This window comes from Gemella taiwanensis (genome assembly GCF_054054385.1).
Genome location: NZ_JBSMTL010000014.1, coordinates 1 through 40921, shown reverse-complemented (window position 1 = coordinate 40921; position 40921 = coordinate 1). Strand labels below are relative to the sequence as shown.

Below are 40921 nucleotides of genomic sequence, written 5' to 3'. Positions count from 1 at the left end.
TTTTCGTCTGGTGGCGATAGCGAAGAGGACACACCTGTACCCATACCGAACACAGAAGTTAAGCTCTTTAGCGTCGAATGTAGTTGGGCTTACGCCCTGTGAGACTAGAACGTTGCCAGGCTTTTGAGGTCTTTAGCTTATGCTTTAGACTTATTATTCCACAGTAGCTCAGTTGGTAGTAGCATCTGACTGTTAATCAGAGGGTCGCAGGTTCGAGTCCTGCCTGTGGAGCCATTTTTTTGGCCCGTTGGTCAAGTGGTTAAGACACCGCCCTTTCACGGCGGTAACACGGGTTCGAATCCCGTACGGGTCACCATTTGAACGGAGGTTTAGCTCAGCTGGGAGAGCACTTGCCTTACAAGCAAGGGGTCAGCGGTTCGATCCCGTTAACCTCCACCATTTTAAATAAGTCGGGAAGATAGCGAAGAGGCTAAACGCGGCGGACTGTAAATCCGCTCCTTAGGGTTCAGTGGTTCGAATCCACTTCTTCCCACCATTCTAATATTGGGATATAGCCAAGCGGTAAGGCAACGGACTTTGACTCCGTCATTCCCCTGGTTCGAATCCAGGTATCCCAGCCATGAGCCATTAGCTCAGTTGGTAGAGCATTTGACTTTTAATCAAAGGGTCGAAGGTTCGAGTCCTTCATGGCTCATTAATTGAATAAAAGGCTAAGTTAATTAGCCTTTTATATTTTTGGCCCGTTGGTCAAGTGGTTAAGACACCGCCCTTTCACGGCGGTAACACGGGTTCGAATCCCGTACGGGTCATCTTAACCAAGTCGTAACATATGTTACGACTTTTTTTATTAACATTATATATAATAATTAAGAGCAATTCTGTATATTAGAACTGCTCTTAATTTTATTATTTTTTCAATTCTTTTGCTGTGAAGCTAAGTGGCAATACTTCTTCAAAAAAGTTGTATACTGCATATGTGTTTTTTGATGTTCCTAGAATTAACTCAAATTCTTCATCTGCAAATTCAGATATAACTTGTCGACATACTCCACAAGGTGGACAGTAGTTTTCTAGGTTACCGTTTGGACCACCTACAACTGCAATTTTTTTGAATTTTGTTACTCCTTCACTAATAGCTTTGAATATTGCAGTCCTTTCTGCACAGTTAGTAGGAGAATAGCTTGCATTTTCTATATTACATCCAGTGTATATTTTTCCATTATCTGCGAGTATTGCTGCACCAACTTTAAAGTTTGAATATGGAACGTACGCAAACTTTGTTGCTTCTATAGCGGCTTCTACTAGAGTTTGATTAATATCTTCATAGAATTCATTTTTTTCTTTTAGTAGTTTCATAACTGAATCGGCTACACCACCTTCAGAGTTTGTTTTTTCAGTGATGAATTTAGCATTATTTTGTAGTTCTTTATTTCCATTTTTCATTGCAATACTATATTCAACTATATCTAGCATTGCTTGATCATTAAGGTTATCACCTATAGCAATAGCATTTTTTAAGTTGATATCATGTATATCAGCGACTATTTTTAATGCCTCACCTTTTGTAGCTTTTTTATCCATAATTTCTACGTTATTAGCTCCTGATGAAGTAACGCTTATATTCTCATTTCCTGAAAGTAGTTCAGTTGCATGTTTTAATTTTTCTAAGTCATTTGATATTCCAATTACTTTAATAGCAGGATTGTCTTCTTGATTTAAGTATAATTCTATATTATCAACTTCGGTAATATGACCTAATGCAAGTCTATTTTTAGCTTCTTGTCTTAAGTGTTGTTCATTTGGTTCTTCACCATTTGCTCGTATTAGATCGATATAACCAGTTATATCCGTCTCTATACTATTTGTATAAATGGTATTTTTTGTATAAAGTTGATAGCTTATTTCTAAACTTTTTAATATTTCAATTGTATAGTATAAATCTTTTAATTTCATTGGAGTAATATTAATTATATTCCCATTCTTATCGTATATTATTCCCCCATTGAAGCTTATAACATCACACTTTATATTTTCATCATTTAATGCAGGTAATGCTTCATAATAGGCTCTTCCGGTAGCTACTACAAATTGAATTCCATTTTTTTGTGCAAATTTTATAAGTTCTACATTTTCATTTGGGATTTTGTGGTCACTATTTAATAAAGTTCCATCCATATCGCTAGCAATTAATTTAATCATGTAATTATAAGAAATACGATTATTTATCGAATTTCATACCCCTTTCTTCAGTGTAATTTGATTATAACATAAGAGGAAGTATATTGTAAGTGTTTGTAATAATATACTTTATTTTGAGTTTAATTTCTATTATAAATTGTATATTTATGATAAGATAGAATGTAACTAGATTGTATGTAGAGAGTGATAAAATATGATAATTAGAGATTTAATTAAAAATAATAATTTAGAAGAGATATTTACTAATGTAAAAATCGGTTTAGAAAAAGAGGGACAACGTATCTTAAACGATGGTACGATTTCAAAAACAGATCATCCAAAAGTATTTGGAGTACGTCATGAAAATCCATATATACAGACAGATTTTGCTGAATCACAAGTTGAACTTATTACAACCCCAGAAAACAGTGAAAAATCTGTACTTAGAGTATTAAATGCAGTTCATGAGGTTACACTTAAAAATATGCCTGCTGATGAATTCATATGGCCATTAAGTATTCCAGCAATTCTACCGGATGAAAAGGATATAAGAGTTGCTCAATTTGAGAATAAATTCGATGTAGAGTATAGGGAGTATTTAGTAAAAAAATATGGAAAATACAAACAAATGGTTTCAGGAATTCACTATAATTTCCAGCTTGATGATAAGTTTATGGAGAAAATTTCAGAAATCACTAAGAAAGATTTAGTTAGTGTAAAAAATGAAATTTATTTGAAATTAGCAAGACAATTTATTAGATATCAATGGATATTAATATACTTATATGGAGCTTCTCCATTAGCTGAAGATAAGTATTTTACTAATGGAATAAAACCGGATCATTATGTGAGAAGTTTACGTACTAGTCGCTATGGTTATGTTAATGATGATGATATTAAAGTATCGTATTGTTCATTAGAAAAATATATTGAAGATATTACAGGTTATGTGAAAAATGGTAATCTAATAGCTGAAAAGGAATTTTACTCTAGCGTTCGCTTTAGAGGAGCTGATACTATCGTTAAGTTTCCTAAAGAAGGTATTAAATATATGGAATTCCGTCTTTTCGATTTAAATCCATTTGCTCCTTTTGGTATTTTAGAAAAAGATATAAGATTTGTTCATTTATTTCTAAAAACATTAGTTTGGTTAGATGAAGTGAATAAAGAAACTTCAGAATCATTAGGTTATGAGTATAGTGAAAATGTCGCATTAACTCATCCATATGAAAATGTTCCTTATGAGGAAGAAGGAATATGGTTATTAAATCAAATGAAAGAACTAGTTAAGGAATTAGGTTTATTTGACAATGATATTAAATTAATCGATGAAAAAATAGAAGAACTACAAACTCCAAAAATTACTCTGGGAGCTAAGTTATTAGCTGAGTATGAAAAAGATAACAATATGTCTAGAGTTGGTATCGAACTTGCTAAAAAATATAAAGAAGAGGCATTAAGAGAATATTATTCATTAAGTGCTTTTGCTAACATGGAACTCTCTACACAGGCGGTAATAGAAGATGCTATAAAAAATGGAATTAAAGTAGATGTAATTGATGAAAATGATCAATTTATTCGTTTAGAAAATAAAGGTCATATTGAATATGTAAAAAATGGAAATATGACGAGTAAAGATAGTTATATCTCTCCATTAATTATGGAAAATAAAGTAGTAACAAAGAAAGTTCTTGCTGAAAAAGGGTTTAGAGTACCTAAAGGATATGAGGTATCTAGTTTAGATGAAGCAATTCAGAAGTTTAATTATATAAAAAATAAACCGATAGTTATAAAACCAAAAAGCACAAATTTTGGCTTAGGTATAACGATATTTAAAAATGGAACAAGTTCGATAGAAAACTATTCAAAAGCTGTTGAATTTGCATTAAAAGAAGATAAAGATATATTAATTGAAGAATTTATAGAAGGAACTGAGTATAGATTTTTCGTAATTGAAGGAAAAACAGAAGCTGTATTATTAAGAGTTCCTGCCAATGTAGTTGGTGATGGAAAACATACAATTAGAGAATTAGTTGAGATAAAAAATTCTAATCCATTAAGAGGAGATGCGAAAAAAACTCCACTGAAAAAAATTGAATTAGGAGAAATTGAAAAACTACAACTAGCTGAACAAGGATTAAATTTTGATTCCATATTATCAGAAAACAAGGTTGCATATCTTAGAGAAAACTCTAATATAAGCACAGGTGGAGATTCTGTAGATATGACAGATGCTGTTCATGAAAGTTACAAAAAATTAGCTATAGAAATTACTGATGCTATGATGGCTAAAGTATGTGGAGTTGACTTGATTATTCCAGATATAACAGAAGAAATAAATGGAGAAAATTATGGTGTTATTGAGGCTAATTTTAATCCTATGATGATGATGCATATTTATCCACATTCAGGTAAGTCAAGAAGATTATCATTAAATGTACTGAAAATGTTATTCCCGGAAAGAAATATTAAATAATACAAGTATAATTGATAAATAGTTAATGAATAAGATAGTATAAATAAATACTATCTTATTTTTATATTATAGAAAAATAGAAAGAATATTATGAAAGATTGAAAATAATATTTTCATATCATTATTTTTTAAATAAAAATTTACATATGGAGTGATTAAAATATAACTTAATTTAACTTACGAAAGCTATATTAATAGTTTTTATACTTGAATAATAAAAAAAAATATGTTTGATATCTTGCTTTATAAAATAGAAATCGATTTCAATATTTGTAAAGTGAGAAACTAAAACATTTACAAAAAAATTAATAAATGATATAATCTATTTGTATGCAAAGGTATACACGTCATAATAAAATAAGTATTATATAAAAGGAGGTACTAAGATGGTAGGAATTATCATCGCGAGTCACGGTGAATTCGCTGCAGGAATTAAACAATCAGGTTCTATGATTTTTGGTGAACAAGAAAAAGTAGAATCAGTTGTATTTATGCCTAGTGAAGGACCAGAAGACTTGCAAAGAAAACTTCAAGAAGCTATTGCTAAAGTAGATTCTGAAGAAATTCTTTTCCTTGTCGATCTTTGGGGTGGAAGTCCATTTAACCAAGCTAACAAGTTATTTGAAGAAGCGCCAGAGAAAAGAGCAATCGTAGCAGGATTAAACTTACCTATGCTTATTGAAGCATATGCTAGTAGATTCACTATGACAACAGCTCACGAGATTGCAAAAGCAATCACACCAACAGCTATTGATGGGGTTAAAGTTCGCCCTGAAGAACTACAACCTAAAGCAGAAGTAGCTGAAACAGCTGCAAATGCGGCTCCTCAAGGTGAAATCCCTGAAGGTACTGTAATTGGAGATGGAAAAATTAAATTTGTTTTAGCACGTTTAGACTCACGACTATTACATGGTCAAGTTGCGACTAACTGGACAAAAGCAACTCAACCAAACAGAATTATCGTAGTTTCAGATAATGTAGCAAAAGATGAACTACGTAAAAAACTTATTGAGCAAGCTGCTCCTCCAGGAGTTCGTGCTCATGTAATTCCACTTGATAAACTTGTTCAAGTGTATAATGATCCACGTTTTGGTGATACAAAAGCATTATTATTATTTGAAACACCTCAAGAGGTACTTTCAGTTATTGAAAAAGGTGTAGAAATTCCGGAACTTAACGTAGGTTCTATGGCACACTCTGCAGGTAAAGTTCAAATTAACAATGTATTATCAGTAGATCAAAACGATGTTGATACTTTCAAAAAGCTTAATGAATTAGGTGTTAAATTTGATGTTCGTAAAGTATCTAATGATTCACGTTCAGACTTATTTAAACTTATTGAAGCAAAAGCTAGTGAAGGTTTAAAATTATAATTAAATAGTATTTATATTAGGAGGACACTATGGAATTTAGTATTCTAGCAATTATTTTAGTCCTTGTTGTTGCATTTTTAGCAGGTATGGAAAGTATTTTGGACCAATTCCAATTCCACCAACCAATTATTGCTTGTTCATTAATCGGTTTAGCAACAGGACATTTATCAGAAGGTATTATTTTAGGTGGTGCCCTACAATTATTAGCACTTGGATGGGCTAATATTGGGGCTGCAGTTGCTCCTGACGCAGCATTAGCATCAGTAGCATCAGCTATTATTTTCATTAAAGCAGGTGACTTCTCTGACAACGGTCGTAACATTGCGATTGCAACAGCTGTTACACTAGGTACAGTAGGATTAGTTTTAACTATGTTTGTTCGTACATTATCAGTTGTTATCGTGCACAGAGCAGACCACGCAGCAGAAAATGGAAACTTCCGTGGAGTAGAGTTTTGGCACTATGTAGCACTTGCATGTCAAGGATTACGTGTAGCTATCCCAGCAGGATTACTTATGTTCATCCCATCTTCATCTGTTCAAAAAGCACTTGAGTCATTACCAAAATGGTTTACAGAAGGTATGACAATTGGTGGAGGAATGGTAGTAGCAGTTGGGTTTGCAATGGTTATTAACCTAATGGCAACTAAAGAAGTATGGCCATTCTTCTTCTTAGGATTTGCATTAGCACCTATCAGTCAATTAACACTTATCGCAATTGGTATCATTGGATTATGTATCGCTATAGTTTACCTAAACCTTTCTAAAAACAAAGGTGGAGGTGGAGGAGGAAACTCTTCATCAGGTGATCCACTAGGTGATATCTTAAACGACTATTAATAAGGAGGAACTAAAAATGACAGAGAAAAGAATTACGTTAAGTAAAAAAGATCGTCGTAGTGTAATGCTACGTTCTCAGTTCCTTCAAGGTTCATGGAACTATGAGCGTATGCAAAATGGTGGTTGGGCATTCTCATTAATCCCAGCACTAAGAAAATTATATCCAAATAAAGAAGATGCTTCTGCAGCATTAAAACGTCACTTAGAGTTCTTTAACACTCACCCATATATTGCGGCACCTATCTTAGGGGTAACACTTGCTCTTGAAGAAGATAAAGCAAATGGAGCTGATATCGATGATGCAGCAATCCAAGGGGTTAAAGTTGGTATGATGGGACCATTAGCAGGTATTGGGGATCCAGTATTCTGGTTCACTGTACGTCCTATCCTTGGAGCTATTGCAGCATCACTTGCAACAGGTGGATCAATTATCGCTCCATTATTCTTCTTTATCGCATGGAACGCAATCCGTATAGGATTCTTATGGTATACTCAAGAACTTGGGTACAAAAAAGGTTCAGAGATTACAAGCGACCTTTCAGGTGGTATTTTACAAACTATTACTAAAGGAGCTTCAATTCTAGGTATGTTCGTAATGGGGGTATTAGTACAACGTTGGACTAATATTAAATTCCCATTAGTAGTTTCTAAAGTTCAATTAGCCGATAAAGCTTATATTCACTTCCCAGGGGAAAAAGAACACGTAACAGGTGGAGTATTACAAGATATTGTAACTAAAGCAACAAGTGGTGAGTACTCACTGACTCCAGAAAAAGTTACAACATTACAAGATAACTTGAATCAGCTTATCCCTGGTTTTGCAGCGTTATTATTAACATTCGCATGTATGTGGTTATTAAAACGTAAAGTAAGCCCAGTAGTAATTATCTTTGGATTATTCGCATTAGGTATTTTAGCTCACTTAGCAAAATTAATGTAATGTATTTAAAAGGGGTGAAACAATTAAGTTTCAGCCCTTTTTTTCTTTATTATAATATAGTATAATTATCTTGATATAAATAAAATAGTGTATTTATTTTAAAGAAAATTTACATGAATTGGAGGTGTTGAAATGGTAGTTTCAATGAATAAAAAGGTTATTTATACGACTAAGGCAAATAGCTTAACTGGTTCAATAGGTAATAAACACGGTGATGTATTAGTAGGGGATAAAGCTTTTGAATTTTATAATCAAAGAAATCCAGAAGATTATATTCAAATACCGTGGGGAGAAATAGAGCGAGTTCGTGCTCAAATGTTCTTCCGTGATAAATATATTAGAGGATTTTTTATAGATACAAAAAGTGCAGGTAGTTTTAACTTTGTAGTAAAAAATGCAGGTAAGTGTCTAAAAGAAATGAGAGAATTTATTGGTAATGATAAGATAGTAAGGAACAAGCCGGTATTATCATTAAAAAAATTATTTAGAAAAAAAGATTAATACATTGATATTAGTCTTTTTTAATTTTAAAAATATTTTCATGAAAACGAAATGCAAATAGTATATTTTTCTTGCATTTTCTAAATGTTTATATTAAACTAATATAGTATTCGGAAAAACAGTATTATAACACTGTGTAGGTGTACTAATTTTAGAAGAGAAAGAAAGAGGTATATTAATGGAACTATCATCAAATTCGCCTACTCGAAGGCAAGGAATAATTATGTTTGCACTGCTAATTACTGCGTATGTAGTATTTGCTACAAACTGGGTAGCAGGATCAAATTTATCTAAACAAATTACAGATCATTATTTTAATGGTGAGAAAGTATCACCTATAATATCTGAGGTTGTCAACTATACAATTACGATTGCTAGAATTATAGCTAATTTATTAGCAGCATTTATTTTGATTAGATTACATCCAAAGAAAGCTGCACTGTTAGCATTATTCTGTTTATGTTTTTCATTTTTTGCTATATTTACTCATAACTATTGGTTATATACAATATCTAGAATGATAATGGCATTCGGTGGATCAATGATTATAGTTTTCATAAATTCATTTGTGGCGAAATTTATACCAAATGATAAGAAAATAATGACAAGTGCAATCATTACCGCAGCATACAATGTGGGAGCTGCTTTGGTTGCTATATTATTCCTGCTTTTCAAGGAACATTTTGTAGACGATTGGCGTTATACAATGATAGGATTTAGTATTTTTAGTATAATCTTATTTGTCTGTTGGTTAATATTCTCTCGTGATTTTGAACCAACAATTACATGGAAACATCCAAACTATTTTGTATATAAACTATTAATTGAATCAAAAGAAGTTGCGCATGAAGAAGTGAAAAAATATACTTATGCTGATGGATTTAAAGATAAGTTCATTTATGTATTTTCACTTGGGTTTGGTGGATTTTTATTCTTATATGTAATGCCATTAGTATCATTACCTAGGGTAGTAGCTGAACATGCAAAAAATGCTCAATTTAAACCAGAGTTTATGATCCTAACTGTAACAGTAGGTGGAATTATAGGTACTATTTTTAGTTTATTTGTTACTAGAAAATTAAATTTCAGAAGAAAACCATTTTTAATTGCTCATGGTGTATTAATGATTGGATTTATGGGATTAGGGCTATTTTTAGTATCAACTAATGTCGTTTTAGCTTATACTATGTTTAGTTTATCTGGATTTTTCATGTATTCACAATATCCTGTATATCTAAACTTACCTTATGAGTTGCCGAATATGAACTCACAAAGGTTAACAATAATGTTTGGAATTTTCTGGGCATTTGGATATGCAATTTATACATTATTTAACTTCACATGGAGTTTAGTACTAAATCACATGGGATACTCTACTTCAATCCTGTTCTATTTATTAGGAAGTGTAATCTATATTATTTTTGTTTTTACTTTCCCAGAAACAAGACCGAAGAAATAAAAAAGAAATCTTTAGAGGTAAAAAATATCTCTAAAGATTTTTTATTTTTAAATTATGTTAACTAAAATGAAATAATTTTGATATGTTTCTGTAATTTTCACATTAGCTATAATTTAGTTAGAAATAATATAATATTTATGAATGCAATCTAGTAGGTCATATATTAATAATATGGTATATTATCCTTAAAAGTATAAATTAAAGGAGAGAAAATATGAGTAAAGTAAAGAAAGCGACTTTAATAGGAGTTGTAGGAGCATCTGCACTGACAGCAGGTTATTATACTTTTGTAAAACCGAGTATACAAACTACTACTTCAAATCAAAAAACACAGAAGACTAACCAAGCGGAAAATAAAGAATCAAAAAATACAACCAATAATACAACTTCTTCAACAAAAGAGGGGGTAATGTATAAAGATGGTACCTACACAGGTGCAGTAACAAAAACTAACAAAGGTGATTTTCAAGTAAGTGTTGTTGTTCAGGGTGGAAAGATTTCTAACGTAAACGTACTACTTCAACTTGACGAGGAATTTTCACAAAGTATTAACAAAACAGCTTTACCTAAGTATGTAGAAGAAGCTATAGAAGCACAAAGTAGTGATATTGCATTGGTATCTGGTGCTTCTGAGACTTTTGAAGGTTTCAAAGGTTCACTACAAGATGCTTTAAATAAGGCAAAATAAGATGATTAAGTATAAAACTTATGTTTTGAAAAGAATGAATATGCCTTTTACTATTTCTTTAGTAAATAATAAATTTGATGAAACTTTAGTTGTAGCGTTGGATCAAATTATTGATGAGATTGATAAATATTTAAAAAATGTAGAAGAAAAATTTTCACCGTTTCTTTCGAATAGCCTAGTTAGTAAACATACAGATATAGGTGAAGTTTTACAAGAAAATTTTTTTGATTTAGAATATCAAGAAGTTTATAGCCGTTCAATTTTTGCAAAGAAAGAAACTAGAGGATTATTTGATCCGTTTTTTGAAGGAAAATATAATCCGACAGGATTTGTTAAAGGTTGGGCTATAGAAAATACTTTTACAAAATATATAAAGCCACTAATTGATAATAATATTATAGAAGCTGGTGCAATTAATGGAGTTGGGGATATGCAAGTAGGTACTAGTTCTGATAGTGATTTTTCTTGGCAGATAGGAATAGAAAATCCTGAGGATAGAGAAAAAATAATAGCCAGATACAGCATAAAAAATGGAGCTGTGGCAACCTCGGGGATTAGTAAAAAAGGTCAGCATATTAAAATTGAAAATAAGCTTGAACATATTCAAGTTACAGTAGTTGGAAAATATTTATCGGATGTCGATGTATTGGCAACAGTAGGTGTTGCTACTGATGAAAATACTTGGCGTGAAATTGTAGAAAAAAATAAGTTATCTGGAATTTTATTAACAAAAGAAGGAATTAAAAGAGTTTTAGAGGAAGGAAAAATAATAGATGTTGAGAGAACATAAATTCATATTTAATATGATTTGGTTAATAGTATTATTAACGATACCATTACCATTGATAATAACAGTAGGAAATGGTTTACCTGAAGTGTATGGAAGCAGAGTATTAGCGATTAATTTAGGAGTATTTGCATATTCATGGATGCTTTCAGCAATATTTCTGTCAACTCAACCTAAATGGTTAGATAGAATAATAGGTTTACCTGACATGTATATAATTCATGGAGTAACAGCTATTTTTGCTGTAATCTTTATGTATTTACACGATCAACTTTTAAAATCGTCAGGACTTATAAAATTCACTGGTGAATGGTCAATGAACATATTTATCGCAATAGTTGCGTATTCTCTTGTTTTTATGGCAGGTTGGTTAACTTCAAGGATTAGTATTTTGATGAAAATAAAGAAAGTATTAGAAAAAATATTTAAACATGAATTATCTATGTGGATACATAGGTTTAATTTAGTAGCTGCGGTACTTGCATTTTTACATGTACTTCTGATTCCTTATATTAGAAGTATAGTTCCATTTACAGTATTAGTTATTTTATACACTGTTATAGTGTTTGGAGCATATGGGTACTATGCGTACAACAAATACTTAAATATTCAAGTTGGTATTTTAAAAAATGTGAGAAAAGTTGATAATAATATTACTGAATTAACAATAACTACTAGTAAATCAGTATTAAGAAAAATAGAAGCAGGAGATTTTGCATTTATATCTTTTCCTAATGTAAAAGGAATGAAAGAGCCTCATCCATTTTCTATATTGAATATCCCAGAGCGAGACGGTTATGTTCAAATGTCTATAGAAGGAGTAGGAGATTTTACTAAAAATCTATCTAATTTAGAAGTTGGAGAAAAAGTTAATCTAACTAGAGGATATGGAGTTCTAAGTGCAATGATAGAAAAATCTAGTAAGAATGAAAAGTTTGTTCTTATTGGAGGAGGAATTGGAGTTGTTCCTTTACTTGGATTAGCAGATAAGTTTAATAATAAAAATATTACATTTTTATACACAGTAAAAAAAGATAAGAAATTATTATATCAAGAAAAATTCGAATTATGGAATGAGAGAAGTAATTTTAAATCATATTGTCAGAATGGAAGATTTACATCTGATCAATTAAGTAAATGTCTGCCAATTGGAGATGAGTATAATTATATTATTGCAGGTCCAATGACGATGAATATTTCATATGAAAAACTATTAAAAGAAAAAGGGATAGGAAAAAATAGAATATTCTACGAAGGATTCAATTTCTAATATAGAGATTAATAAGGTTGTGCGGTTATAGTTAGCCATATGACCTTTTTATTTGTCATATAATCGTATAGTCTAAAATGCATTATGATGTTATAATAATTAATGATAATACATCGTAAGAAAGTAGGATAAACTTGAAAAAAATTGGAATTATATTAATAAGAAAAAGTTCAAAAGGTCTAGTAGACAAAAATATAAAGCTATTTTGTGGAAGGCCATTATGTTTTCATACTATAGATGTGGCATTGGAAAGTGGCAAATTTGATGAAGTTTGGATATCTTCTGATTCAGAAGAATATTTAGATATTTGTAGAGAAGAATATGGTGAGAAATGTATTTATAAGATTCGTGATGAAAATGTTTCACTAGATTCTTCAACGACATTCGATACATTAAATTATTTATTTAAGGATATACAAGAAAATTTTATATTTATAAATTTGCAAGTCACATCACCTATAAGAAAGAAAGAGCATATACTAGATGCTTTTGATTTGTTTGAAAACTGTGACCATTTAGTGTCATTTAGTAATTATAGATTAAATAAAAGTTTATTTATGGATGAAAATGATGGATATTTGATACCTTCAAGGCATGGTGGTGATTATAGAAGACAGGATGAACCAATCAAAATTTATCCAAATGGTTCAATATGGATGTCTACAAAAGACAATTATTTGAGGGATAAAACATTTTATTCAAAAAGAACAAAAGTATTTAAGATGGAAAAAATATATAGTTATGATATTGATGACGAGTTAGATTTTTTCATCTGTGAGAGTGTATATAAGAAAATTATGAATTAATAATAAAAGAATCGCAAGAAATTTTTATTTCTTACGATTCTTTTATTTTATCGTCTACGATTATTTTGGGCAGCTCTAGTTGTGTTAGCAGACGCTCTTGAATTTGCTTGTGATGTAGCGCTAGAATTTGATGTACCTTGATTTGTAGTCGCTCTAGTAACTGAGTTTGTTAGTGAATTAAATACTGATGTTAATGCAGAACGATTTTCACGTTGTTTTTGTGCAAGTGCTGCTTGATAAACAGCATCACGATCACTACCAGCATACATATAGTCTGTTTCTTTATTTCTTTCTTTAGCGTATTCAACGCCGTTTTTCGACTCAATCCCTGCTGGTTTTTCAAATGCTGCAGGAACTTTATTATCTGAAACTTTCTTCAGAACATCTGCCATTATAACTTGTGTTGTTTTTGCTTGATCATAAGATAAAGCTTTAGCAGCTGAATCGACTACATCAGCTCCTTGCCAAACTGCAACTGTATAGTCGGTCGTATAACCAATCATCCAACTATCTTTTGTAGAATTAACTACATCAATTCCATAGTTGTAATATGCGGTGTCATCAAAGGTACTAGATCCAGATTTACCAGCCATGTCAAAGTTTGGAATTTTACCATTAGGAGATAGTCCATCTTCAGTTAAAACTCCTTTTAAGACGGTTGTCATTAGATAAGCTGTTTCTTCAGACATTGCTTTTACAGGCTCAGACTTAATATTTACTAATTCTTTACCATTAGCATTAAATACTTTTACAATAGTAGAAGGTTTATTATAGTAACCTTTATTACCGAATGAAGCAAAGGCTCCAGCCATCTGTAAAGTTGAAACTCCATCAACATTACCACCGATTGCTGTAGTAGGTTCATCTTTAGTTACAGGTATTCCTAATCTTTCAGCAAAAAGTTTAGCTCTTTCATATCCTACAGATTCAAAAGCGCGTACTGCTGGAATATTGTAAGACCAAGCTACTGCACGAGTCATAGGTACTGTTCCATGATAAATTCTATCCCAGTTTTGAATATAAAAATTAGTTCCAGCAATTTTATAAGGTGTATCAGAAAATGTTGTTTGTGGATCCCAACCATAATACTCTATACCAGGAGCATAGTCGATTAGAGGTTTAATTGAAGAACCGGGTTGTACACGTGCGTCTACTGCGAAGTTGTAACCACCAGCTTTATAATTTTTTCCTCCACCTATAGCTTCAATAAGTCCTGACTTAGTATCAAGAACAGATATAGCTGCTTGAGAAGCGTGTGGTGTCATTGGGTAAGATTGATTATCTAACATATCTTGAACATACATTTGTAATTCAGGATTTAAGTTAGTATAAATTTTTAATCCCATAGATAATGGATCTTTAACATTTTCAAAGTTTTTATTTTCTTTTAATTCTTTTGTAATTTGATCTATGTAAGCAGCAAACTTAGGATTATAAGTGTGTTGATTAGCTCTTTCTTCTTTTGTTTTGCTTACAATACCTTCAGTAATTGGTGTATTAACTGCACTATTGTATTCATCTTCTGAGATTTTTCCATTACTTAAAAGTGCATATAATACAGTATCACGTCGTTCTTTAGCTTGCTCAGGATAATCGTAAGGATTATATAATATTGGTTGTTGAGGCATACCAGTTAAAAGAGCAACTTGAGGTAAAGTTAGCTGATCTAATTCTTTATTATAGAAATACTTGGCAGCTGTTTTTACACCGTATTGTCCATCAGAGTAATATATTTTATTCATATACATTTCCAATATATCTTTTTTAGAGTATTTATTTTCTAATTTTAAAGATAAGTATGCTTCTTGAATTTTACGTTGTAACGATTTATCTGATGTAAGTAATGAATTTTTTACTACTTGTTGAGTTATTGTACTGGCACCTTGTTGAGCAGAATTAGAACGTATGTTAACAAGAACTGCTTTGATAAGACGAATAGGATCAATCCCAAGGTGAGAATAGAATCTTGTATCCTCTGTTGAAAGAACCGCATCAGTTATATTTTTAGGGATATCTTCTAATGATACATATTCTCTTTTTTCAGCTCCAACAGTAGCGATTAAATTAAGATTTTTATCATAAATTTCCGATGATAAAGGATCTTGTAAGTTTGCCTGAGTAATATCAGGAACATCTCTTAATTCACGTGCAAATAGTATCATAACAACAAAGAATAATACTAGGCAGATAGAAAAAAAGATTGAACTTATATATTTAAACAAAGTTTTCATCTGTTATTAAAACTCACTTTCATTATTTTTTATAATATTTAAATAATCTAATCTTATTTTATAGTTGAATGATAATTCAAATGCCGATTTTTCAAATTCGCTAAGTTTAATAGATTTTCTTCCTCCGTTATTAGCTCGCTCATGAAAGAAAATAAAATTTTTAAATGGTAAAATAAAAGTTCTGTCTATTTTTTTAAAACGAACTATAATAAAAGTTATTCCACCGTGATTTAAAATTTTTTGCATATGTTCGATTTGATGATCATGGATATTATTTAGAGAAAACGAAGTGGCTGAATTAGTTTCTTTTGCCTCGAAATCAATATATTTTCCATTCCAAAGACCGTTGTAATCCGTAGTAGAAGGTGTTTTATAGAATGCTTTGGTAATCATAGCGCTAGATCTACTAGGATAATTAACTTCAACAATTTGAATAGGAATTGGCTTTTTATGAATTACGGCTATGTCATTATTTAAGTAATATTTATTCGCAAAATTTATATCCTCTTCAAGTTCCATACCTCGATTAGAATATTTAGTTTTTTGAATAAAATTACCTTTTTTATTAGGATAATTAAACATATATCCCTCCATAAATAATTATCTTATTAATTATACTATATTATCGAAAAAAATTAAATTAGTAACAACTAAAAATATGATATTTTTGAAAAATATTAAAAAATAAATAACACAAGATAAAGATTAAGAAGTGTTGATAAATTAGTAATAATGAAAATCGCTATTAGTATGATAAAAAAAGATATATAACAGTATTAAATTTAGGAGAATGTGTTTAATAAAAAATTACAATAGAAAGTGAGGGTAACATTGATTATAGTTTTAAATGTAATATTTAAAATTTAATAACAATAAATTGCAGGTGAGTAATACAGTAATATATTTATAAAAAAGTGAAATTATTTGAAAAAAATTATAAGTTTTGTGGTATAATATAAGTAATTTTAAAAATGAGAGGTGGTATTGTTATGAGACAATCAAGAACATTTATTCCAACAACTAGAGAAGTACCATCCTCTGCAGAAGCAACCAGTCACAAGTTGCTTATTAAAGCGGGGATGGTGAAGCAGGTATCTGCAGGAGTTTACACTCATCTTCCCTTAGCTACTAAAGTAATTCAAAAAATTGAAAAAGTTATAAGAGAAGAACATGAAAAAATTGGTGCTGTAGAATTATTAATGCCAATTTTACAATCAGATGAATATTGGAAAAAATCTGGTCGTTGGAACAAAATGGGAGACGAGTTAATTCGTGTTACAGATAGAAAAAATGCTGGGTATGCATTAAGTCCAACGGCTGAAGAAATTATATGTCAAACAGTTAGTAATATGGTAACTTCATATAAACAACTTCCAGTAAACTTATACCAAATTCAAACTAAATTCCGTGATGAAATTCGTCCACGTTTAGGTTTATTACGTTGTAAAGAGTTTATCATGAAAGATGGTTATTCTTTCCACGATACTCCAGAATCTTTAAGAGAAACTTATAAAGATTATTATCAAGCATATAGTAATATTTTTGATAGATTTGAACTTAAATATCGTGCGGTAAAAGCTGACTCTGGAAATATCGGAGGAAGCTATACTCATGAGTTTCAAGCTTTAGCAGAAGTTGGAGAAGATACTATTGTGTATACTGAAGAGAGTGATTATGCAGCAAATATTGAAACTGCAGCCGTAGTTGAACAAAACTACACTGTGCCTACAGGTTTTGAGAAAAAAGAGCGTAGTTTATTAGAAACTCCAAATCAACAAACTATCGATGATATTGCTGCATACTGTGGTGTTGAAGTAAACCGTGCTATGAAAGCATTAGCTTTAAAAGCTGATGGAGAATTCTATTTAGTTCTTATGCGTGGTAACGATCAACTTAATGATATTAAATTCATGAAAGCTACAGGGACTTCTGAAGTAGAAATGGCAACTGAGCAAGAAATTGAAGAAGTTATGGGAAGTGTAGTAGGTTACATGGGACCATTTGGTATTAAAAACTGTAAAGTAATCGGTGATAATGCTATTAAATACATGTACAACCACAGCTGTGGAGCTAACAAAAAAGGATTCCACTATATTAACGTAAATCCAGGAGATTATGAGATTGATGCTCACTATGATCTTCGTATGATTGAAGAAGGAGACTTAGCTGAAGACTTATCAGGACCAATTAAATTTGCTAAAGGTATCGAGGTAGGACAAGTGTTCGAACTTGGTAAAGGATATTCAGAATCTATGGATATTACTTACTTAGATGCTAATGGTCGTGCAAATCACTTCTATATGGGTTGTTATGGAATTGGGGTAACTCGTGTTATTTCAGCAATCATTGAACAACACAGTGATGACAAAGGAATTATCTGGCCTAAAGAAGTAGCTCCATATCAAGTTCACTTAGTGTGTGTAGATGTTAAGAAAGAAGAACAAGTAAAACTTAGTGAAGAATTATATGCTCAATTAACTGCAGCTGGTTATGAAGTTCTTTATGACGACAGAGCAGAACGTGCTGGAGTTAAATTTAACGATGCGGACTTAATCGGTGTTCCATTACAAGTAGTTGTAGGTAAAAAAGCTGGTGAAGGAATCGTAGAAGTTAAAGAAAGAAAAACTTTAGAAAAAGTTGATACAGAAGTTGCTGATGTATTAGCTAAAGTAGAAGCATTCTACAAATAATAAGAAAAAGTTAAAATAATAAATACCAATTAAAAATAAATAGTTAATAGAAAATAACCATTTGTTTTTAGTTGGTATTTTTAGTATAATTTAAATAAGTGTAAAATTATATTGTGTTGATAATTTATAATAATGTATTATTGGAAAGTTAGTTCATTTTGTTAAATTAGTAATAAAATGAATGGATTTTTTTCGTTTAGTCGATAATTATTATAAAAACTTGTCGATTTAGTAAAACTATAGGAGGAAGCATGAGTAATAAACATTTTTCTTTATTGGTTAAAACATTAGAATTAGAAGAAAGATTAGCCGGCTCAAAACTTATTAATTTTTCTTTAGATAATATAGAAAAAGATAATAAAAATAAGACATGGACATTTAATTTCAGTGGTGAAACTTTGCCATTAGTGGATGAATTAACATTACTTATACAAAAATTACGAGAAAGTTTTATGGGTGATTACATAGTTAATTATCGATTAAAAACAAGTAATATTGCAACTGATGAGCAAATAAAAGAATTTTGGAAATATATAATACTAGAGAATTTTTCAGAAATATCTCAAGTTCTATTAGAGAGTATTTTATTTAGTGAAATAGATGTAAACAACAATGTTTTAACTATGAAGATAATGGCTCCATCTATTTGGAATAATTTTATTAATGAGAGAAAACAACAGATAATAAGTAGTTATTCTAACATTGGTATTTCAATTAAAGATATCATTCCTAATTTTTCTAAAACTGATGTAGAAGCGGTGTTAGAAAGTCAGGAAGAGAAAATTTCCCAGGAAATCGTAAAACTAGAAGAAATTGATAAGAAAAATGCGGAGAGAAAACCAAAAGAACCTGAGAAAAAATATGCTGCCTTCGGTGGAGGTGGAGGAACTCGTTATGGTCAAGAAATCCGAGATGAAGATATTGTGGAGATTAAGGATGTTATTGGTTATGCTGGCGATGTAACAATAATGGCTCAAGTTTTTGGAACTGAAGAAATTATTCATAGAAATGGTTCAAGTCAGTACCGCTTAAAACTTACTGACTATAGTGATTCTATTATATTAAGACTATTTGGTAATAATCCTAATTCTAAGTTTCAAAATAAAAGAAGAAATGAACTTATCGATTTAGTAAAAGGAATAAAAAAAGGGCAATGGCTTAAGATTCATGGAAGTGTTAGTAATGATCCATATTTAAGAGATACAATTATAGAACCAAAGTCCATTGAAGTTGCTCACAAAGATGAAAAGAAAGATAATTATAGCGGTAAAAAGAGAATAGAGTTAAATACTCATACAAAAATGAGTCAGCTAGAAGGTATTTCTTCTGCGAAAGAATATATAGCTAGGGCTATGGATTGGGGACATGAAGCTATTGCTTTCACTGATACTTATGGAGTTCAAGCATATCCAGAAATTTGTCTAAGTTCAAAAGGAAAAGATATTAAACCTATTTATGGTCTTAATGCCTTTATTATGGATGATAGTATTACTGCTACAACTAACCCAAAGAATCTTAAATTAAAAGATGCAACTTATGTTGTGTTTGACGTTGAGACTACAGGTCTTTCTGCCGAGCGTGATAGACTAATCGAGATTGCTGCGGTTAAGGTGAAAAATGGAACTGAAATAGATAGCTTTGAAAGTTACATTAATCCTCAAAGACCTATTTCAGAATTAATCACAAGGTTAACTAGTATTACTAATGATGATGTTAGAGATGCCCCATTAGAAAAAGAAGTTATGACTAACTTTTATAATTGGTTAGACAAAGATGATATATTAGTAGCGCATAACGCTAAATTTGACCTTGGGTTCTTAGATACATGTTTTGAGCGCCTAGGTTTAGAGAATAAAAATAATGCTAGTATAGATACGTTATTTGTCTCTCGTGCTGAAAATAAAGAGGCCAAAAGGCATGGTCTTAGTAATTTAGCTAAACTATACAAAGTACGTTTAGTGCAACACCACAGAGCGATTTATGATACTAAAGCTACTGCAGAGATTTTTGTGAAAATGTTAGATCAATTGTATGAACTTGGCATTGAGTATCATAATGAAATTGATGAAAAAATCGATTTAGAACTTGCACATAAACGCTCTAGAACTTTTCCATGTTCAATTTTAGTTAAGAACGCAAAAGGATTGAAAGATTTATTTAGATTGGTGTCTTATAGTTGTACTAAATATTTAAATTCAGCTAAGCCTACAATTCCACGTAGTTTATTAGAACAATATCGTGAAGATTTATTAATCGGTAGTGGTAATGGTGATAATGAAGTATTTGAAGAATTATTAAACTCAAAAGAAGCTAAGGTGGAAAATATAATTGATTTTTATGATTATATAGAGATACAACCTAAACATCATTATGCTAATTTTATAAGAAATGAGAGAATATCAGATAATGCTGAATTAGAAGAAATTCTGAAAAAATTAATAAAATTAGCTGAGAAAAAAGAAAAAATAGTTGTAGCAACAGGAGACTGTTATTATTTGGATGAATATCAACATGTTTATCGACAAATATTAAGACTAACGGTGAAAAGTAATCCTGGAGCACATGACTTAAAACCTATGGCAACATTTCTAACGACAGATGAGATGTTAAAAGAATTCTCTTATCTTGATGAACAATTAAGAGAAGAAATAGTTATAGAAAATACTCATAAAATTAACGATATGATTGAATTAGTAATTCCGTTAAAAGACAAGCTGTATACACCAAATATTGAAGGAGCAGCAGATGAAGTTCGTAATCTAAGTTATGATATGGCTCATAAAATATATGGGGAACAGTTACCAGAAATAGTAGAGAAAAGATTAGAAAAAGAACTTTCATCTATCATCGGTAATGGATTCAGTGTGGTATATTTAATTTCACATAAGCTAGTTAAGAAATCATTAGATGATGGTTATCTTGTAGGATCAAGGGGATCTGTTGGTTCATCATTAGTAGCTACGATGATGGAGATTACAGAGGTTAATCCACTAGCTCCGCATTACGTATGTCCGAAGTGTAAACATAGTGAATTTTTCCTAAATGCAGAATATGCTTCAGGATTCGACCTTCCGAATAAGAATTGTCCTCATTGTGATGTGAAGATGATTAAAGACGGTCAGGATATTCCGTTTGAGACTTTCCTAGGATTTAATGGGGATAAAGTACCCGATATAGATTTAAACTTCTCTGGAGAATATCAAGCTACTGCACATAACTTTACGAAAGAAATTTTTGGAGAAGATTATGTATATCGTGCGGGAACGATTTCGACAGTTGCAGAAAAGACCGCTTATTCATTTACTCGAGATTATTATGAGAAAAATGAAGTAGAAAAAAGAAGTATTGATATAGAGAGAATAGCAGCAGGATGTGAAGGCTCTAAGAGAACTACTGGTCAACACCCAGGAGGTATACTAGTGGTCCCTAATGATATGGATATTTTTGATTTCACGCCATATCAATTCCCGGCGGATGATGAAACGAGTCCATGGCGAACTACTCACTTCGATTTCCACTCTATTCATGATAATATCTTAAAATTCGATATACTTGGGCACGATGATCCGACTATGATAAGAAAACTTCAAGATTTATCAGGAATAGATCCTAAAACAATAGATGTATCTGATCCTGAAGTAATGGGAATTTTTTCAACAGTTGAGGCACTAGGTGTAACTCGAGATCAAGTAGATTCAGCGAGTGGAACTTTTGGAATACCTGAATTTGGAACAAACTTTGTTATTCAAATGTTAGATGATACGAAGCCGACTACATATTCAGAGTTAGTTCAGATTTCTGGATTATCTCATGGTACCGATGTTTGGTTAGGTAATGCGCAAGAATTAATCAAAAATGGTACATGTGAACTTAAAGATGTAATCGGATGTCGTGACGATATCATGGTATATTTAATTCATGCAGGACTAGAAGAAGGTTTATCTTTCAAAATAATGGAAAGTGTTAGGAAAGGTAAAGGTCTTACAGAAGATTTTGAAAAAGCGATGATAGACAATAATGTACCAGAGTGGTATATTGATTCATGTAAAAAAATCAAATATATGTTCCCTAAAGCCCACGCCTGTGCATACGTATTAATGGCCTTAAGAATTGCATGGTTTAAAGTTCATCAACCGCTTACTTATTATTGTGCATATTACTCAGTTAGAGCGAGTGATTTTGATATTATAACGGTTGTTAAGGGAGCAGAAACACTAAAAGCAAAAATTAAAGAAATAAAAACTACAGATAAGAATGAATTATCGAATAAAGATAAAGATGCTCTAGTAAGTTATGAAATTGCAAATGAGATGATGGAGAGAGGATTTACATTCTCAAAAGTTGATTTAGAAAAATCAGCAAGCCATGATTATATCATTGAAGGAAATACTCTGATTCCACCATTTTCAATAGTTCCAGGTCTTGGAGATAACGTAGCGAATAAAATAGTTCAAGCGAGAGAAGAGAAAGCCTTTCTTTCAATTGAAGATTTTTCAAAACGAGGAAGTGTTTCATCTACAGTAGTAGAGTATCTAAGAGAGATGGGGACATTAAAAGGATTACCTGAAAAAGCCCAATTATCTTTCTTTGATGAATTGTAATTGATAGTTTTATTCATCAGAAATGTAGTAAAGTAAATAAAAAAGTGTTATTCTACAAAATTATAAAATCATAAAAAGTATTTTTTATGAAATTATCATTTTTTGTAGAATAACTTTTTAAGAGTTAGAATTAAAAGTGATAAAAAATAATAATTATTCATTTATGTAACTTAAATTAGTTTTTTATTATTCGATAAAAGAAACTATATTTTTTAATAAAATAAATATTAAAATAATTATTCAAACTTTATTTATTCTTTAATTTGTGGTAGTATTATATGTGATATAAAATGTAAATATAGAGATGGAGGAAACAACTTGGAAAAAATAGTTGTTAAAGGTGGAACACCTTTAATAGGAGAAGTACAAGTTTCTGGTGCAAAGAATGCAGCTTTACCAATATTAGCAGCTGGATTATTGGCAACAGAGGGTACAAGTAAATTTTATAACGTTCCTAAGTTATCAGATATTAAAACAATCGGATTGTTATTTGAGAGTCTAGGAGTGAAAATAGATTATAGACCAGATGAAAATACATTGGAAATGGATGCTAGAAATCCATTATTAACAGAGGCATCATTTGAATTTGTTAGTAAAATGCGTGCATCATTTTTAGTTTTAGGTCCAATGCTAGCACGTGAAGGAAGTGCTAAAGTAGCGATGCCAGGAGGATGTTCAATTGGAAGTAGACCAATTGATCAACATTTAAAAGGATTTGAAGCACTAGGTGCAACAATTATTCAAGATGCAGGGTTTGTAGAAGCTCGTGCAGAAAAAGAATTAGAAGGAACAACTATCTTCTTTGATTTCCCAAGTGTAGGAGGAACTCAAAACGTAATTATGGCTAGTTGTTTAGCAAAAGGGAAAACTACAATTGTTAATGCTGCACAAGAACCAGAAATTGAAGATATGATTAATTTCTTAATTAAAATGGGAGCTAAAATCGAAGGAAAAGGAACTTCTATTTTGGTTGTAGAAGGTGTTGAGAAATTAGTAGGTACAGAATACTCAGTTATGCCAGACCGTGTAGAAGCGGCAACATACATGATTGCAGCTGCAGCAACTAAAGGAGATGTTCTTATTAAAGGAGCTCCATACAAAGATAATGTTGCTTTAGTGAGTAAAATGCGTGAAATGGGAGTTAACATTGAAGTAGTAGATGAAAACTCTATGCGTGTAAGTAATAAGTTGGATAGTTTAAAACCTGTAGATGTTAAAACTCTACCACACCCAGGTTTCTTAACTGATATGCAATCTATTATGTGTGTGTTAACACTTTTAGCTGATGGTACAAGTACAATAACAGAAACAGTTTTTGAAAATAGATTCATGCACGTAGAAGAACTACGTAGAATGAATGCTAAGATTAGAATCGAAGGTAGAAGTTCACTAATTGAAGGATTACCTCATTTAGAAGGAACTACTGTAAGAGCAACAGACTTACGTTCTGGAGCGGCATTAGTTATTGCGGGATTAATGGCAACGGGAACTACTAAAGTTATTGATATTTATCATATTGATAGAGGATATGTTGACATCGAAGAAAAAATGAGAAAATTAGGTGCAGATATTCAAAGAATAGACGAGTAGGATTTCATTATGAAACTAAATGATAAGTTAACAAGATACTTGCGTAATATAGCCTTAATGATAATTATATTTTATATTGGATTATTGCTAGGCTACACAATTTTAGGTAAGGGAAGTTTATTTGACGCTTTAAGCTTAAAGCCGATAAGACATATTAAAGATATTATATACAATTAGGAGGAAATGAAGATGGCAAATGATTTATTTGTAGAACTTCAACAAAAATTAGAAGGGAAAAATGTACGTATCGTACTACCAGAAGCATATGATGAGCGTGTATTAGAAGCGGCTGTTAAATTAGGCGCTACTAGTTATGTTAAACCTGTGTTAGTTGGGAAAAAAGAAAAAGTAGAAGAAATCGCTAAAGGATTATCTTTAGATGCTTCTAACCTAGAAGTTATCGATCACGAAAACTACGAAAAATTAGAAGAATTAGTTGCTAAGTTTGTAGAACGTCGTGCAGGAAAAGTAACTGAAGAAAAAGCACGTGAATTATTAAAAGATGTTAACTACTTCGGAACTATGTTAGTGTACACTGGTGAAGTTGAAGGATTAGTATCTGGAGCAATTCACTCTACTGGAGACACTGTTCGTCCAGCATTACAAATTATTAAAACAAAACCAGGTACAAAACGTACAAGTGGTGCATTCATCATGAGTAAAGAAGACAAACGTTATGTATTTGCTGACTGTGCGATTAACCCAACATTAGATGCTGAAGGATTAGCAGAAATCGCAATTGAAAGTGCTAAAACAGCTAAAAGCTTCAACGTTGATCCAAAAGTAGCAATGTTAAGTTTCTCTACTTTAGGTTCAGCTGTTACTGAAGATACTACAAAAGTAGCAGAAGCTACTAAGTTAGTTAAAGAAAATGCACCTGAATTAGCGGTAGAAGGGGAATTACAATTCGACGCTGCAGTTGTACCTTCAGTTGCTAAATTAAAAGCTCCTAATTCAAAAGTACAAGGGGATGCTAATGTATTTGTATTCCCAAGCTTAGAAGCTGGTAATATTGGATACAAAATTGCTCAACGTCTAGGCGGGTTTGAAGCTGTAGGACCAATCTTACAAGGATTAAACGCACCTGTAAATGACTTATCTCGTGGATGTAATGCAGAAGATGTATACAAACTTTCATTAATTACAGCTGTTCAAGCAATTGAAAAATAAGATTTAAAATTTAGAGGTTGACCTTGGTTAACCTCTTTTTCTTCATGGAATTTTTTGACATCGCTTACTTAATTTTGTATAATTAAGTAAAGAATATATGTTGACTTTATTGTAATGAATACTGTTCGTTTCTACAAATAAAAAAGGGAAAATTAAGGAAAAATAGGTTATTAAAATTTAAAAGGAGAGACACTGATAATAATTTATCTTAGAATATTGTAAGGAATAGTATTATGATAAAGTAGTAAAAAAGGAGATGTGAATTATGAATGATTTAGATTATTTTTATAAGGCAATTACTAGTCCGATTGGTAATATTATTGGTTTTGCTGTATTTTTATACATGGTCTATGTTTCTATAGATTTCATAAGAAAAGGATTGAAGAAATAGAATAAAAGATTTTAGTAGATGTTAAAAATAGTAAATTTGATAAGAGATAGACTTTTCTATATTTAGATGGATTTAGTTCATTTTAAGCTATGTGGGAGTAACTTTGTATTAGTGATTTTTATAAAATCATGATTAATAAGGTTACTTCCTTTTTTAGTCTTTATAATTGCATTTATACCAACTTATATGGTATTATATAATGATGTATAAATATGGAGGTAAACATGGTTGCGATAGAATCAAAAGATGACTTATACGTTATAGATTTGTTAGAAGACTTTGATGAATTTTACTTAGAATTAGAGAAATTTGCTGAAGAAAATAGAGTTCCAATAATTGATAAAATCGGAATAAGATTTTTAATTCAAATGCTGAAAGTTAAGAAAGCTAAGAATTTATTAGAAATAGGAACTGCAATTGGTTATACATCAATTAAATTAGCTGAGAGAATAGGCTGTAATGTTACTACTATTGAGCGAGATGATAAGATGTATAACGAAGCAAAAAACAATATTGAAAAGCGAAATCTTACTGATAAAATAACATTACTTCATGCTGATGCATTAGAACTTCAAGGTGAAGTTATAACAAATGCACCATATGATGTAGTGTTCATCGATGGTGCTAAGAGTCAAAGTAGAAAGTTTTTTGAATTATATGAACCATATTTTGCTGAAGATGTTGTAGTTATTACGGATAATGTGCTATTCAAGGGAATGGTTGCAGATCCAAGTATTATTAAACATAGTAGAGACTTAAAACAACTTTCTAGAAAAATTAATAATTACAACGAATGGTTACTAAAACATGAAAACTATGAGAGTGTAATATTGCCATTTGGAGATGGAATAACTATAACAACGAGAAAATAGAGGAGTATATGTTAATGAAAAAATTTAATTTTTTTATAGCTGCATACTTTATCTTCTTATTTTTATTATTTATAATAAATGCTATATTAGAAGCTAGTACGGAGTATGCGTTGATAATGATATATTATCCATACTTATACTATATAGCCGTATTATTAATTATTATAAAAGGCTGGGAAATGCTCATTAGGATAATGAACACTTTTGGTAGTAATTCTTTAGCTTCATTATTTGGTAAATTTATTATTATAGGTATAGGTTTATTTGCTACTCTTTGGATTTTTGTAATGGTTTTATTTTTCGGAGGTTATGCTTCATCTAAAAAATATGAGGATTTAAACTTGCTAGCATATGATTCACCTAATAAATTGAATAAGACTGAGTATATAGTAATAGAAAGAGGAGCTTTTGCAGCAACAATAAATTATTATCATGAAAGATATAATTTATTTTTAATGAAGAAAAAAGAGAGTTATTCTCATAAAATTTAATTAACGAGAGGATTTAAAATGACTGTAGAGTTAGTAGTAACTCCGAAAAGTGTAGACCATATTTATGAACTTATCAATGTTGGAGCTGATAGCTTCGTCATCGGTGAAGAAAAATATGGTTTACGACTTGCAGGAGAATTTAAAAGAGACGAATTAAAAAAAGCTATCGAGATTATTCACCAAGCAGGGAAAAAAGCATATGTTAGTGTTAATGCAATTTTCCACAATGAAGACATTGATGATTTAGTTGATTATTTACATTACCTATCAACGTTAAATGTAGATGCTTTAATATATGGAGAACCAACAATTATTACAATTTTAAGAGAAGAGAATTTAGATTTCAAACTTCAATGGGATCCACATACATTAGCAACAAATTCATTCTCATGTAATTATTGGGGGAAACGTGGAGCATATAGAACATGTCTTTCAAAAGAATTAACAATCGATGAAATTCTTGAAATTACTGGAAAAAGTGAGTATGAGATTGAAGTTCAGGTACAAGGAATGCTTTGTATGTTCCAATCAGTAAGAAAATTAGTTGATAATTACTTCATGTACAGTGGTAAAGAAAAATATATCGAGGAATATAGCAATTCGAAAAAATTATTCTTATATAGCCAAGATAGAAATGAACGTTACCCAATTTTTGAAGATTCTAACGGAACACATATTATGAGTGCAAACGATATTTGTGCTATTGAAGAATTAGATCGTCTAATAGAAGCAGGAGTATCTGCATTTAAAATTGAGGGTGTTCTAAAAGATGAAGATTACATTACAGAAGTAGTAACGATTTATCGTGATGCTATTGATCTTTATTACGAAGATAAAGAAGCATACGAAGATGAAAAACAAGATTTCTATAATGATATAGAAATAATTAAACCGAAATATAGAGAAGTTGACTTAGGATTCTTCTACAAGAAAACTATGTACTAATCATATTTTTGGATTTTGAAAAAGGATAAGGTTTCCTATCTAAAACCTAATAAAAAAGACAAGGAGGATGGGTCATACTTGAATGTGACCTAAACTTATGGCAATACCAAATATTTCAGAAATTAGAGACGGCAAGAGAGTAATAACAAAAAAACCAGAACTACTGCTTCCAGCAGGAAACTTAGAAAAATTAAAAATAGCTATTCACTACGGAGCAGACGCTGTGTTCTTAGGTGGACAGGAGTTTGGACTTCGTAGTAACGCAGATAACTTTACGATTGAAGAAATAAAAGAAGGTTGTGAATTTGCTGCAAAATATGGAGCTGATATTTATGTAACAGCGAATATCATCGCGCACGATGAAAACTTTGAGGGATTAGATGAATTTTTAATGGCACTTCAAGATGCAGGTGTTAGAGGAATAATCGTTGCAGATCCATATATCATCGAAAGATGTAAAGCAGTTGCTCCGAAAGTAGAGGTACATATCAGTACACAACAATCTATCTCAAACTATAAAGAAGTTAGATATTGGGAAAGTGAAGGAGTACACCGTGTTGTATTAGCACGTGAAACAGGATATGAAGAAATAAAAGAAATTCGTGAAAAAACAGATGTTGAGATTGAGATGTTTGTACACGGAGCAATGTGTATAGCATATTCAGGACGTTGTACTTTAAGTAACTACATGACGGCACGTGATAGTAACCGTGGAGGTTGTTGTCAATCATGTCGTTGGAACTATGACCTTTATGAAGAAGGAACTGATGAAGATACTAAGTTATTCGATGAAGGTGCAAATCCATATGCGATGAGTCCTAAAGATTTAACTTTAATTGAAGCAGTACCAGAAATTATTGAGTTGGGTATAGATTCATTAAAAGTTGAAGGGCGAATGAAATCTATTCACTATGTTGCGACAGTTGCAAGTGTGTATAGAAAACTAATTGACGATTATTGTGCAGATCCAGATAACTTTGAGATGACGCCAGAATATAAATTAGAATTATATAAATGTGCTAACCGAGATACAGCGATGTCATTCTTCTATGAAATACCTAAGTATTCTGAACAGATGTTTGGAAATGAGGGTGGTAAGAAAACAAATTATGATTTCGTTGGACAAGTTCTTCACTATGATGAAGAAACTCAAATTGCAACAATTCAACAACGTAACTTCTTTAAAACAGGTCAAGAAGTTGAATTCTTTGGACCTGAGATTGATACTTTTAGACAGGTTATCGGGGAAATTTATGATGAAGATGGTGAATTGTTAGATGCAGCAAGACATCCACTTCAAATTATTAGAACAAAATTAGACTCTAGAGTATTTAAAAGCAATATGATGCGAAAGGAAATGGGACGATAATGACTACAAAACGACCAAAAATTATTGGTATTGTTGGGGGAAGCGGTAGTGGTAAAACAACCGTTACTAAAAGAATTATAGACGAGCTTACTCAAGATAAAGTTGCTTTAATTGAGCAAGATTATTATTATAAAGATCAAAGCCATATGACTATGGATGAAAGAGTTAAAACAAATTATGATCATCCGAGTGCATTTGACAATGAATTACTTTATAATCATTTATTAGAATTAATTGAAGGGAAAGCTGTCGAGCTTCCGGTTTATGATTATGTAAATCACACTCGTAGTAAAGAACAAAAACACCAAGAACCTAAAGATGTAATTATAATTGAAGGTATGTTTGGATTGTATTCAGAAAAACTACGTGAGTTAATGGATATTAAAATTTTCGTTGACACGCCAAGTGATCTTCGTATTCTAAGACGATTATTACGTGATATTAATGAACGTGGAAGAACTGTAGAATCAGTAATTAATCAATATTTAGTGTCTGTAAGACCGATGCATGAAAAATATATTAAACCAACTAAACAATATGCAGATATTATTGTTCCAGATGGTGGATATAACGATATAGCTATCGACATTTTAATAACAAAAATTAAATCGCTACTAGCAAAATAATTAAAAAAAAGATATAATATAGAGTAGACTAAAAAAAGGAGTACCACTATGGCTTTAGAAGAAAAATTAGAATATCAAATGACCCAAGAAGGTTATGACAAACTTGTTGAAGAATTAGAACATTATAAAAAAGTAAAACGTCCAGAAGTAATTGAAAAAATTAAAATTGCACGTAGTTTCGGGGATTTATCTGAGAACTCTGAGTACGATGCAGCAAAAGATGAACAAGGATTTATCGAACAAAGAATTCTAGAAATGGAACAAATGATTCGTTATGCTGTTATTATCGAATTAGATGAAAAATCAAGTGCAATTCGTCTTGGTAACACAGTAACTTATCAAGAATTACCTGATGGTTTAACTGAAACTTATAAAATCGTAGGTAGTGCGGAAGCTAACCCATTTGAATACAAAATTTCAAATGAATCTCCAGTAGCACAAGCTTTATTAGGAAAAGAAGTAGGAGATGTTGCGAAAGTATCATTACCAACTGGACCTGAAGATTCAATGGATATCAAAATTCTAGCGGTAGAATAGTATTATGATAGCATTAATCGGTGCAATGCCAGAAGAAGTGGCTATAATAAAAGAAAAAATAGAAAATTTACAAGAGAAAAAAATAGCACATGTAACATTTTATGAAGGTAAATATGAAGGACGAGATATTGTTCTTATGTTAAGTTTACCTGGGAAGGTGAATGCTGCTATTGCTACAACTCTATTATTAGATCACTATAAACCAGGGTATGTGATTAATATTGGTACATGTGGTGCACTGCAAGGTGATATGGAAATTGGTGATATGATTGTTGCTACAGAGGTGAGACATTTTGATGTTGATGCAACAGAATTTGGCTATGAAATTGGTCAAGTTCCACAAATGCCAGCAGCATATAAGAGTGATGAAAAATTACAAAAATTAGCTTCTGAAATCAACTTACCAAATCATAATATTCACTTTGGTTTAGTAGGAACATCAGATTCATTTATCTCTAATAAAGAGTTGAAAAAAGGAATATTAAAAAACTTTCCTAATATGCAAGTAGTTGAGATGGAAGCAGCAGCGATTGCTCAAGCTTGTTACCAATTTGGAACAAAATTTATAGTTTGCCGTAGCGTAAGTGATAAAGCGGAAGAAGGAACGCGAGTTACCTTTGATGAATTCTTACAAATAGCAGCAGTAAACTCATCTATATTAACTACAGAACTAATTAAAAAACTTTAAAATTAATTATAGATCAGCAAAGGAGAGCAAAAGCTTTTCTTTGCTGTAATATTTATATGAAGTAGGAGGGAAAGTATGATAACTATATTATCGAAATTATTTTTAGTATTAACAGCTGAAAAACTTCCGCGATATACTTTGAAATCAATAAAAAGTGGTGGCTATACAAAAGAAGAACTAGATATAATCTGTAAAATTGTAAAAGATGATTATACAAGATATAAAAAAGGTTTCAGAGCTGCAGTAGCAGCAGGTTTTTTTTCAGTTGCACTTATATTAGCTCTTGGAGTCTATCAAGGAGCCCCTGGAACATTTTTAATTGAGATGTTAATTTTGTATATTGTAATATTTACATTGATGTTTATTTTGATTTATGTACAAAAAGTTAATAAAATTCGAAAAACATTTTTAAAAGCAGTTAAAAAAGGTTATCCAGAATTATATAATGAATATGAAGATAAGTTATATGAATATGTAGATTAGAAAATGTTATAGTCATAATTTTATGTAATTAATTGTATTGAAAAAAAAGCTATAAAATGTTAAGATAAAGTAGATAAATATTATTTAAGGAAAAGAAAAATGAAAAATATTACTGAAAGAAGATCCTTTAATTATTTGAAGAATTTAGTTCAGATAAGTTTGGGATTATTGATATTTTATTTAATTTTTTCCTATTTTAAAAAAGAGATAGTTAGTTTAGATTTTAAAAAAATACATCATCTTACCTTAACTATAGGAGAGGTGAAATTTTTAGTAGTTTTATTATTCGGTTTATTCGGTATAAGTATTTTGTGTCTTTATGATTATTTTGTCCTTAAAGCCATTAATTTAACGAAAAATATGTCTTCATTCCGTATTTTTAAAATCAGCTTTATGACTAACACACTGAATATGGTTCTGGGTTTTGGTGGCTTTATTGGTGCTGGACTTAGATATTATATGTATAAACCTTATACAAAAAACGGAAAAACATTATTTACTGCGATAGGAATGATTTTAATTTCTATGCTTTCAGGTATTAGTTTGTTATCAATTTTTGTGGTTCTTAATGTATTTCCAGGTCAGGCGTTATATGCTGATAATAAAATTTTTTATTATTCTTTAATTCTAATGTCATTATTTTTACCTTTGTATCTATTCTTTAATTTAAGAAAACCAAGAATTAGAACGGATAGATACTTAAGTGTTAAATTAACGGTGATTTCTTTTTTAGAATGGGTTTTTGCGGCCCTTATCATACTAATGATTTTATATTTTTATACAGGTGATTTAGTTGCTGATAAGGAATTGCAAATAATGGGAGTTATAATAGTAGCTTCAATAGTGGGCTTATTAACTATGATTCCTGGAGGATTAGGTACTTTTGATACATTAGTCCTAATTGGTCTTAAAAACTTAGGAATTAATCCAGAAATAATAGGAGCAACTATTGTAATATACAGATTATCATATTATGTTGTTCCATTTTCTATAGGATGTCTAATGTTTTTAAGTGAAGGAATAAGAATTATAAAAAATAAATTTACGAGAGGAGAAAAGTTATGATTTCAATAGTAATTTACGCGATTTTAGCCTACCTTATTGGGAATATAATGGGTGGGAAATTATTAGAAAAAATATATAAAGAAGAATTTACTAATAAAGGATCAGGTAATGCTGGTGCTAGAAATGCAGGACGAATTTTAGGTCCTAGATCGTTTTTATTTGTATTAGCTGTAGATTTCTTCAAAGGATTTTTCGTAGTTATCCTTTTAAAGATTTTAGCTGTTGATTCTAAAATAATATATATATGCATAGTTTTAGTATTATTAGGGCATATAAAACCTATTGTCTTTAAGTTTAAAGGTGGGAAAGGTGTTGCTACATTTTTTGGCTGTCTAGCAGCTTTATCAATTAATTTATTCTTAATTATGATACTTTGTACATTAGTTATTGCAATTATCGTAAAAAGTTTAACGATTGGATTCTATTCAAGTCTTCCATTCGTAACGTATATTAACTATGTTGAAAACCCATCATTTTTAATTTTAGGAATATTTATTTTAACCGTTGTATTAATAGGTGTAGTAGCGGTTGAAGACATAGAAAATTCATTTGATAAATATTTTAGTGTAAGAAAAATTAAGAAATCAGTTCGATAGCGAGCTGATTTCTTTTTTTGTTATTTAGAATTGTTTTTTCGTAGTTCTTGTCTTATAAGCAGAGTACGGTTAATATGAAGTATTGCAGATATTAGGAGTAAAATTCCAGAAATTGTATATGCAGCATAGGTGTATTCTATACTTCTAATTTTACTAATAAAATTTAAAGGGATTGTTAAGTATGCTATTAGTACTGCTGTAGTGTAAATAAATTGTTCATAAATTAAAAGATTCAAGATTTTATTTGTTTTTATTAATAACTTATTTTTTTCTTGAAAATATCTTACAAAACTCGCGTAGATACATATCGGAATAGTTAAGTAGAAATAGATGATGTTTTTTGTATAAAAAAATGCTGAAACTAGTATGATTAAAATAGGAAAAGTAATGATTAAGCATTTGTTATATTTCATATAATTCCCTCCCTTTTTTATATGAAAAGTAATATATAAAGAATAATAAAAGTAGAATTGATTAAGTTTTAAATTCTTAATTTCAATTTTATTATAACACAATATCCACAATTAAGAGAATATTGTATTTAGTACTTTTGTATAATTATAATTTAAGATATGATTTCTTCTATAAAAATAAAAAAACATCGAGAAACTTAAATGTTACTTAGTTGATGGAACACTTGTAAGTGAATAATATATTGTAATGTAATAGGTAGAATATTATATTAAGATGTGATTCTACCTATTAATTGCAATAATTATGAAATTGTCTCTATTACGATTTACCAGTTATAAATCGTAATAGTTACTTAAGACGAGAATCTATTGACTTGTTATATAAAACAATATAAAATTTAAGTATAGAATAAAAATACGGAGGCGGTAAAGATGACTAAATGTGAATGCGAACACCACTGTCACTGTCATGATGCAGTAGAAGATTGCAAATGTGGAAATTGTGTTGAAGGAACTTGTGACTGTAAAGAAGGTTGTGCATGCGGATGCCACAATGCAAAAGAAGATTGTGAATGTGGAAATTGCAAAACTGGTGATTGTCACTGTGATAAACACGCTGCATAGTTAAAGATGAGATCTGAGAAAGTGTCAGATCTCTCTTTTTTTGGGCTGGTATAAGTATATATAGTATTATGAACTGGGAATAATTATAATGAATGATATTTTTATATGATGAGTAGCTTAATCACAATCAAAAATCTTAATAATTAACACACATTAGTGCATTTAATAGGTTACTTCGTGAAAATTTGAAGTTTACATAATTGCTGAAGAATAATTAATTAACTTCAATTTTTAAGTGTTAAAAAGTATATAAACATATAGGAAAACGCTTCACATTAAACTTATTATTCTTGATTAATTTCTTAATAAACAACATAATTTTCTAAAAAACCTATTTTTATTATCTTTAATTAGTTTATTTTTATTCTGTATCTATAAAAATTTAAAGAGAGTTTATATAAAGTGTAGAATAAGAAAAATGATATTATATGCAAACGAAAGAAATCTGTCTCACTCTGTTTTTCAATTATAATGGATTGTAGTAGTACAGAGTTAAAAAATATTACTGAGATAAATATTGTTATTTTATTGAGTTCATTGATTTGACTTTTTTTCGAAAACGTTGTATATTATTATAGTAATATATGATTAAAACATAATTTATACACATTTATATATATACAAACTTTGGAGGTTATTATGGTAAAAACATCAAAAGATTTAACTAAACAAGAGCATTTAGAAATGTATGAACTAATGCACCTTATTAGAGATTTTGATATGGAGTTAAGTAAACTATACTCTCGTGGTCTAGTTCACGGTATGACTCACTATTCAGTAGGAGAGGAAGCTGCTAACGTTGGAGCTATTTATCCGTTAAGAAAAGAAGACTTAATGTTTTCTAACCACCGTGGTCACGGTCAAACAATTGCTAAAGGTATTGAAATTGACCGTATGATGGCTGAAATCCTTGGTAAAGAAACAGGTCAATGTAAAGGACGTGGAGGAAGTATGCACGTTTATGACCTTGAACAAGGAAACATGGGATGTAACGGTATCGTTGGTGGAGGACACGGTCTAAGTACTGGTGCCGCTCTAGCTCAAAAAATGAAAAAAACTGGTAATATTGTAATTTGCTGTATGGGTGATGGAGCTACTAACGAAGGAAGCTTCCACGAATGTTTAAATATGGCATCTAACTGGGATTTACCACTTATTTTCTACGTGATTAACAATAAATATGGTATCTCAATGGCTCAAGAAAGATGTATGCGTGTTGAAAAGATTACTGAACGTGCTGCTTCATACAGAATCAAAGGAATCCATGTTGAGGATGGTAACGATGTGTTAGCTGTATATGATGCAATGCAAGAAGCTATCGAGCACACTAGAAGTGGAAAAGGTCCTGTTTTAGTTGAAGCAGTATCTTATAGATGGTTTGGACACTCAGCTTCAGATGCTGGTAAATACCGTAGTCGTGAAGAAGTAGCAGAATGGAAACTTAAAGATCCTAACGTAAAATATAAAAACTACTTATTAGAAAATGGAATTGCTACAGAAGAAGAATTAAAAGAAATCGAAGATAGATCAAAAGCAACTATCGATGATGCTGTAGAATTTGCTAAAGAATCACCATTTGCTGATGGTTCAATTGCATTCCAAGATAACTACGCTGACTAATATTTTAGGTTAAAATAATTTAAATAATATTTTATATAATAGGAGATTAATAGTTATGACTAAAGAAACAAAAATTATGACAGTTCGTGAAGCCATAAAAGAAGCTATGACTCACGAAATGCGTGAAGATGAAAATGTATTTTTAATGGGTGAAGATGTTGGTATCTTCGGTGGTGACTTCGGTACTACAGTAGGAATGTTAGAAGAATTCGGTTCTGAACGTGTTATCGATACACCAATCAGTGAAGCTGCTATTTGTGGTGCTGCTGCAGGTGCTGCTTCAGTTGGTATGCGTCCAATCGTAGACGTAACATTCATGGACTTTGTAACAATTGGTATGGATGCTATCGTTAACCAAGCAGCGCCAATGCGTTATATGCTAGGAGGAGAAGTACAAGTACCAGTAGTATATCGTTGTGCATCAGGTGCTGGAACAGGTGCTGCGGCTCAACATACTAAAGCTCTAGAAGCTTGGTTCTGTCACATTCCTGGTCTTAAAGTAGTAGCGCCAGGTACAGCAGGAGATGTTTATTCAATTTTAAGAGCTGCAATTAGAGATAACAACCCTGTTATCTACATCGAACCAAAAGCGTTATTCGGACGTAAAGGTGAAGTAGAAGTAGGTAAAATTGGTGTAATCGGAAAAGGTGACATCAAAGCAGAAGGTACTGATGTAACATTAGTATCATGGGGAAGAATGTTAGAGCGTAGCTTAAAAGCTGCTGAAGAGTTAAAAGAAGAAGGAATTTCAGTAGAAGTAGTTGACCCAATTACATTAGTACCATTAGATACAGACTTAATCGTTAAATCTGTACAAAAAACAGGAAAATTAGTTGTATGTCACGACTCATTCAAAACTGGTGGATTCGGTGGAGAAATCGTTGCTCGTATCGCAGAAAGTGATGCATTTGATTTCTTAGATAGCCCAATTTACCGTGTTGCAGGAGCTGACACACACATTCCATCAGCTAAAAACTTAGAAAAATTAGTTGTGCCTGATGTAGAAGACATCAAAGAAACAATTAAAAAAGCTGTAAATAAAAAATAAAAATTTAGTTAGCGAAGGATGTGAATAAAACATGGCAGTAGAGGTTATTATGCCAAAAGCCGGTAGTGAAATGGAAGAGGGCGAAATCGTACAATGGTTCAAAAATGAAGGTGACCATGTCGAAGCAGGTGAAGTCCTATTAGAAATCGTAACAGATAAAGTAAATATGGAAGTTGAAGCTGATGCCAGCGGAACATTATTAAAAATATTAGCACAAGCAGGAGATGTTGTACCAGTAGTTCAAACAATCGCATGGATTGGTGAACCAGGTGAAGCAATTCCTGGGGCAACTTCAACAGGAGAAGTAGCTCTAGCAGAAACTGTTGTTGAGAAAAAAGTTGATCATACACCAGTTAAAGAAGTAGAAGTAATTGATTATTCAGGCCTTCGTGCTACACCAGCAGCTAGAGCATATGCTCGTGAAAAAGGAATTGACTTATCTAAAGTTAAAGGAACAGGTGCAAAAGGTCGTATCCACAAGGATGATGTTTTAGATTACAAACTAAACTCTAAAGTTAAAATTTCTCCACTTGCAGCACGTATTGCTCAAGTTGAAGGAATCAATACAGAAAGTATCGCTGGAACAGGACCAAATGGTAAAATCATGAAAGCTGACGTTCTTTCAGTACTTAACGGTACACCTAAAGCAGAACCAGCTAAAAAAGAAGAAATTGCTCAACCAGGTAAAAAATCTGTTAAAGCGCCAAATGAAAATCAATGGGGAATCGTTGAAACTGTACCAATGTCACCAATGCGTAAAGTTATTTCTAAACGTATGAGCGAATCTTACTTCAGCGCACCAACATTTGTAGTTAATGTTGAAGTTGATATGACAGAATTATTAGCTTTACGTAAAAAAGTTGTTGATGCAATCATCGAAGAAACTGGTAAAAAAGCAACAGTTACAGACTTTATTTCATTAGCGGTAATTAAATCATTAATGAAACACCCATATGTAAATGCTTCATTATCAAGTGATGAAAAAGAAATGTATTTACACCACTATGTAAACTTATCAATCGCTGTTGGTATGGATAGTGGATTAGTAGTACCAGTAATTAAAGGTGCAGATAAGATGAGTCTTAAAGAGCTTGTAGTAGCATCTAAAGAAATCACAACTAAAGCTCTTGCTGGTAAATTAAAACCAGATGAAATGGCAGACTCAACATTTACAATCAGTAACTTAGGTATGTATGGAGTTAAAAGCTTCGTGCCAATCATTAACCAACCAAATACAGCTATTTTAGGTGTAAGTGCTACTGTTCAAAAACCTGTAGTATTAAATGGTGAAGTTACTGTAAGACCAATTATGACATTAACATTAACAGCGGACCACCGTGTTGTTGACGGATTAGAAGGAGCTAAATTCATGAAGACTCTGAAAGAAGCTATCGAAAATCCACTATCATTACTAATTTAATAAAGTTATATGATATAATAGAAGAAAATAAGAGAAAAGTGTATTAAGGAGTGATTATAACATGGCAGTAGAAGTTATTATGCCAAAAGCCGGAAGTGAAATGGAAGAAGGCGAAATCGTACAATGGTTTAAGCAAGAAGGTGACGAAGTAAAAGAAGGTGAAGTCCTACTTGAAATCGTAACTGACAAAGTTAATATGGAAGTTGAAGCTGAAGCAAGTGGAACATTATTAAAAATTCTTCACCCAGCTGGATCAACTGTACCAGTAGTTCAAACAATCGCTTGGATTGGACAACCTGGTGAAGCAGTACCAGGAGCTGATGGAGCAACTGCAGCAGCTCAAGAAGTTGTTAAAGAAGTAGCAGCTGATGTTAAAGTACCTGAAACTAAAGCAGAAGAAGTATTACCAAAACGTGAACGTCGTGGAGAATATGATGTAGCAGTTATCGGTGGTGGTCCTGCTGGATATGTAGCAGCTATTAAAGCGGCTCAATTAGGAGGAAAAGTAGCATTAGTAGAAAACCGTGAACTTGGTGGAACATGTCTAAACCGTGGATGTATTCCAACAAAAACATTCTTACACAATGCTGAAATTATTAACTACATCCGTTCTGCAAAAGATCGTGGTATCAAACTTGTAAATGATGCATTTACAGTTGATATGGAACAAACTGTAGCAGTTAAAAACAAAGTATCTAAAACTCTATCTGGTGGAGTAGCTGGATTACTTAAATCTTACGGTGTTAAAGTATTTAACGGTGTAGGAAGTCTAACAGCTGATAAGAAAATCGTTGTTGACGAAAAAGAAACTATCGATGCTGATAACGTAATTTTAGCTGGTGGTTCTAAAGTAAGTAGAATTAACATTCCAGGAATGGATAGCGATAAAGTACTTACAAGTGATGAGTTCTTAGATATTACTGAAGTACCATCTCGTTTAGCAGTAATCGGAGGAGGAGTAATCGGTTCTGAATTAGGACAAGCATTCTCTACATTCGGTTCTAAAGTAACTATCGTTGAGATGGCTGATCGTCTAATTGCTAACATGGATAAAGATGCATCTGTAGCGTTAGAAAAACAATTCAGAAAACAAGGTATTGAAGTTCTTACATCAACTAAATTATTAGAAATTGTTGACAAAGGTCACGAAGTAGTAGTTAAAGTTGAAGGAAAAGAAGATATCGTAGTTGATAAAGTATTACTATCTATCGGACGTGTTCCAGATAACACATGTCTTGGAGAATTAGCTGATAAATTCGAAATGGAACGTGGACGTGTTAAAGTTGACGAATACATGGAAACTTCTATTAAAGGAATTTACGCTCCTGGAGATATTAACGGAGTTAAAATGTTAGCTCACGCAGCATTCAAGATGGGAGAAATCGCAGCTGAAAATGCAATGGGTCACCACAAAAAAGTTGATCTTAAAGCTACTCCAGCAGCAATCTACACTCACCCTGAAATCGCAATGGTTGGTTTAACTGAAGACCAAGCTCGTGAAAAATATGATGTTAAAGTTGGTAGATTCAACTTTGGAGCTAACGGACGTTCATTAGCATCTAACCACGGAGAAGGATTCGTTAAAGTAATTATGGATACTAAATACAGAGAAATCTTAGGTATCCACATTGTAGGACCAGTTGCAGCTGAAATTATCAACGAAGGTTCAACATTAATCCAAACAGAAATGACAATTGATGATGTTATGGATATTATCCATGGTCACCCAACATACTCAGAAGCTTTATATGAAGCAATGGCTGACTGTATCGATATGTGTATCCATGCACCTAAGAAAAAATCAAAATAATTTTATTAATGAAGAAAGCAACTAGATTTCTAGTTGCTTTTTTTGTGATTTCTTCATTAAGTTTGTACTATAAATTTATGAAAAAACAAAAATGGGAGTGACTCAAAAATCGTGATTTGATATGTACCCCTTTTACTGGACAAACCAGTGAAAGGGGTATTTTTATGCGTTATAGTTTTGAATTTAAAGTAAAATGTGTTGAGATGTATGAAAGAGGGGAATATCCAGAAACACCGAACGGAATAACCACTAGAAAATTTAAAGATACTATTAGAAAATGGAAAAGAATGGTTGATTCGTTAGGAGTAAGTGTCTTGCGACATAAAACAAAAAATAAGAAGTGGAATCCAGAAGAAAAACTAG

At 31.3% G+C, this 40921-nt stretch carries 34 protein-coding genes, 7 tRNA genes, 1 rRNA gene and 1 pseudogene; 40 read left to right on the top strand and 3 right to left on the bottom strand.

What is annotated here, in order from left to right; genetic code table 11:
- Positions 1-6: 6 nt before the first annotated feature.
- From rrf to ACWOA3_RS08150, 8 genes are all read left to right on the top strand, one after another.
- Positions 7-121, top strand: a 5S ribosomal RNA gene (gene rrf, locus ACWOA3_RS08185).
- Positions 122-157: 36 nt separating this feature from the next.
- A tRNA-Asn gene (locus ACWOA3_RS08180) sits at positions 158-234 on the top strand.
- A 7-nt stretch (positions 235-241) separates the two neighbouring features.
- Positions 242-316: transfer RNA gene (locus ACWOA3_RS08175), tRNA-Glu, on the top strand.
- A gap of 7 nt (positions 317-323) precedes the next feature.
- Positions 324-399: transfer RNA gene (locus ACWOA3_RS08170), tRNA-Val, on the top strand.
- 13 nt (positions 400-412) lie between these two features.
- Positions 413-496 (top strand) — tRNA-Tyr (locus tag ACWOA3_RS08165).
- 9 nt (positions 497-505) lie between these two features.
- Positions 506-581, top strand: a tRNA-Gln gene (locus ACWOA3_RS08160).
- Between the two features lies 1 nt (position 582).
- A tRNA-Lys gene (locus ACWOA3_RS08155) sits at positions 583-655 on the top strand.
- 43 nt (positions 656-698) lie between these two features.
- A tRNA-Glu gene (locus tag ACWOA3_RS08150) sits at positions 699-770 on the top strand.
- Between the two features lie 97 nt (positions 771-867).
- Here ACWOA3_RS08150 and ACWOA3_RS08145 read toward each other — a convergent pair.
- Positions 868-2160, bottom strand: a complete 1293-nt coding sequence (locus tag ACWOA3_RS08145) for a cytidine deaminase (protein WP_456885249.1) — start codon at positions 2158-2160, stop codon at positions 868-870.
- Between the two features lie 193 nt (positions 2161-2353).
- Here ACWOA3_RS08145 and gshAB point away from each other — a divergent pair, with 193 nt between their 5' ends.
- The 10 genes from gshAB to ACWOA3_RS08095 all read left to right on the top strand — a co-directional run bounded on the left by gshAB (position 2354) and on the right by ACWOA3_RS08095 (position 13278).
- Entirely contained in the window at positions 2354-4615 is a 2262-nt protein-coding gene (gshAB, locus tag ACWOA3_RS08140; protein ID WP_456885247.1) for a bifunctional glutamate--cysteine ligase GshA/glutathione synthetase GshB, read from the top strand.
- Between the two features lie 386 nt (positions 4616-5001).
- Positions 5002-5988 (top strand): mannose/fructose/sorbose PTS transporter subunit IIA, encoded by a 987-nt coding sequence (locus ACWOA3_RS08135; protein ID WP_456885246.1) that lies wholly within the window; start codon positions 5002-5004, stop codon positions 5986-5988.
- 29 nt (positions 5989-6017) lie between these two features.
- Entirely contained in the window at positions 6018-6827 is an 810-nt protein-coding gene (locus ACWOA3_RS08130) for a PTS mannose/fructose/sorbose transporter subunit IIC (RefSeq protein ID WP_371469205.1), read from the top strand.
- Between the two features lie 16 nt (positions 6828-6843).
- Positions 6844-7767 carry a PTS system mannose/fructose/sorbose family transporter subunit IID gene (locus ACWOA3_RS08125; protein ID WP_456885244.1) on the top strand — a complete coding sequence of 308 codons (924 nt, stop codon included), beginning with the start codon at positions 6844-6846 and terminating at the stop codon, positions 7765-7767.
- Positions 7768-7899: 132 nt separating this feature from the next.
- A complete protein-coding gene (locus tag ACWOA3_RS08120) occupies positions 7900-8268 on the top strand; it encodes a DUF956 family protein (RefSeq protein ID WP_456885243.1) in 369 nt (122 codons plus the stop codon).
- 178 nt (positions 8269-8446) lie between these two features.
- A complete protein-coding gene (locus tag ACWOA3_RS08115; protein WP_456885241.1) occupies positions 8447-9727 on the top strand; it encodes an MFS transporter in 1281 nt (426 codons plus the stop codon).
- Between the two features lie 214 nt (positions 9728-9941).
- Entirely contained in the window at positions 9942-10415 is a 474-nt protein-coding gene (locus ACWOA3_RS08110; RefSeq protein ID WP_456885239.1) for an FMN-binding protein, read from the top strand.
- Between the two features lies 1 nt (position 10416).
- A complete protein-coding gene (locus tag ACWOA3_RS08105; RefSeq protein WP_456885237.1) occupies positions 10417-11205 on the top strand; it encodes an FAD:protein FMN transferase in 789 nt (262 codons plus the stop codon).
- A 13-nt stretch (positions 11206-11218) separates the two neighbouring features.
- On the top strand, positions 11219-12472 hold the full coding sequence (locus ACWOA3_RS08100) for an iron reductase (RefSeq protein ID WP_456885236.1): 1254 nt from the start codon (positions 11219-11221) through the stop codon (positions 12470-12472).
- Between the two features lie 134 nt (positions 12473-12606).
- Positions 12607-13278 carry an acylneuraminate cytidylyltransferase family protein gene (locus ACWOA3_RS08095; RefSeq protein ID WP_456885234.1) on the top strand — a complete coding sequence of 224 codons (672 nt, stop codon included), beginning with the start codon at positions 12607-12609 and terminating at the stop codon, positions 13276-13278.
- 47 nt (positions 13279-13325) lie between these two features.
- On the opposite strand, the gene ACWOA3_RS08090 is transcribed toward ACWOA3_RS08095, so the two are convergent.
- Positions 13326-15509: a transglycosylase domain-containing protein gene (locus ACWOA3_RS08090; RefSeq protein ID WP_456885232.1), complete on the bottom strand. Its 2184-nt coding sequence runs from the start codon at positions 15507-15509 to the stop codon at positions 13326-13328.
- Positions 15510-15515: 6 nt separating this feature from the next.
- Entirely contained in the window at positions 15516-16091 is a 576-nt protein-coding gene (gene recU / locus ACWOA3_RS08085; protein WP_003146799.1) for a Holliday junction resolvase RecU, read from the bottom strand.
- Between the two features lie 407 nt (positions 16092-16498).
- On the opposite strand from recU, the gene ACWOA3_RS08080 reads away from it, so the two are divergent.
- From ACWOA3_RS08080 to ACWOA3_RS07975, 22 genes and pseudogenes are all read left to right on the top strand, one after another.
- Positions 16499-18199, top strand: a complete 1701-nt coding sequence (locus ACWOA3_RS08080) for a proline--tRNA ligase (protein WP_456885230.1) — start codon at positions 16499-16501, stop codon at positions 18197-18199.
- A 251-nt stretch (positions 18200-18450) separates the two neighbouring features.
- On the top strand, positions 18451-22800 hold the full coding sequence (locus tag ACWOA3_RS08075) for a PolC-type DNA polymerase III (protein ID WP_456885228.1): 4350 nt from the start codon (positions 18451-18453) through the stop codon (positions 22798-22800).
- 318 nt (positions 22801-23118) lie between these two features.
- Positions 23119-24390 (top strand): UDP-N-acetylglucosamine 1-carboxyvinyltransferase, encoded by a 1272-nt coding sequence (gene murA / locus ACWOA3_RS08070; RefSeq protein WP_003146796.1) that lies wholly within the window; start codon positions 23119-23121, stop codon positions 24388-24390.
- 9 nt (positions 24391-24399) lie between these two features.
- Positions 24400-24567 (top strand): DNA-directed RNA polymerase subunit beta, encoded by a 168-nt coding sequence (locus ACWOA3_RS08065; protein ID WP_003146795.1) that lies wholly within the window; start codon positions 24400-24402, stop codon positions 24565-24567.
- A 12-nt stretch (positions 24568-24579) separates the two neighbouring features.
- Positions 24580-25560 (top strand): phosphate acetyltransferase, encoded by a 981-nt coding sequence (pta, locus tag ACWOA3_RS08060; RefSeq protein WP_003146794.1) that lies wholly within the window; start codon positions 24580-24582, stop codon positions 25558-25560.
- 265 nt (positions 25561-25825) lie between these two features.
- Positions 25826-25951, top strand: a complete 126-nt coding sequence (locus ACWOA3_RS08055; protein WP_456885225.1) for a hypothetical protein — start codon at positions 25826-25828, stop codon at positions 25949-25951.
- A gap of 224 nt (positions 25952-26175) precedes the next feature.
- Positions 26176-26823 carry a class I SAM-dependent methyltransferase gene (locus ACWOA3_RS08050; protein ID WP_442566357.1) on the top strand — a complete coding sequence of 216 codons (648 nt, stop codon included), beginning with the start codon at positions 26176-26178 and terminating at the stop codon, positions 26821-26823.
- A gap of 14 nt (positions 26824-26837) precedes the next feature.
- On the top strand, positions 26838-27314 hold the full coding sequence (locus ACWOA3_RS08045; RefSeq protein ID WP_456885222.1) for a hypothetical protein: 477 nt from the start codon (positions 26838-26840) through the stop codon (positions 27312-27314).
- A gap of 18 nt (positions 27315-27332) precedes the next feature.
- Positions 27333-28259 carry a peptidase U32 family protein gene (locus tag ACWOA3_RS08040; protein WP_456885220.1) on the top strand — a complete coding sequence of 309 codons (927 nt, stop codon included), beginning with the start codon at positions 27333-27335 and terminating at the stop codon, positions 28257-28259.
- A 97-nt stretch (positions 28260-28356) separates the two neighbouring features.
- On the top strand, positions 28357-29628 hold the full coding sequence (locus tag ACWOA3_RS08035) for a peptidase U32 family protein (protein ID WP_003146785.1): 1272 nt from the start codon (positions 28357-28359) through the stop codon (positions 29626-29628).
- The gene (udk, locus tag ACWOA3_RS08030) at positions 29628-30254 is read left to right on the top strand and encodes a uridine kinase (protein WP_003146783.1); all 627 of its coding nucleotides are present in this window, start codon (positions 29628-29630) and stop codon (positions 30252-30254) included. The genes ACWOA3_RS08035 and udk overlap by 1 nt, the downstream gene beginning before the upstream one ends.
- Before the next feature lie 48 nt (positions 30255-30302).
- Positions 30303-30791, top strand: a complete 489-nt coding sequence (greA, locus tag ACWOA3_RS08025; RefSeq protein WP_048802056.1) for a transcription elongation factor GreA — start codon at positions 30303-30305, stop codon at positions 30789-30791.
- Positions 30792-30795: 4 nt separating this feature from the next.
- On the top strand, positions 30796-31479 hold the full coding sequence (gene mtnN / locus ACWOA3_RS08020; protein WP_456885218.1) for a 5'-methylthioadenosine/S-adenosylhomocysteine nucleosidase: 684 nt from the start codon (positions 30796-30798) through the stop codon (positions 31477-31479).
- Between the two features lie 75 nt (positions 31480-31554).
- On the top strand, positions 31555-31962 hold the full coding sequence (locus ACWOA3_RS08015) for a hypothetical protein (RefSeq protein ID WP_456885216.1): 408 nt from the start codon (positions 31555-31557) through the stop codon (positions 31960-31962).
- A gap of 99 nt (positions 31963-32061) precedes the next feature.
- Positions 32062-33027 (top strand): lysylphosphatidylglycerol synthase domain-containing protein, encoded by a 966-nt coding sequence (locus ACWOA3_RS08010; protein ID WP_456885214.1) that lies wholly within the window; start codon positions 32062-32064, stop codon positions 33025-33027.
- Entirely contained in the window at positions 33024-33623 is a 600-nt protein-coding gene (locus ACWOA3_RS08005; RefSeq protein ID WP_003146778.1) for a glycerol-3-phosphate acyltransferase, read from the top strand. Before ACWOA3_RS08010 ends, ACWOA3_RS08005 begins: the two co-directional genes overlap by 4 nt.
- Before the next feature lie 845 nt (positions 33624-34468).
- Positions 34469-34660 carry a hypothetical protein gene (locus ACWOA3_RS08000; RefSeq protein WP_271964816.1) on the top strand — a complete coding sequence of 64 codons (192 nt, stop codon included), beginning with the start codon at positions 34469-34471 and terminating at the stop codon, positions 34658-34660.
- 639 nt (positions 34661-35299) lie between these two features.
- Entirely contained in the window at positions 35300-36280 is a 981-nt protein-coding gene (locus ACWOA3_RS07995; RefSeq protein WP_003146774.1) for a thiamine pyrophosphate-dependent dehydrogenase E1 component subunit alpha, read from the top strand.
- A gap of 55 nt (positions 36281-36335) precedes the next feature.
- Positions 36336-37328 carry an alpha-ketoacid dehydrogenase subunit beta gene (locus tag ACWOA3_RS07990; RefSeq protein ID WP_456885212.1) on the top strand — a complete coding sequence of 331 codons (993 nt, stop codon included), beginning with the start codon at positions 36336-36338 and terminating at the stop codon, positions 37326-37328.
- Between the two features lie 31 nt (positions 37329-37359).
- On the top strand, positions 37360-38748 hold the full coding sequence (locus ACWOA3_RS07985; RefSeq protein ID WP_456885210.1) for a dihydrolipoamide acetyltransferase: 1389 nt from the start codon (positions 37360-37362) through the stop codon (positions 38746-38748).
- Between the two features lie 61 nt (positions 38749-38809).
- A complete protein-coding gene (gene lpdA, locus ACWOA3_RS07980; RefSeq protein WP_456885208.1) occupies positions 38810-40558 on the top strand; it encodes a dihydrolipoyl dehydrogenase in 1749 nt (582 codons plus the stop codon).
- 164 nt (positions 40559-40722) lie between these two features.
- Positions 40723-40921 (top strand): annotated as a pseudogene (locus tag ACWOA3_RS07975) (hypothetical protein); the annotation flags it as partial.

What these genes read in the sequence shown, in the direction of transcription:
- udk (WP_003146783.1), top strand. Translation starts at nt 29,628, where the DNA reads ATGACTACAAAACGACCAAAAATTATTGGTATTGTTGGGGGAAGCGGT.
- ACWOA3_RS08125 (WP_456885244.1), top strand. Translation starts at nt 6,844, where the DNA reads ATGACAGAGAAAAGAATTACGTTAAGTAAAAAAGATCGTCGTAGTGTA.
- ACWOA3_RS07985 (WP_456885210.1), top strand. Translation starts at nt 37,360, where the DNA reads ATGGCAGTAGAGGTTATTATGCCAAAAGCCGGTAGTGAAATGGAAGAG.
- ACWOA3_RS08120 (WP_456885243.1), top strand. Translation starts at nt 7,900, where the DNA reads ATGGTAGTTTCAATGAATAAAAAGGTTATTTATACGACTAAGGCAAAT.
- ACWOA3_RS08000 (WP_271964816.1), top strand. Translation starts at nt 34,469, where the DNA reads ATGACTAAATGTGAATGCGAACACCACTGTCACTGTCATGATGCAGTA.
- ACWOA3_RS08005 (WP_003146778.1), top strand. Translation starts at nt 33,024, where the DNA reads ATGATTTCAATAGTAATTTACGCGATTTTAGCCTACCTTATTGGGAAT.
- mtnN (WP_456885218.1), top strand. Translation starts at nt 30,796, where the DNA reads ATGATAGCATTAATCGGTGCAATGCCAGAAGAAGTGGCTATAATAAAA.
- ACWOA3_RS08110 (WP_456885239.1), top strand. Translation starts at nt 9,942, where the DNA reads ATGAGTAAAGTAAAGAAAGCGACTTTAATAGGAGTTGTAGGAGCATCT.
- pta (WP_003146794.1), top strand. Translation starts at nt 24,580, where the DNA reads ATGGCAAATGATTTATTTGTAGAACTTCAACAAAAATTAGAAGGGAAA.
- recU (WP_003146799.1), bottom strand. Translation starts at nt 16,091, where the DNA reads ATGTTTAATTATCCTAATAAAAAAGGTAATTTTATTCAAAAAACTAAA.
- ACWOA3_RS08010 (WP_456885214.1), top strand. Translation starts at nt 32,062, where the DNA reads ATGAAAAATATTACTGAAAGAAGATCCTTTAATTATTTGAAGAATTTA.
- ACWOA3_RS08080 (WP_456885230.1), top strand. Translation starts at nt 16,499, where the DNA reads ATGAGACAATCAAGAACATTTATTCCAACAACTAGAGAAGTACCATCC.
- ACWOA3_RS08055 (WP_456885225.1), top strand. Translation starts at nt 25,826, where the DNA reads ATGAATGATTTAGATTATTTTTATAAGGCAATTACTAGTCCGATTGGT.
- ACWOA3_RS08050 (WP_442566357.1), top strand. Translation starts at nt 26,176, where the DNA reads ATGGTTGCGATAGAATCAAAAGATGACTTATACGTTATAGATTTGTTA.
- ACWOA3_RS07990 (WP_456885212.1), top strand. Translation starts at nt 36,336, where the DNA reads ATGACTAAAGAAACAAAAATTATGACAGTTCGTGAAGCCATAAAAGAA.
- lpdA (WP_456885208.1), top strand. Translation starts at nt 38,810, where the DNA reads ATGGCAGTAGAAGTTATTATGCCAAAAGCCGGAAGTGAAATGGAAGAA.
- ACWOA3_RS08145 (WP_456885249.1), bottom strand. Translation starts at nt 2,160, where the DNA reads ATGATTAAATTAATTGCTAGCGATATGGATGGAACTTTATTAAATAGT.
- ACWOA3_RS07995 (WP_003146774.1), top strand. Translation starts at nt 35,300, where the DNA reads ATGGTAAAAACATCAAAAGATTTAACTAAACAAGAGCATTTAGAAATG.
- ACWOA3_RS08040 (WP_456885220.1), top strand. Translation starts at nt 27,333, where the DNA reads ATGACTGTAGAGTTAGTAGTAACTCCGAAAAGTGTAGACCATATTTAT.
- ACWOA3_RS08130 (WP_371469205.1), top strand. Translation starts at nt 6,018, where the DNA reads ATGGAATTTAGTATTCTAGCAATTATTTTAGTCCTTGTTGTTGCATTT.
- gshAB (WP_456885247.1), top strand. Translation starts at nt 2,354, where the DNA reads ATGATAATTAGAGATTTAATTAAAAATAATAATTTAGAAGAGATATTT.
- ACWOA3_RS08065 (WP_003146795.1), top strand. Translation starts at nt 24,400, where the DNA reads ATGAAACTAAATGATAAGTTAACAAGATACTTGCGTAATATAGCCTTA.
- ACWOA3_RS08045 (WP_456885222.1), top strand. Translation starts at nt 26,838, where the DNA reads ATGAAAAAATTTAATTTTTTTATAGCTGCATACTTTATCTTCTTATTT.
- ACWOA3_RS08090 (WP_456885232.1), bottom strand. Translation starts at nt 15,509, where the DNA reads ATGAAAACTTTGTTTAAATATATAAGTTCAATCTTTTTTTCTATCTGC.
- ACWOA3_RS08075 (WP_456885228.1), top strand. Translation starts at nt 18,451, where the DNA reads ATGAGTAATAAACATTTTTCTTTATTGGTTAAAACATTAGAATTAGAA.
- ACWOA3_RS08035 (WP_003146785.1), top strand. Translation starts at nt 28,357, where the DNA reads ATGGCAATACCAAATATTTCAGAAATTAGAGACGGCAAGAGAGTAATA.
- ACWOA3_RS08105 (WP_456885237.1), top strand. Translation starts at nt 10,417, where the DNA reads ATGATTAAGTATAAAACTTATGTTTTGAAAAGAATGAATATGCCTTTT.
- ACWOA3_RS08115 (WP_456885241.1), top strand. Translation starts at nt 8,447, where the DNA reads ATGGAACTATCATCAAATTCGCCTACTCGAAGGCAAGGAATAATTATG.
- ACWOA3_RS08015 (WP_456885216.1), top strand. Translation starts at nt 31,555, where the DNA reads ATGATAACTATATTATCGAAATTATTTTTAGTATTAACAGCTGAAAAA.
- ACWOA3_RS08100 (WP_456885236.1), top strand. Translation starts at nt 11,219, where the DNA reads ATGATTTGGTTAATAGTATTATTAACGATACCATTACCATTGATAATA.
- greA (WP_048802056.1), top strand. Translation starts at nt 30,303, where the DNA reads ATGGCTTTAGAAGAAAAATTAGAATATCAAATGACCCAAGAAGGTTAT.
- ACWOA3_RS08135 (WP_456885246.1), top strand. Translation starts at nt 5,002, where the DNA reads ATGGTAGGAATTATCATCGCGAGTCACGGTGAATTCGCTGCAGGAATT.